The 57,671-nt window shown below is 47.1% G+C and carries 52 protein-coding genes and 1 pseudogene (2 of these 53 cut by a window edge); 25 read left to right on the forward strand and 28 right to left on the reverse strand.

Annotated features, from left to right (window positions below):
- Positions 1–764: the 3' portion of a ZIP family metal transporter gene (locus tag B9Y77_RS09390; RefSeq protein ID WP_085491346.1), read on the forward strand. Its footprint begins 25 nt before the window's first position; 764 of the gene's 789 nt are visible here — the last part of the coding sequence; the start codon falls outside the window, past its left edge; its stop codon occupies positions 762–764.
- A 2-nt stretch (positions 765–766) separates the two neighbouring features.
- On the opposite strand, the gene B9Y77_RS09395 is transcribed toward B9Y77_RS09390, so the two are convergent.
- Positions 767–2,260, reverse strand: a complete 1,494-nt coding sequence (locus tag B9Y77_RS09395) for an ATP-binding protein (protein ID WP_254899979.1) — start codon at positions 2,258–2,260, stop codon at positions 767–769.
- Between the two features lie 143 nt (positions 2,261–2,403).
- Between B9Y77_RS09395 and B9Y77_RS09400 the strand changes: the two genes are divergently transcribed.
- Positions 2,404–3,195, forward strand: coding sequence for a hypothetical protein (locus B9Y77_RS09400; protein WP_073423825.1), 792 nt, complete (start codon positions 2,404–2,406; stop codon positions 3,193–3,195).
- On the opposite strand, the gene B9Y77_RS09405 is transcribed toward B9Y77_RS09400, so the two are convergent.
- Together B9Y77_RS09405 and B9Y77_RS09410 are read right to left on the reverse strand one after the other, a co-directional pair.
- Positions 3,180–3,668, reverse strand: coding sequence for a GNAT family N-acetyltransferase (locus B9Y77_RS09405; protein WP_073423826.1), 489 nt, complete (start codon positions 3,666–3,668; stop codon positions 3,180–3,182). The two genes, B9Y77_RS09400 and B9Y77_RS09405, sit on opposite strands and share 16 nt — an antisense overlap.
- A 23-nt stretch (positions 3,669–3,691) precedes the next feature.
- Positions 3,692–4,573 carry a LysR family transcriptional regulator gene (locus tag B9Y77_RS09410; RefSeq protein ID WP_085491347.1) on the reverse strand — a complete coding sequence of 294 codons (882 nt, stop codon included), beginning with the start codon at positions 4,571–4,573 and terminating at the stop codon, positions 3,692–3,694.
- A gap of 409 nt (positions 4,574–4,982) precedes the next feature.
- Between B9Y77_RS09410 and B9Y77_RS09415 the strand changes: the two genes are divergently transcribed.
- The 10 genes and pseudogenes from B9Y77_RS09415 (at position 4,983) to B9Y77_RS09455 (ending at position 15,486) form a co-directional block, all read left to right on the forward strand.
- On the forward strand, positions 4,983–6,428 hold the full coding sequence (locus tag B9Y77_RS09415) for a class I SAM-dependent DNA methyltransferase (protein ID WP_085491348.1): 1,446 nt from the start codon (positions 4,983–4,985) through the stop codon (positions 6,426–6,428).
- A 123-nt stretch (positions 6,429–6,551) separates the two neighbouring features.
- On the forward strand, positions 6,552–7,793 hold the full coding sequence (locus B9Y77_RS09420) for a restriction endonuclease subunit S (protein ID WP_176221728.1): 1,242 nt from the start codon (positions 6,552–6,554) through the stop codon (positions 7,791–7,793).
- An 8-nt stretch (positions 7,794–7,801) separates the two neighbouring features.
- Positions 7,802–10,147, forward strand: a complete 2,346-nt coding sequence (gene hsdR / locus B9Y77_RS09425) for an EcoAI/FtnUII family type I restriction enzme subunit R (RefSeq protein WP_085491480.1) — start codon at positions 7,802–7,804, stop codon at positions 10,145–10,147.
- Positions 10,148–10,350: 203 nt separating this feature from the next.
- On the forward strand, positions 10,351–11,376 hold the full coding sequence (locus tag B9Y77_RS09430) for a PDDEXK nuclease domain-containing protein (RefSeq protein WP_217807226.1): 1,026 nt from the start codon (positions 10,351–10,353) through the stop codon (positions 11,374–11,376).
- Between the two features lie 189 nt (positions 11,377–11,565).
- Complete coding sequence (locus B9Y77_RS09435; RefSeq protein WP_073114413.1) at positions 11,566–11,838, forward strand: hypothetical protein; 273 nt, start codon at positions 11,566–11,568, stop codon at positions 11,836–11,838.
- Between the two features lie 275 nt (positions 11,839–12,113).
- Positions 12,114–12,524 (forward strand): annotated as a pseudogene (locus B9Y77_RS09440) (virulence RhuM family protein); the annotation flags it as partial.
- A gap of 76 nt (positions 12,525–12,600) precedes the next feature.
- A complete protein-coding gene (locus tag B9Y77_RS16215) occupies positions 12,601–12,804 on the forward strand; it encodes a hypothetical protein (protein ID WP_176221730.1) in 204 nt (67 codons plus the stop codon).
- 126 nt (positions 12,805–12,930) lie between these two features.
- Complete coding sequence (locus tag B9Y77_RS09445) at positions 12,931–13,470, forward strand: flavodoxin family protein (RefSeq protein WP_085491351.1); 540 nt, start codon at positions 12,931–12,933, stop codon at positions 13,468–13,470.
- 36 nt (positions 13,471–13,506) lie between these two features.
- A complete protein-coding gene (locus B9Y77_RS09450) occupies positions 13,507–14,118 on the forward strand; it encodes a DUF1349 domain-containing protein (RefSeq protein WP_072827658.1) in 612 nt (203 codons plus the stop codon).
- Positions 14,119–14,277: 159 nt separating this feature from the next.
- Positions 14,278–15,486, forward strand: coding sequence for an alpha/beta hydrolase (locus B9Y77_RS09455; protein ID WP_085491352.1), 1,209 nt, complete (start codon positions 14,278–14,280; stop codon positions 15,484–15,486).
- Between the two features lie 47 nt (positions 15,487–15,533).
- Here B9Y77_RS09455 and B9Y77_RS09460 read toward each other — a convergent pair whose 3' ends face one another.
- A complete protein-coding gene (locus B9Y77_RS09460; RefSeq protein ID WP_176221731.1) occupies positions 15,534–16,199 on the reverse strand; it encodes an MmcQ/YjbR family DNA-binding protein in 666 nt (221 codons plus the stop codon).
- Positions 16,200–16,375: 176 nt separating this feature from the next.
- Here B9Y77_RS09460 and B9Y77_RS09465 point away from each other — a divergent pair, with 176 nt between their 5' ends.
- The 3 genes from B9Y77_RS09465 to B9Y77_RS09475 all read left to right on the forward strand — a co-directional run bounded on the left by B9Y77_RS09465 (position 16,376) and on the right by B9Y77_RS09475 (position 18,592).
- Positions 16,376–17,566, forward strand: coding sequence for a Bcr/CflA family efflux MFS transporter (locus B9Y77_RS09465; protein ID WP_085491354.1), 1,191 nt, complete (start codon positions 16,376–16,378; stop codon positions 17,564–17,566).
- 39 nt (positions 17,567–17,605) lie between these two features.
- Entirely contained in the window at positions 17,606–18,088 is a 483-nt protein-coding gene (locus tag B9Y77_RS09470; protein ID WP_254899980.1) for a cyclophilin-like fold protein, read from the forward strand.
- 123 nt (positions 18,089–18,211) lie between these two features.
- Positions 18,212–18,592, forward strand: coding sequence for a putative quinol monooxygenase (locus B9Y77_RS09475; RefSeq protein ID WP_176221741.1), 381 nt, complete (start codon positions 18,212–18,214; stop codon positions 18,590–18,592).
- Between the two features lie 25 nt (positions 18,593–18,617).
- On the opposite strand, the gene B9Y77_RS09480 is transcribed toward B9Y77_RS09475, so the two are convergent.
- Positions 18,618–19,421: a LysR family transcriptional regulator gene (locus B9Y77_RS09480; protein WP_085491355.1), complete on the reverse strand. Its 804-nt coding sequence runs from the start codon at positions 19,419–19,421 to the stop codon at positions 18,618–18,620.
- Between the two features lie 197 nt (positions 19,422–19,618).
- Between B9Y77_RS09480 and B9Y77_RS09485 the strand changes: the two genes are divergently transcribed.
- Positions 19,619–20,131, forward strand: a complete 513-nt coding sequence (locus B9Y77_RS09485; protein ID WP_085491356.1) for a flavodoxin — start codon at positions 19,619–19,621, stop codon at positions 20,129–20,131.
- A gap of 175 nt (positions 20,132–20,306) precedes the next feature.
- Here the strand turns inward: B9Y77_RS09485 and B9Y77_RS09490 are convergent, their stop codons facing one another.
- Entirely contained in the window at positions 20,307–21,188 is an 882-nt protein-coding gene (locus tag B9Y77_RS09490; protein ID WP_085491357.1) for a substrate-binding domain-containing protein, read from the reverse strand.
- A gap of 221 nt (positions 21,189–21,409) precedes the next feature.
- Here B9Y77_RS09490 and B9Y77_RS09495 point away from each other — a divergent pair, with 221 nt between their 5' ends.
- The 6 genes from B9Y77_RS09495 to B9Y77_RS15775 are packed head-to-tail and all read left to right on the forward strand — an operon-like array spanning position 21,410 to position 25,841.
- Positions 21,410–22,426, forward strand: a complete 1,017-nt coding sequence (locus tag B9Y77_RS09495; protein WP_085491358.1) for a hypothetical protein — start codon at positions 21,410–21,412, stop codon at positions 22,424–22,426.
- A gap of 4 nt (positions 22,427–22,430) precedes the next feature.
- Positions 22,431–23,303, forward strand: a complete 873-nt coding sequence (gene pstC / locus B9Y77_RS09500) for a phosphate ABC transporter permease subunit PstC (RefSeq protein ID WP_085491359.1) — start codon at positions 22,431–22,433, stop codon at positions 23,301–23,303.
- Positions 23,300–24,133 carry a phosphate ABC transporter permease PstA gene (gene pstA, locus B9Y77_RS09505; RefSeq protein ID WP_014546376.1) on the forward strand — a complete coding sequence of 278 codons (834 nt, stop codon included), beginning with the start codon at positions 23,300–23,302 and terminating at the stop codon, positions 24,131–24,133. The genes pstC and pstA overlap by 4 nt, the downstream gene beginning before the upstream one ends.
- On the forward strand, positions 24,133–24,891 hold the full coding sequence (pstB, locus tag B9Y77_RS09510) for a phosphate ABC transporter ATP-binding protein PstB (RefSeq protein ID WP_085491360.1): 759 nt from the start codon (positions 24,133–24,135) through the stop codon (positions 24,889–24,891). Before pstA ends, pstB begins: the two co-directional genes overlap by 1 nt.
- Positions 24,891–25,577 (forward strand): phosphate signaling complex protein PhoU, encoded by a 687-nt coding sequence (gene phoU, locus B9Y77_RS09515; RefSeq protein ID WP_085491361.1) that lies wholly within the window; start codon positions 24,891–24,893, stop codon positions 25,575–25,577. The genes pstB and phoU overlap by 1 nt, the downstream gene beginning before the upstream one ends.
- Positions 25,578–25,616: 39 nt before the next feature.
- The gene (locus tag B9Y77_RS15775; protein ID WP_014546373.1) at positions 25,617–25,841 is read left to right on the forward strand and encodes a hypothetical protein; all 225 of its coding nucleotides are present in this window, start codon (positions 25,617–25,619) and stop codon (positions 25,839–25,841) included.
- 129 nt (positions 25,842–25,970) lie between these two features.
- On the opposite strand, the gene B9Y77_RS09525 is transcribed toward B9Y77_RS15775, so the two are convergent.
- The 6 genes from B9Y77_RS09525 to B9Y77_RS15960 form a co-directional block, all read right to left on the reverse strand.
- Positions 25,971–26,876, reverse strand: coding sequence for a sensor histidine kinase (locus B9Y77_RS09525; RefSeq protein WP_254899981.1), 906 nt, complete (start codon positions 26,874–26,876; stop codon positions 25,971–25,973).
- A gap of 69 nt (positions 26,877–26,945) precedes the next feature.
- Entirely contained in the window at positions 26,946–27,335 is a 390-nt protein-coding gene (locus B9Y77_RS16220) for a hypothetical protein (protein WP_254899982.1), read from the reverse strand.
- Positions 27,332–28,009, reverse strand: a complete 678-nt coding sequence (locus B9Y77_RS09530) for a winged helix-turn-helix domain-containing protein (RefSeq protein ID WP_085491362.1) — start codon at positions 28,007–28,009, stop codon at positions 27,332–27,334. Before B9Y77_RS09530 ends, B9Y77_RS16220 begins: the two co-directional genes overlap by 4 nt.
- 15 nt (positions 28,010–28,024) lie before the next feature.
- On the reverse strand, positions 28,025–30,259 hold the full coding sequence (locus tag B9Y77_RS09535; protein ID WP_085491482.1) for an inorganic phosphate transporter: 2,235 nt from the start codon (positions 30,257–30,259) through the stop codon (positions 28,025–28,027).
- Between the two features lie 610 nt (positions 30,260–30,869).
- On the reverse strand, positions 30,870–31,439 hold the full coding sequence (locus B9Y77_RS09540) for a sugar O-acetyltransferase (RefSeq protein ID WP_073423837.1): 570 nt from the start codon (positions 31,437–31,439) through the stop codon (positions 30,870–30,872).
- 321 nt (positions 31,440–31,760) lie between these two features.
- Entirely contained in the window at positions 31,761–31,904 is a 144-nt protein-coding gene (locus B9Y77_RS15960) for a hypothetical protein (RefSeq protein WP_176221732.1), read from the reverse strand.
- Positions 31,905–31,983: 79 nt separating this feature from the next.
- Between B9Y77_RS15960 and B9Y77_RS09545 the strand changes: the two genes are divergently transcribed.
- Entirely contained in the window at positions 31,984–33,213 is a 1,230-nt protein-coding gene (locus B9Y77_RS09545; RefSeq protein WP_085491363.1) for a carboxymuconolactone decarboxylase family protein, read from the forward strand.
- Between the two features lie 194 nt (positions 33,214–33,407).
- Here B9Y77_RS09545 and B9Y77_RS09550 read toward each other — a convergent pair whose 3' ends face one another.
- Both B9Y77_RS09550 and B9Y77_RS09555 read right to left on the reverse strand, forming a co-directional pair.
- Positions 33,408–34,571, reverse strand: a complete 1,164-nt coding sequence (locus tag B9Y77_RS09550; protein WP_085491364.1) for a hypothetical protein — start codon at positions 34,569–34,571, stop codon at positions 33,408–33,410.
- Positions 34,568–35,416, reverse strand: a complete 849-nt coding sequence (locus B9Y77_RS09555) for a TIGR02147 family protein (RefSeq protein WP_085491365.1) — start codon at positions 35,414–35,416, stop codon at positions 34,568–34,570. Before B9Y77_RS09555 ends, B9Y77_RS09550 begins: the two co-directional genes overlap by 4 nt.
- A 166-nt stretch (positions 35,417–35,582) precedes the next feature.
- Between B9Y77_RS09555 and B9Y77_RS09560 the strand changes: the two genes are divergently transcribed.
- Positions 35,583–37,238: a glycosyl hydrolase gene (locus B9Y77_RS09560; RefSeq protein WP_085491366.1), complete on the forward strand. Its 1,656-nt coding sequence runs from the start codon at positions 35,583–35,585 to the stop codon at positions 37,236–37,238.
- Between the two features lie 76 nt (positions 37,239–37,314).
- Here the strand turns inward: B9Y77_RS09560 and B9Y77_RS09565 are convergent, their stop codons facing one another.
- The 3 genes from B9Y77_RS09565 to B9Y77_RS09575 form a co-directional block, all read right to left on the reverse strand.
- Positions 37,315–38,808, reverse strand: coding sequence for an ABC transporter ATP-binding protein (locus B9Y77_RS09565; protein WP_085491367.1), 1,494 nt, complete (start codon positions 38,806–38,808; stop codon positions 37,315–37,317).
- 104 nt (positions 38,809–38,912) lie between these two features.
- On the reverse strand, positions 38,913–39,539 hold the full coding sequence (locus B9Y77_RS09570; protein ID WP_369597150.1) for an energy-coupling factor transporter transmembrane component T: 627 nt from the start codon (positions 39,537–39,539) through the stop codon (positions 38,913–38,915).
- A gap of 47 nt (positions 39,540–39,586) precedes the next feature.
- On the reverse strand, positions 39,587–40,192 hold the full coding sequence (locus tag B9Y77_RS09575; protein WP_085491369.1) for an MptD family putative ECF transporter S component: 606 nt from the start codon (positions 40,190–40,192) through the stop codon (positions 39,587–39,589).
- Positions 40,193–40,452: 260 nt separating this feature from the next.
- On the opposite strand from B9Y77_RS09575, the gene B9Y77_RS09580 reads away from it, so the two are divergent.
- Positions 40,453–42,828 carry an efflux RND transporter permease subunit gene (locus B9Y77_RS09580; protein WP_085491370.1) on the forward strand — a complete coding sequence of 792 codons (2,376 nt, stop codon included), beginning with the start codon at positions 40,453–40,455 and terminating at the stop codon, positions 42,826–42,828.
- Here B9Y77_RS09580 and B9Y77_RS09585 read toward each other — a convergent pair.
- From B9Y77_RS09585 to feoB, 11 genes are all read right to left on the reverse strand, one after another.
- Positions 42,807–43,706: a hypothetical protein gene (locus B9Y77_RS09585; RefSeq protein ID WP_085491371.1), complete on the reverse strand. Its 900-nt coding sequence runs from the start codon at positions 43,704–43,706 to the stop codon at positions 42,807–42,809. The two genes, B9Y77_RS09580 and B9Y77_RS09585, sit on opposite strands and share 22 nt — an antisense overlap.
- A gap of 1 nt (position 43,707) precedes the next feature.
- Positions 43,708–47,406, reverse strand: a complete 3,699-nt coding sequence (locus tag B9Y77_RS09590; RefSeq protein WP_085491372.1) for an ATP-binding protein — start codon at positions 47,404–47,406, stop codon at positions 43,708–43,710.
- Entirely contained in the window at positions 47,393–47,944 is a 552-nt protein-coding gene (locus tag B9Y77_RS09595; RefSeq protein ID WP_085491373.1) for a condensin complex protein MksE, read from the reverse strand. Before B9Y77_RS09595 ends, B9Y77_RS09590 begins: the two co-directional genes overlap by 14 nt.
- A 79-nt stretch (positions 47,945–48,023) precedes the next feature.
- Positions 48,024–49,091, reverse strand: coding sequence for an ORF6N domain-containing protein (locus B9Y77_RS09600; RefSeq protein WP_085491374.1), 1,068 nt, complete (start codon positions 49,089–49,091; stop codon positions 48,024–48,026).
- A 681-nt stretch (positions 49,092–49,772) separates the two neighbouring features.
- Positions 49,773–50,966, reverse strand: coding sequence for a hypothetical protein (locus B9Y77_RS09605; RefSeq protein WP_085491375.1), 1,194 nt, complete (start codon positions 50,964–50,966; stop codon positions 49,773–49,775).
- Between the two features lie 102 nt (positions 50,967–51,068).
- Positions 51,069–53,168, reverse strand: a complete 2,100-nt coding sequence (locus B9Y77_RS09610) for a heavy metal translocating P-type ATPase (protein WP_085491376.1) — start codon at positions 53,166–53,168, stop codon at positions 51,069–51,071.
- A gap of 115 nt (positions 53,169–53,283) precedes the next feature.
- Positions 53,284–53,508 (reverse strand): DUF1490 family protein, encoded by a 225-nt coding sequence (locus tag B9Y77_RS09615; protein WP_085491377.1) that lies wholly within the window; start codon positions 53,506–53,508, stop codon positions 53,284–53,286.
- Between the two features lie 235 nt (positions 53,509–53,743).
- Positions 53,744–54,172: a flavodoxin gene (locus tag B9Y77_RS09620; RefSeq protein WP_085491378.1), complete on the reverse strand. Its 429-nt coding sequence runs from the start codon at positions 54,170–54,172 to the stop codon at positions 53,744–53,746.
- Positions 54,173–54,201: 29 nt separating this feature from the next.
- The gene (locus B9Y77_RS09625) at positions 54,202–54,777 is read right to left on the reverse strand and encodes a DUF3793 family protein (RefSeq protein ID WP_254899983.1); all 576 of its coding nucleotides are present in this window, start codon (positions 54,775–54,777) and stop codon (positions 54,202–54,204) included.
- Positions 54,778–55,045: 268 nt separating this feature from the next.
- Positions 55,046–56,170 carry a hypothetical protein gene (locus tag B9Y77_RS09630; protein WP_085491379.1) on the reverse strand — a complete coding sequence of 375 codons (1,125 nt, stop codon included), beginning with the start codon at positions 56,168–56,170 and terminating at the stop codon, positions 55,046–55,048.
- A gap of 283 nt (positions 56,171–56,453) precedes the next feature.
- Positions 56,454–57,671, reverse strand: partial view of a ferrous iron transport protein B gene (gene feoB / locus B9Y77_RS09635; RefSeq protein WP_085491380.1) — the 3' end only. The gene runs 1,650 nt beyond the window's last position; only the last 1,218 of its 2,868 coding nucleotides appear in the window; its start codon lies off the right edge, out of view — the gene reads right to left on this strand; it ends in the stop codon at positions 56,454–56,456.

The following is a 57,671-nucleotide window of genomic DNA, read 5'->3' on the forward strand; positions in this document are numbered from 1 at the left end:
TTCAAGGCCTCACCATTCCGTTTTTAGGGACGGTTCTCGGCGCAGCATGCGTGTTCTTTATTCGCGGGCAGATGAAGCAGAACCTCAAGCGCGGACTTTTAGCATTTGCGGCTGGCGTCATGGTAGCGGCATCCGTCTGGAGTCTGCTCCTCCCGGCCATCAGCGCCAGCGAACATTTGGGGAAATTATCATTTGCACCCGCCGCAGTCGGATTTTGGGCAGGTATTTTATTTCTATTCATTTTGGATAAAATCACACCGCATTTGCATTTGGGCAGTCAAACTCCCGAAGGTCCGAGAGCAAAACTTAAACGCACCACGATGCTCACGCTCGCGGTAACGCTCCACAACTTGCCCGAAGGCATGGCAGTCGGCATCGTTTTCGCAGGTTGGCTTTCCGGGAATGTCGCCATCACGCTCTCGGCCGCATTCGCTCTTTCCATCGGTATCGCGATACAAAACTTCCCTGAAGGAGCAGTCGTTTCGCTCCCGTTAAAAGCCGAAGGCGCGACACGCAAAAAAGCATTTGCACTCGGAGCGCTCTCCGGAGCTGTCGAACCCATCGGAGCCTTGATTACCTTAATCGCCGCCGAAATCCTTTCGCCATTTATGCCCTACCTGCTCTCGTTTGCGGCAGGCGCAATGATTTACGTTGTCGTTGAAGAAATGCTCCCCGAAGTGAGCGAAGGCGACCACTTTGACGCAGGCACTATCCTCTTCGCCGTCGGCTTCACGCTCATGATGGCACTCGACAGCGCACTTTAAAATCAAGCAAACAATTCTTTTATCGAAATAACCTTGTAATTGCCCAGATTTTTTATTTTCTTCTTGACTCCAGCCGTGACGCCCTTTCTGGAAAAAATCCAAAAATACAAATTGTCGCGTTTAATACACGGTGCGCACGCCTGCAAGTCAGAAAGTTCAGTCTCATCAAACGCCTTTTCAGTGTATTTACATTCGCAAAGAATGGCATTATTCTCATCTTGGGCAACAATGTCTATTTCCTCTTGACGTTTCGCAAGAGGGTTATTACCCCACCAGCGTCCAACTTGTTCAGCAAAGAACGGAAGCTCGCCATTATAGGATTTTTCCATAATAAACTGCGAGCACACTCTTTCAAATCGATGCCCAATATATCCATTTAAGCTTTCAGTTGTAAACTCTCTATCGTAATAAATTTCAGGTGAAATAAGCCCATTCAACATATTCAAATGTTTATAAATAAACCTGAAATAAAAAGCAAAGTAGTTATCGTCAATGGAATAAAGCGTATTGCGAGCCTTGCCTTTTTCGCCAACAGGGATTTCTGTTTTGATAAATCCCAAATTTTGAAGGACGTTCAGGTATTTTGCAATCTTCGCCCCATCTTCTCCGACCTTCATCTTTATATCATTAAGCGTCGAAGCACCAGAATTGATAGCAAGCAGAATATTCTTATAAAAAAGCGTTTCTTTGAGTTCCATGCGAAGCAACGTATCAATTTCATTGTATAAGTAGCCCGTTGTAGAAAGGCAATTTTTGATGACGTTCTCGCGAATAGAAACGGAATCGTCAAAAAGAGAAAGGTATAGAGGAATACCGCCAAGAATTGAATAAACCGTTAGGACTTCTTCGTCACTATATTTGGGGAAAAATTCTTTAGATTCTTTATATGAAAATGGTTGCAATTTCAAATCGGCAGTCTTGCGACCATATAAAGGTTTGGTAGAATCATCAAACAAATCCTCAATAACAGAGACTTCAGAACCGCACAAAATTAAAAAAATGTTCTTTTTTTTCAGAATTCGGTCAATAGCATTCTGCAGCCCCGAATCGTATACAGGATTTGAATTGTACAAATAAGTAAACTCGTCAATAATGATATTCACACGTTTAGAAAAAGCGGCACCATCGATGAACGAGTAGACATCCTGCCAAGTCTCAAGTGAATTCAAAAAATCGCCAGCATTTAATACCCGTTTCAATTCCGTACAAAAATTACGAACATTATTGGCTTCGCTCCCTTTGTCAGCAGTAAAGAACACAGTATCCTTTTCATGAAGCGAGGCAAAGTGAGCCAAAAGAAAACTCTTGCCCACGCGCCTACGACCATGCATGATTAGCATTTCAAATTTCTTAGACCGATAAAGATCTTCAAGAAGCTTTAATTCTCTTTTACGTCCGACAAACATCTTATTTACTCCAAAGTTATTAACTTTAAAGTTATTTACTCTAGAGTTAATATAAATATTTTTCATTAGAGAATCAACAAATTCTAACAAAAACACTCTTTTTCAAGGGTATCATAAAAAAAAGACAATACATTGTCAAGTTTTTTCATGACTTTTGCAATTTTTATCAATTTTAGCCAACCAATTTTACTACTTTATATTAAGTAATTATCAATACAGTAAGGAGGATTAACATGAACAAAAAGTCTATCGCACTCACCCATGCATTGGCTATACTATTTACATCATTTGCCATTTTAGGCTGTTCAAGCGACAATTCTAGCGGGGCAAACGGAAATGAATGCGTTTTCGCAAACAACGAAAAAAGCCCACTGATTCTGGATTCAATTTCGTCATGCATCATCAATCCCGATTCAATTGAAGGACTCATCGCATTAAATAAAATCTACCTTAAATATTTTGACGGAACATGGAGACTCACATTCCCTGCAAATATCAATGATTTAAGAGACAATTACACCATCGCAACTCGCAGCGCAAACGACACGTTGATCGTTTCCATGAAACGAAAAAAAGAAAGCACAGCCGTACCCGGCCTCGCCTGCCCCGTTCTAGTCTACACTTCGCTAAAAAGAGAACTAGAAGAGAATTACCTAGCAGCTATGGGCGCTTATTCCATCATCCGCTACGACGAAAATTTCGTTACTCTGGATTCCATATCGGATTGCATCCTCGACGAACAAGAAATAAACAAGCACTACTTTTCCGACACCGCATTTGTCGAAGAAAAAAACGGGAAGAACATCATTGTTTTCCCGTCGCAATTAGACTATCCTAGAAAATATGTCAAATCAATCGGAGTGTTCATCAAAGGTGACACTCTGCAACTGGACCTTCTCGATAAAGAAAAACCACCTGAGACACCTCTGTTCTGCCCAATCAAAGTTTACGGAACGTTAAACAAACCATTCAACGGAAAATTTGTTTCGACCCGTTCAGGAGTTTACGTTTACAGTTCGATATAGTGCGGGATAATATCTTCGTAGTTCCCGTCTTTGAGCAAGAAACCCTTGGGAATCACGCCGAGCTGCGTAAATCCGAGCTTCTTGTAGAGCTTGAGTGCCGACGTGTTTGTGGCGACAACCGCATTGAACTGCAAGATCCTGAAGCCGATTTCCTTTGCCTTCGCGAGGCAATCCTTTACGAGAAATTCACCGATGTGCTGGCCGCGTTTGTTCTTCTTGACCGCATAGCTTGCATTCGAAATATGCCCGCAGCGCCCGACATTGTTCGGGTGGAGAATGTACAGCCCCACAACCTCGCCGGAGTCCGTATCAAGAGCAATACCCGTGAACGATTGCGACTTGAAAAAGGCGTCACCCGTCTGCGGGTCAAGCGCATCTTTCTGAGGGAACGCGATTCCGTCTTCGACGATATCGTTCCAGATTTCAATCGCGTCGTTGATATACTTTGTACTGTATTCTTCAATTTTAAGCATGAGAATAATCCTCTAATTTCTTTTTATTCCCCCAGCACGTGCCGGAGCGTGTCGAGGAAAAGTTCGCCCGCCCGCGTGAACTGCTGGCCCCGCCGCCAAATGATGTACATGTTGGTGGTGAGCTCGGGCATGAGCGGCCTGAAGCACAGGCGCGAAGTGCGGCTCGTATCCACCAGTCCGTCGAAAGTGAGCAGGTAGCCCGTGCCCTCCTTCGCAAGCACCGAACCGTTGTACGAAAGATCCAGCCCCACAATCACGTTCAGCCTCGAAATATCGTCGCCGAACCATTTCGGCAAATCCGCCACCATCGCCTGCCGCGACGCCATCAGCGGCTTGTCGAGCAAGTCCTTCGGCTCAATGAAATCCCGCTTGGCCAAAGGGTCGTCGCGACGCATCACCACGCCCCAGCGGTCCACCGAACGCACCGCAAGGCAGTTGTACTTTTCCAAATCAACGTTGTCTACAACCACCGCGAAATCAAAAATGCCCTTGTCCAGCTTTTCCAAGGCGCGCTCACTGTCGCCCGAATATAAGTTGTACTTAATCTTCGGATAGTCGTCCCGGAGAATCGCGATGCACTTCGAAAGAAAATTCACGTTCCGCGATTCCGCGCAGGCAATGGCGATTTCACCCACCACCTCGTCTTCCTTCAGCGACTTGAAATCCTGCACCGTCCTGTCCGCCATCGAAAGGATATCCTCCGCACGCTCCCGCAAGAGTTCCCCCGCAGGCGTCAGCCGAATCGCGTAATTCGTGCGCTCGAAAAGCTTTTCGCCCAGTTCCTCCTCCAACTCCTTGAGCTGGCGACTCACCGTCGGCTGCGTCACGCAAAGATTATCCGCCGCGCGCGAGACATTCCCCAACCGCGCCGCCTCCAGAAAATACCGCAAAACTCGAAGTTCCATACCCGAAAGCTAATAAAATTCAAGCCCCGCAGGTATGAATTTGCAAAATAATGCCCGAAAGGAATAACTGATTGCAGCCCCACATTTGTCATTCCCGCTCCATTTGTCACCCCGGCCACTGTGCCGGGGTCGCCGATTTACTACTATTTTCCACTGACATAGCCCCATTCCTCACGGTTTGGGGCGCATAGAAATTTGAGTTATTGCTCTTATTCTCGCCTTGAAAAACGACCAAAATTTTCAAATCCAACGAGAATGGGCAGACACTCACGCACCCTGTGCGTGGGTCGTTTGTGCTTACGTTGGATAGGTTTCTTGGTCGTTACCTCAAGGCGGTAAGTGCATTCGATTCCACGCCTTTTTTTGTGGATTGAATGCACCAGCATAAGGGCTAGCAAATGAGGCCCTTATGTTTGAGCAGACTTTTAACAATATCGATGACATCCTCTGGAAAGAGGGTGGTTGCAGCAACGAACTGGATTATGTGGAACAAACTTCGTGGGTCCTGTTCCTCAAGTACCTGGACAACCTCGAAGCCGAGCGCGAAGAAGAAGCCGAACTCAAGGGCGAAACCTACGAGCGAATCATTGATAAGAAATTCCGTTGGAACACCTGGGCCGCCCCAAAGACCAAGAACGGCGAACCCGACCACGCCAAGGCACTCACCGGCGACGACCTCACGGATTTCGTGAACAACAAGCTTTTCCCTTACCTCAAGAAGTTCAAGGAATCCGCCACCACGCCGCAATCACTGGAATACAAGATTGGCGAAATCTTCGGTGAACTCCGCAACAAAATAACGAGCGGCTACAACCTCCGCGAAATTCTGTGGTATGCCGACGCGCTGAGTTTCCAGAGTAGCGAAGATAAGCACGAGATGAGCCACCTGTACGAAGACAAAATTCGCAGGATGGGCAACGCAGGCCGTAACGGCGGCGAATACTACACGCCGCGTCCGCTTATCCGCACCATCGTCCGCATCATCGACCCGAAAATCGGCGAGACCGTGCTAGACCCGGCTTGCGGAAGTGCTGGGTTCCTTTGCGAAGCCTACGCCTACATGAAGCAGAAAGTCAAGAGCGTTGCCGACAGGGAAACTTTGCAGAAGAAAACCTTCTACGGACAAGAGAAAAAGGGCCTTGCCTACATCATCGGCATCATGAACATGATTTTGCACGGCGTGAACGCACCGAACATTTTGCACACGAATACCTTGTCCGAAAACATGGCGAACGTGGAACAGAAAATGCGTAAGGACGTCATCATCGCGAACCCGCCCTTCGGTGGCAAGGAACGCGCCGAGGTCCAGCAGAATTTCCCCATCAAGACAAGCGAAACAGCCTACCTCTTTATGCAGTATTTTGTCAAGTTGCTCAAGGCGGGCGGCCGCGCGGGCATCGTCATCAAGAACACATTCCTTTCAAACACCGACAACGCGTCGGTCATGTTGCGCAAGGAACTCTTGGAAAACTGTGACCTGCACACGATTCTCGATTTGCCGAGTGGCGTGTTTACGGGCGCTGGCGTAAAGACCGTGGTGCTCTTCTTCGAAAAGGGTCGCCCCACCGAAAAAATCTGGTACTACCAGCCGGACTTTGGCCGCAACCTGGGCAAGACGAACCCGCTTACCGAAGATGACCTTGCGGAATTCGTGAAGTTGCAGAAGAAAAAGACCGACAGCGAAAAATCGTGGACCATAAACGTCAAGGATTTGAACCCCGAAACATACGACCTCTCGGTGAAAAATCCCAACAAGAAAACCGAAGTCGAACTCCGCGACGCCAAAACCATCATCAAGGAAATGCAGAGCTTAGACGAAGAGAATAGGAAAATCCTCGCCAAATTGTCGATATGAGAGAACTTTGTCATTCTGGAGCGAAGCGATAGAATCCAAAGTGTTAAACAAAGTGTCACCCTGAGTCCCGGAACAAGTCCGGGATAAACAATGTCGAATGGGTCTAAGCAACCGGAGAATGTTATGAGCAAATGGGAATGGAAGAAACTTGGTGAAGTTGCAAAAATTTATAACGGCAACAGCATAAATGCTAATGTAAAAAAGGAACGATACTCAAATGTAGAATCGGGATTTCCTTTTATCGCAACAAAAGATGTTGGTAATGATTCTGAAGTTGATTACGAAAATGGAATTAGAATACCTTTTGAGGAAGCCGGATTTAAAGTCGCAAGAAAGGATACTGTTTTAATATGTGCAGAAGGTGGTAGTGCAGGAAAAAAGAAATGTATTTTAAATGAAGATGTTTGCTTTGGAAACAAGCTATTTGCAATTGATTATAATAGAGAAAAACTAATTGGAAAATTTGTTTTTTATTACACTTTTGAACAATCTTTCACTGATGAGTTTCAAAAACTTTTATCGGGTATAATTGGTGGTGTCAGTTCTGCAAAATTTAAGGAAATTCAAATTCCCATTCCCCCTCTTTCGGAGCAGAATCGCATAGTCAAATTCCTTGACGAAGAATTCTCAAAAATAGACACACTCAAAACAAACGCCGAAACCAACCTCAAAAACGCCAAAGAACTATTCGAAACCACCCTTGAAAAAGAACTGAATTCCCAATCACGTCATTCTGAGCGTAGTGAAGAATCCAGTGCAGAATTGCCCTCCGGCTGGGAATGGAAAACATTGGGGGATGTTTGTGAGATTCTATCGGATTTGATTAATCCAACAGAAGAAAAGTATTTGAATATGTATCATGTTGGTGGTGCAAATATTGAAAGTGAAACAGGACGGATTATCGATTTGAAAACTTCAGAAGAAGAAGGTCTTACATCAGGTAAATTTGTTTTTGATGATTCTGTTGTGTTGTATAATAAAATTCGTCCTTATCTAAAAAAAGTTGCTCGACCTAATTTTGCTGGTATATGCAGTGCTGACATGTATCCGTTATCACCAAAAAACGGAATGCTTAAGGACTTTTTGTATTACATCTTAATAGCAAGCGATTTTACTGATTATGCAATCAAACATTCTGATCGTGCGGGGATGCCAAAACTAAATCGAAAAGCTTTGTTTGTGTATGAATTCCCCCTCCCGCCTCTTTCCGTCCAAAAAGAAATCGTCGCCCGCCTAGACAAACTCTCCGAGAACGTCAAACGCCTCGAAGCAAACTACAAGCAAATCATCGCCAACTGCGACGAACTTAAAAAATCGATTCTGAAGAAAACTTTCGAAGGAGATTCCCGGTCAAGCCGGGAATGACAGCAAGTATGAACGAGTCCGATACCAGAAGAAAGAAGATTGACCCCAAGCTGAAAGAAGCCTTGTGGGAAGTGACGCCGGACAGCGCCATTTATACGGAGCAGTCCGCTTACGAAATCGCACCGGGGCGAATCGGCCATGCCGAACGCAACCCCAAGAAAATCGACTACCTTCTGGTTTACAAGGGCATCAAGATTGCCATCGTCGAGGCGAAAAAGGACGAACTCGATGTAAGCGAGGGCGTGCCGCAAGCCAAGGAATATGCGGAACGCATGAACATCCGCTTCACGTATTCTTGCAATGGCGATAAAATCTGGGCAATCGACATGCAGACGGGGAAGGAAGGCTTTGTCGATGCATTCCCGACACCGCAAGAACTCTGGGAACGACTTTATCCTGAAAACAATCCGCTCCGCGACAAGCTGAATGCCGTTCCGTTCAACAGGGATGGCGGCAAGTCTCCGCGCTACTATCAGGAAATCGCTGTCAATAGCGTCATGGAGGCCATCTCCCGAAAGCAGGACCGCGTCTTGCTCACGCTTGCAACGGGAACGGGCAAAACCTACATCGCTTTCCAAATCTGCTGGAAAATTTTCAAGGCACATTGGAATGTCGATGGAACGGAACGCTTGCCGCGCATCTTGTTCCTTGCCGACCGCAATATCCTCTCAAATCAGGCGCTCAATGATTTCGGACAATTTGACGAAAATGCCATGTGCCGCATTACGCCGGAATCTATCGCCAAATCAAAAGGCGTGCCCAAGGGCCCGAGCATCTATTTCAGCATTTTCCAGACGATGATGACCTCGTTGAATGGAAAATTTGTTTATGAAAATTACCCCGAAGATTTCTTTGATCTTGTCATCATCGATGAATGCCATCGCGGTGCCGCTAACGACGAAAGCCGCTGGCGTGATATTCTTGATTATTTCCAACGGGCGTATCACTTGGGCCTGACGGCAACACCCAAGAAAAATGAAAATGCCAACACCTACGAGTATTTCGGAAAGCCTGTCTATGTGTATTCTCTGAAGCAGGGAATCGAAGACGGTTTTTTGACGCCTTACCGCGTGCGAATCTCTTCTAGCAATATTGACAATTACATCTACGATCCCGAAGACGATGTAGAAAGCGGCGAAATTGACCCGAACAAAATTTATACAGAAGCGGACTTCTATCACGGCAATATCAAGATTCGCGAACGCGATGAGTTTAGGGTTGAAGAATTCCTGAAACAGATTGACCCCGACGAAAAGACGATTGTGTTCGGTGCGACACAGGCCCATGCAGCCATTTTGCGAGACCTCATCAATCAGCATTCTCGCAAGCCCAACGTGAATTATTGTAAGCGAGTCACCAGTGACGATGGCGACAAGGGCGAAGCCGATTTGAAGACTTTCCAGGATAATGAAAAACTGTTGCCTACAATCCTTACGACATCGCAAAAACTCTCGACAGGTGTCGATGCCAAGAATGTCCGCAACATCGTACTGATGCGCCCTGTGAACAACATCATCGAATTCAAGCAGATTATCGGTCGCGGCACGAGACTTTTCGACGGAAAGTATTTCTTCACGATTTACGATTTCGTGGGCGCAAGCAGGAACTTTAGCGATCCCGAGTGGGACGGCGAACCGATTGTAGATACGCCGGAACCACCCGATGGTGGAAAATCTGATGGAGGCGACGGCTCTAGCGGCGGGCCACGCAAACCGAAACCTTGCAAAATCTGTGGCAATCTCCCGTGCACATGCGACGCAAACGTGAAAGAAAAAAATTGCATTGAAATTAAACTTTCTGACGGGCACGTTTTGCGCTTGCGTGCCCAGTGGGAAGAAAAGTTCATGTTCGATGGCGAACTCATAACGCTTGAACAGTTTATCAAAATTCTCTTCGGCAAGATTCCGGAGTTCTTCAAGGATAGTAAGGATTTGCGAGCCCGCTGGTCTGATCCCACGACCCGCGAAGCGTTGCTGCAGAACTTGAGCGACAACGGATTCAGCAAAGAAAGGCTCCGCCAAGTGCAAGCCTTGACGCAGAATGAAAAATGCGACCTGCTCGACGTGCTGGAACTCATCGCTTACAACAAGAGTCCCATGGAGCGCGCCGAAAGAGTCCGCCTGATGCACGAAGAAATCCTGAACGAAATATCCGAAAAGCAAGTCCCCTTCATGGAATTCGTCTTGCAGCAATATGTGGAAAACGGAGTCGATGAACTATCATTGAATCAGCTGCCCGAACTCGTCAAGCTCAAGTACGGCACCATCAAGGATGCCTGTGATAAAATGGGTGTGACCGGCAAGGATTTGAAGAAACTCTTCACCGATTTCCAGAAGACGTTGTACGTAGCGTAGACTTTTGAAATACGAATAACCCCAGTGGTTATGTAAAATTTCGTTATACCCCTTGCCAACTTTGGCAGATTTAGATACATTACCGCTGAACGCATCTCGCTGTTTTAAGGCGAGGTGCGTTTTTGCGTTAGATCGGCTTGTCGGTTTTGCAAGAACGCCTCAAATGTTAACTAGCCGTTTTTTGCGGCTAAATGGAGGCTAATATGGCTAAAGAAGTTATCTCTACGAAGCTGATCCAAGATGCCAAGCAAATCATCGAGACTGCTCGGGAAAATGCGGTCAGGAGTGTTGATTTCTGTCGTGTCCAGATGTACTGGAAGCTTGGTAAGCGTATTTTCGAAGAAGAACAGCATGGCAAGAAGCGTGCCGATTATGGGGCGTATATCGTGAAATCGCTTGCAGAAAAACTGGAAGCGGAGTATGGTCGTGGATTTGGTATTCGACAAATTGAGCGTGCTCGTCAATTTTTCCTATTGTATCCAATTGCGTCCGCAGTGCGGACGCAATTGAACTGGTCTCAATATAAGATGCTTATTGCTATTTCTGACCCCGAAAAACGCGAATATTACGAGCTTGAGGCGGTGAACAATTCTTGGAATGGACGCGAACTCGAACGCCAAATCAACAGCCAGCTATACGAGCGACTTTTGCTCAGCAACGACAAGGAATCCGTACTTGCAGTCGCTCGCAAGGAGCGCATCCCTGAAACCCCGCAAGAGGTCATCAAGGATCCGATGATTTTGGAATTTGTTGGGTTGAAAATGAATTCGGCCTTTTATGAAACCGATTTGGAAGGCGCGATTATTTCGCATATTACTGATTTTCTGCTTGAACTAGGAAAGGGATTTTCCTTTGTTGCCCGGCAGAAGCGGATTATGCTCGAAGACGATGAATTCTTCATCGATCTCGTTCTTTACAATAGGCTGCTTCGCTGTTTTGTGGTTATTGAAATCAAGACGAGCAAAATCACGCATCAGGATATAGGCCAACTCCAGATGTACGTGAATTACCACGACCGCATTGAAAAACTTCCCGATGAAAATCCTACCATCGGCATTCTTTTGTGCGCAGGCAAAAACGACACTGCCGTGAAAATGACTTTGCCCGAAGACAACAAGACTATCCTTGCTAGTGAGTACAAGTTGTATCTGCCCACCACCGAGCAACTGGTCGGTGAAATCAACGAAGCCAAAGAACTCGTGAAAAAATCCAAGCGAATAAAGAAATAAATTAGTGCGTCTCGCTCTTGACAGTCGCCTTCTAGTAATTTATATTTAGTGCGCAAGTGTGTAGAAAACTACTTTTCGCGCACGGTGTAAAACAAGCAAAGCCCCGCCTTTTTATGCATGTAGGCGGAGGGAGGAAAGATGAATACTAGCCAAACAAGGCCTGAAAATGTTATATTGCCATCAAGCAATATGATGTACCCCTTCATGACACTTGACGATAACGCAGAAATTGTCCATTCTGAAATGGGCAAGGACGGCCGCGTTAAGGTGTACATCGAAAAGCCCGACGCAAAAGACGGCTTCCATCGGGCGACATGCTATTTACCCTCCTATACATGGGAAGATATATTCGGTTTTTCAGATGAGGAAATCGATCGCTATAAGAAGGTGATTGAATCTACGGCTCATTTGATAATGGAATTTTCTCAGAAAGGCGGGTTCAGCAATGCCGCAAATCTTTAAGATAGGATCTTTCTGGGTTTATTTCTGGTCCAACGAAGGTGTTCCTCTGGAACCGGTACATGTCTTGCAAAATATTCTTCGGATTATTGAAGCTCGTCATGAGGATGTTGTTGCGAAATGGATTGCTCATTTCAACGAAATATCGTATTTCTGCTAGAAAGAACTAAAAGGATATGATTCGGAAGTAATCTCTGTATGTAAGGATACCTTACTAACAAAAAAAATGTAAACCCGAATGCCCCGCCTTTTTATGCATGTAGGCGGAGGGAGGAAAGATGAAGAATAGCGGTTTGTTGCCGTCGGGTGAAGTTGACGGCGAGAAGAACGAAATCATCGTGTATCAGCCGGAAGGGGGCGAATTTCACATTGAAGTTCGCGTGGATCAGGATACTGTCTGGCTGACGCAGGCGCAGATGGCGGAGTTGTTTTCGACATCTCGAACGAACATCGTTGAACATATTAGCCATATTTACGAAGAAAATGAATTGGATTTGGAGTCAACTTGTCGGAAATTCCGACAGGTTCAGATTGAGGGAAATCGCAGGGTCAATCGCCAAATTCCTTTTTACAATCTTGACATGATATTGTCTCTTGGCTACCGAGTTAAATCTGTAGTTGTAACTCGGTTCCGTCGCTGGGCCAATAAGGTCCTCAAAGAGCACATGTTGAAGGGCTTTAGCGTAAACCAGCGCCTTGTCGCTTATGCCCAAGCGAAATCCCGGAGTGAACGCGATAATCTATTCCGCCCGCATCAATCAGACGATGAAAGCTGAATGCGAACGGCTGAATCGGCAGTGCCCGCCTGTGAAATTGCGGACGATGCGCGAAGTCCACGACCGGTTCATTGTCGTTGACGAGACCGTTTACCACATCGGAGCTTCGATTAAGGATTTGGGCAATAAACTCACTGCGTTTTCAGTGCTTAGCCTTTTGACCAAGCAGCAACTGTTGGATATGATCAAGTAGCCCCGCCTTTTTATGCTGCTTAAATCTATGCCTTATAAGCATATCTAGTTATGAAAACAAAGTATTTGCAATATCTGAAAAAAGAGGTATATTTGAACATGTAAAGACTTCAACCGAGAGGAACCTATGAAAAAAGTATTGTTCTTGTCCAGCAGCTTGCGCAAGGGGAGCAACTCCGAAACTCTGGCGCAGGAGTTCGCGAAGGGTGCCGCCGAGGCGGGCAACAAGGTGGAATTCGAGTCGCTACGCGGCAAGAAGATCGGTTTTTGCATGGGCTGCCTCGCTTGCCAGAAGAAGGGCAAGTGCGTCATCAAGGACGACGCTCCCGCCATCACCAAGAAGATGGAATCGGCTGACGTCATCGTGTTCGCGACACCGATTTACTATTACGAGATGAGCGGCCAGCTCAAGACGATGCTCGACCGCGCGAATTCCCTCTATTCCAGCGATTACAAGTTCCGCGAAATTTATCTGCTCACATCTGCCGCCGACACCGATGCGAAGGCCATGAACATCGCAAAGCGCGGCATTGGCGGGTGGATCGCCTGCTTTGACGGCGTGAAGCTCAAGGGCGCTCTCTGCGCCACGGGTGCCGAAAGCGCTGGCGATGTCAAGAAAGATTCCGCGCTCCTGAAAAAAGCGTTCGCCATGGGAAAGAAAGTTTAATAAGGGGGGGGGCAACTATGAAAAAAGGAATTCCTCATGAAGCAAGTTTTTGACACTGCCGACCTGAAATGGACTCGCGAACCTGCAACTTACAAAGTTGGCGAGGATGAAATTTGCATCGTGACCGATCCGCATACGGATCTCTGGCAAAGAACTTATTACCGTTTTCGCAACGACAATGCGCCGGTTCTTCAGATTGAAACGGAGGAAAAATTTTTCTCGTTTGTCATGAAAACAGATTTTTCTGGAAGTCATCATCGCTTCGATCAGTGCGGAATCGCTATGTATCTTGATTCTGAAAATTGGCTGAAAGCATCTGTTGAATACGAAAATGAAAAATTCCAGCATCTTGGTTCGGTTGTAACCAACCACGGTTATTCCGACTGGGCTACGACTGCTATCAGTGCCGAAATTAAAACGATGTGGTTCCGCTTTAGCCGTCGAGAAAGTGACTATTGCGTAGAATGCTCGCAAGATGGAAAAAACTTCACGCAAATGCGCATTTGCCACATGTGGGAAGGTGCTGGTAAAATCCGCTTTGGTATTTACGCTTGTAGCCCTGAAGATTCCTCGTTCTTGGCAAAATTTTCAGACTTTGCATTGACGGAATGCCTGTGGAAAGCTCACGACGGCCAGCAACCTGATTGAATTTGTTTATTAAATATCCATGCCTAAAAAGCATAACAAACCATAGTAAATAAGCAATTGCTATTGTACAGGGAATAAATAATATTAAAAATGTAAAGGGAGATGTCCGCCTGCGCGGACATGACAAGAAGAGTTGAATTTTTAAATAGGAGATAAATCATGAAATCCAGATTCTTTAAAGCGGCGCTCGCCGTGGTTTCCGCATGCACCCTGATGGCATGTACCCCCGAAAAAGAAAACAATGCTGCCGCGCAAGGTGCCGCCACGCCGGCCGCGCAGTCGGCAACAGAAATAGCCTCCACAGCACAACAGACAAAGGACGAAAATATGAACAAGCTCACGCTCACCGCCGAATGGGACAAGGTATTCCCCAAGAGCGACAAGGTCGAACATTCCAAGGTCACTTTCAAGAACCACTTTGGCATTGAACTCGCCGCCGACATGTTCGTGCCCAAGGATACGAGCCTCAAGGTGAACGGCAAGTTCCCCGCAATCGCAGTCTCCGGCCCGTTCGGAGCCGTCAAGGAACAGTCCAGCGGCCTTTACGCCCAGCAGATGGCGGAACGCGGATTCCTGACCATCGCATTCGACCCGAGCTTCACCGGCGAATCGGGCGGCGAGCCGCGCTACATGAACAGCCCGGACATCAACACCGAAGATTTCATGGCGTCTGTAGATTTCCTCTCGACTCGCGACAACGTTGACCCGGAACGCATCGGCATTATCGGCATTTGCGGCTGGGGCGGCATGGCGATTAACGCTGCCGGCATCGATACCCGCGTAAAGGCGACGGTTGCCTCGACCATGTACGACATGAGCCGCGTAACCGCGAACGGCTACTTCGATTCCGCAAACAACGCCGACGCCCGTAACGAAGCCCGCAAGGCATTGATGGCCCAGCGCACCAAGGACTTCAAGAACGGTACGTATGACCTGGCTGGCGGCGTGGTGGACCCGCTCCCGGACGACGCTCCTTACTTTGTCAAGGATTACTACGCCTACTACAAGACCCCGCGCGGCTACCACAAGCGTTCCCTCAACAGCAACAAGGGCTGGGCCGCCTCCGCAGGCACCTCGCTCATGAACACGAAGCTCCTCGCATACGCCGACGAAATCCGTAACCCGGTGCTCATCATCCACGGCGAAAAGGCCCACAGTCGCTACTTCGGCGAAGGCGCATTCGAAAAGATGACCGGCAAGAAGGCGAACGTCCCCGCAAAACTCGACGCCACCAAGAACTGGAGCAAGACCGTCGGCAACAAGGAACTCCTCGTTATCCCCGGAGCCTCCCACGTGGACCTCTACGACAACCTGGAAAAAATTCCCTTCGAAAAGCTGAACGAATTCTTCAAGACAAACTTGAAGTAAAAGTGATCGCTTAAACAAAAAGCGGCCTGCGAAATGCGGGCCGTTTTTCACGCCAGCGTGTAGCTTTTATCCAGCAATTTCTTGATTTCGGTTAGCGACACAGTCCCATCAAGGATGATCGTTACCCAGCTTTTCTTGTTCATGTGGTATGCGGGGAGGTAGCCGGGCTTTTTCAGGAGTTCCGGCAATTCCTTCGGGACTATCTTGAAGTTCGCCACTTCGATTATCTCGTCGCCTTTGAGGCCAACTTTTGATTTTTCGACAGTCCCCAATAGGCAATACCATTTCTTGTTTTCGTGCTTGCGGATGGCGGCGAATTGCGGAAACCGTTCCCACAGATATTCGGGCTTGTCTCCGTATTTTTGTTCCGCGTAGCCAATCAGGTCGTTTGCTGATTTCCTTTTAAAAATCTGCGTTTCGAAACATTCGCTGATAAATTTATCCGTAATAGTGAAAACTTCTTTGCGGATGCGGCCCACGAGGGCTCCCTGCACTGACAGCACCGAAAACAGTAAGTATTCTTCGCCGGAATCGTTGTCGAACACCTTGACAGAAACTTTCTTGCCCCGTCCCACTCTGATTTCCAGACGGAATTGCCCGCCAAGTATTTCGCGGACGAGCGCATAGTTTGGCCCTTCCTTCGTGAACCCGAACGGAATGAGCTTCTTGACAAGGAGTTTCTTGCCGTTGAATTGTTCTTCGATGCCTGTCACAAACGAAAAGATAGATAAAATTATTTTTTTCGCCTTTGTCAAGAACTTGCCAACGGAAAAATTTTTTCCTAAATTCGCTTGCGAAATCAACGTGTAGCGGTCCCGCATAAGTCCAGTTGTAAGGCTTTGCGGGCTTTTTTTATGGCGATTCCGTGCGGTTTCGTCAAGAGGAATTTATGAGCGGAAAACAGAAATTCACTTTCCTTATGCTGCTGCTTGGACTGCTTTCGGCATTTGGTCCCTTCGTGACGGACCTTTACTTGCCGGCCCTCCCGAGCCTTGCCGATTACTTTGCAGCAAGCCCCTCGATGGCACAGCTTAGCCTCACCATGAGCATGCTCGGGCTTTCGGTGGGGCAAATCTTTGTAGGCCCGCTGAGCGACAAGTACGGCCGCAAAAAGTTGTTGCTAGTTTGTCTGTTGCTTTTTGTTTGCGGGACAGTCGCCTGCATTGTCGCGCCGAACATCGTAACCTTCAACGTGTTTCGTTTGTTGCAGGGCATGGCGGCATCCGGCGGCATTGTGATAGCGCGTTCCATTTCGGCGGATTCCTACCGCGGCCCGGTGCTCACCAAGTTCCTTGCCATGGTGAGCGCTGTGAACGGAGTCGCCCCGATTATAGCCCCGGTGCTAGGCGGATTCTTGCTGAATTTCATGAGCTGGAAGGGTACTTTTGCGGTGTTGCTTCTGTATGGGGCGCTGCTGCTCTTTATGTCAGGGAAATTCCAGGAATCGCTCCCGGTAAAACGCCGCAGCAAAAAATCTGTCTTTGCGAGCTTTAGCTTGTATGCAAAAGTGTTCAAGAACCGCGCCTACGTATCGTATTTCTTGGTATGCACATTCCCAATGATTATCTTGTTCGGGTATATTGCGTCTTCGCCGTTTATCTACCAAAAAATCTACGGCCTTTCGCCTGTCGGCTTTAGTCTGTGCTTTGCGCTGAACGCCGTTTTCACGGCCATCGGTTGTGCGTTGTCGGGTAAAGTCGGCAACGAATTCAAGGCCCTTAAAATCGCGGGTATGGGAATGTTCGTTTTCGCAATTGCTGTTGCTGCCGCACTCATGACGCACGCTTTACTCCCGCTTCTGCAGGTCGCCTTCATGGGGCTTACGTTCATGTTCGGCATGAGTCAGCCTCCTGCAAACGCATTGGCATTGAATGCGGAACGCGCAAATGCAGGCACCGCAGCCGCGGCCATCGGGGCATCGGGCTTCTTGATGGGCGGAATCGTTTCTCCGCTGGTCGGCATGGTCGACATTGCCACAAGTGTCTCGATCGTCCTAGTTGTGGGTGCCGTTTTGACGCTTATTTCTGTTCTCGCCATCGGTTCACTATGCGCAAAAGGCATAGTGAGTCATAGCAAATAAGTATTTTGAATCGCTCGAGCAATTATTTATATTGTGTATATGCGAAATTTTGTCCTTATAACGTTGTTCTTTCTGGTAGCCTGCAGCGATGCGGCGAGCCATTCGACGCAGCCTGAAGCTCAGACGCCGAAATCGTCCGCCAATTCATCGGCCCAAACGGAGGCTCCCGTGAAACTCAAGATCCATGTGAACGACACCACCTTCACGGCAACGCTCGAAGAAAATTCCTCGGCCAAGGCCTTCGCCGAATTCCTCGCGCAGGGCGACATGACGCTCGACATGCGCGACTACGGCAGCTTCGAGAAGGTGGCTGACCTGCCGCGCAGTTTCCCGCGCAACGACAAGCAAATCGACACCGACGCAGGCGACATCATCTTTTACCAGGGCAACTCCATCACCATTTACTACGACAAGAATTCCTGGAACTTCACACGCCTCGCCCGTATCGATAACGTGAACAAGAAGCGCCTCCAGCAGATCCTCGGCAAAGGGAACGTGAAGGCTACATTCTCGGTGGAATAGATTTTCAGTATGCGTTGCGCGCATACTGAGCATGAAAATTAAGCATTTTGAGCACTCCGCAAAAATATTTATATTATACGCAAAGCATTTCGGAGTGGCAAAATGAAACTCAAGTTTTTAACAATGTTTTCAATCCTTGCGCTCGCTGCGAGCGTGTTTGCGGAGAGTGCCATGAGCAACATTACGGTAAACCTGCGCTATACGGGTAAGAACGGGGCGGCAAAGAAGTTCGCCGAAGAGATGGTTTCTAGCGGGACTGTGGCGAAAATCCGTGCCGAGAAGGGCAACATCCGCTACGAATATTTCCAATCGCTGGACGATCCCGAGACCATCTTGCTGATTGACGCGTGGGAAAGCCAGGCAGCCATCGATGTGCACCATGCTTCGCCCATGATGAAGACGATTGCGAAACTCCGCGACAAGTACGACTTGAAAATGACTGTCGAACGCTACACGCCCGACAATACCATGCCCAAGACCGACGAAAAATTCATCAGGAAATAAGTCGCGAAAATGCAACGCCCGCGCGCTATTTCATTAACTTAACCTTGAAAAATTCCACGTTCATTTCGCGATCGGCGAGCGGCACAATCTTGCGATCCTTGGGAATTTCGTAATCGAACTTCTGGTCCGAAACGAATGTCAACAGCGAAGATTGTTCGATTAGCTTTGAAATGCCCTTCGTGCTGTCGTGCTTGATGAAGGTGGCGTCGGGAATCTTCTTGCGCTTGACCTGCTCCCAAAACCCTACGTTGCTGCGCTGGATGATGGTTTCGCCCTTGAGTTCCCGAAGCCGGATGGACTTGCGCTTCGCAAGCGGGTGCTTTTTCGGGAGCGCAATCGAGAGCCGCTCCTGCATGTATTTTTCGGCACGGTATTTCTTTGCACGGGGGGCCTTAAGCGTGATGCCGATATCCGCCGTGCCCTCGTTCAAGGCCTTCAGCACGCCCGCCTCATTGTCGATAATCTCGTAAGTGACTTGCGCGCCGGGGTATTTCTCCTGCAGTTCCTGCACCATCCGCATGGCGGGGAGGATGGCCACCGACGCGATAGAGAACGTGCGCGTGGCCCCCTGCGGGCTTACCTTTTCCATCATCTCGCCTTGCAAATCCATGATGCGCTTAGCGTATTCGGCGACCGTGCGTCCCTTCTCGTTTAGCTCAATGCGGTTCTTTTTGCGCTCGAAGAGCGGAGCACCGATTTCATCTTCCAGCTTCTTGAACGCGCGACTCACCGCCGGCTGCGAAGTGTAGAGCTTGTCTGCAACGGCCGAAAGCGTCCCGTATTCCAGGAACCCGGCCAGCAATCGCAAAATGTAGGTCTCGACAAACATAAAAATCCCCTTTTGGGGAGAATATAATAAATCCGCTATGCGTTTCACGCATAGTGGGCATAAAAATTACGCATTACGCGGCTGTGCTGGATTTATTTATATTATAGACAACCGGTTCAAAGGAATTTTTAACGAAAAAGGCGGATTCCATGAAAAAAATCACCTTGATTCTTTTATCACTTCTTCTAGGAGTCTCTATGGCAGCAGAAAAGAAAATCCTCGTCGTTTACTATTCCCGCGCCGACGAAAACTTCAGCGTCGGGAACATTTCCAAGGGCAATACTGAAATCATTGCCGAGATGATCGCGAAAAAGACGGGCGGCACGCTCTTGCATGTGGAACCCGCGAAGGAATACCCCAAGGGCTACGACGACTGCATCAACGTGGCCAAGAAGGAACTTGCGCAGGATGCGCGTCCGGCAATCAAGCCGGTGAACGTGAACCCCGAAGAATTCGACGAGATTTACGTCGGTTACCCGGTGTGGTGGGGCGAGATGCCCATGCCCATGTTCACCTTTTTCGAGAAGTATAACCTGAAAGGCAAGACGATTCACCCGTTCGTGACCCACGAAGGCAGCGGCCTCTCGGGTGTGCAGCGCCTCAAGAAGGTGACCGGCGCGAATGTGACCCCTGGCCTTGCCATCTACGGACACGTGGCCCAGAACGAACGCGACAAGGCCCAGAAAGAAGTCGACAAGTGGGTGAAGTAGGCTGATTGCGCCTCACTTAGGATTGCTAGTCCTCTTCTTCAATTCAGTCCAAGAGCTAGCTTTCTCTAAAATCGGCCTTGGAGAGAATGTCTCTGGCCTGTCCAATTTGCTTGAATAAAAAAAAAGAGATGAATCCTGTTCATCTCTTTTTCGTTTTACTTCATAGTTGCGTTTTTTACTTCACGTCTTTCCACTTACGGATAAGTCCGGTATACACATCCCGCAACCTGGACAGGGCAATATTGGAAACTTGGTTCTGCTTGTTGACAATCACGGCAATACCGTCTTGGGCGATGGTCTGGGAAGTTAAGACTTCCAGTTCGTTGGGTTTCAGGTTGCGGCTGGCCATGCCAATATCGCAGGTGCCTTCCTTGGCGGCTAGCATTCCCGAAGAAGAATCGTTGGTCTGAATTTCGATTTCCATTTCCGGGTTTAGGGCAGTGTAGGCTTCTTTGAGTTTTTCCATGACCGGTGACACACTGGAAGAACCTGCGATGACAATTTTGCCCTTCAGCTTTTGGGCTTGGAATTTTTTACCATCGGAAACTCTGATGTAGCCGTTTCCTTCGATAACGGCTTGGCCGTCGGCGCTAAGGATAAAGTTCACGAAGTCCTTTACGGCGTCGTTCATCTTGCCCTTGGTGGCAATGTTGAAGGGGCGGGCGATGGGGTACTTGGCGGACTTAATGTTTTCTTTGGTGGGAGCGAAACCGTCAATGCTCAGGGCCTTCACGGAACAGTTCAGGGAGCCAAGGGAAATATAGCCGATGGCGTATTCGTTACCGGCTACGGCACTCATGACGCCCTGAGTGCCGTCGATGGTAATCGCGTCCTTGGTAGTATTGTCCTTTTTCTTTCCATCTTGCTTGATAAGGGTTCCCACCAGTTCGGTAAAGGCGTCCCGAGTGCCGGAACCAGCTTCTCGGGCGATGACGGAAATTTCAGGCTGCTTGGTGGTGGCGACTTCGACGTTCTTTTCGTTTTCTCCGTTGCAGGCTGCCGTAATACCCATTACAGCTAAACTAATTACACAAGCGGTTAAAGCCAGTTTTTTCATTCTTGATACTCCTTGGTTGGTTTTGAATGATGACCACAAGTTAGACAAGCTATGTAAAGACCCAATAGCATGTAGGGTAAAATCTTTGTAAAGCCTTTACTCCTCTTTTATTCGTTACAAGAACTTCTCAAATATTTTACTTCGACCCCTCTTCAGTTTTTACAATGACAATCTAAGTTGATGCCGTCATTCAAACAGGGCTTGGCCCAAAGGAGTTCAAAATGACGATTAAGAAATCTTGCATCATCGCAGCTGTTGTTACCACTATCGGCATGGCTAGCGCCGCCGAAGAATCCAAGGCCAGCGGCTTTGACTTGACCGGAAATATTCAAACTCAGGCCTACAAGGCATTTTACGACAATGAAAAGGAAAACACTCTGGATAACTTCTGGTTTCGAGCCAATATCGGCGGAACGTACAGCTCCGAAGATTTCGATGCCAAGGTGACTATCCGCATGTACGCCCCCCACTTTAATGGAGGTGCAGACAAGTTTCAGGCCGATACCTATTACGGAAATTACAAGTGGACAACTTCCGGACTGAACTTGAAACTGGGTCACTGGAAGACGGATACGGAAGGTGCCGGTAATTTCGGTGGCTACCTGGACCAGAATCTTTCTAAGCGGGGCTTTCTAGTTCGAGATTACGCCCACGACGCCTTTGAGCTGGGCTGGAAAATGGCCGGCAACCAGCTGAACGTGATGGTGGGTACCGATGACGGTAATTTCAACAAGGGTTACCTCCGCGTAAACGACGACCTGAAATTGGGAGAAGCCCTGAAACTCGGTCTGGGTTATCGCGCCAATGTTCTTGACCCGATGCAATATAGCGCAGTCCTGACCCATGTGGTGGATTTTCGGGCCCGTTACCAGGTATCCAAGCAACTGGCGGTATACGCCGAAGCGGCTGCTATCATGACCGGCAAAGACGACAAAGTGAATGCGGCCTCCATTGAAGCGGGTGCTGCAGTAAAGCCTCTCTACAGTCAGGATACCCAGTACTTCCCGGTGTACGGCGGCGTGGAATTTCCTACCGGCGGCATTCTCGACAAGGCCTTTGCCGAAGTGGAATACGTCGCTAACCGTGACGAACTGAACGCCGATGCCGATGAATTGGGTTGGGCCGTAGGTCTCGTGAAAAAGATCGGTTCCCACGGTAAAATCCAGGCGACAGTCTATAGCGAAAACAAAATGTCCGATGTAGGCTTTAGCGCCCGCCTCACGACCTCCATCAAGTAATACCATGAAATTCAAACTATCCAGTCCATTCAAGGAACGGGCCGCGTCCACCATCTTCCTGGTCTCTGCGCTAGCAAGCATCCTGTTTGTTGCCCTAATCTGCGTGTTCCTTTTTGCAAACGGTGTCCCCGCCATTCTAAAGATAGGCTTTACGGACTTTTTGTTCGGAACGGAATGGGCCCCCACGGACGAGCCTGCGATCTACGGGATTTTTCCCATGATTCTCGGCAGCCTCTACGTGACACTGGGGGCCCTAGCCATCGGTGTCTCGGTGGGGCTCCTGTCGGCCATATTCCTGGCTCGGTTCTGCTCCGAAAGGCTCCACAGGGTGTTGAAACCCGCCGTGGAACTCCTGGCCGGCATTCCCTCGGTGATCTACGGCTTCTTTGGCTTGGTGATCATCGTCCCCTTTGTGCGGCAGCACCTTGGCGGGAGCGGTTTCAGCATCTTTACGGCGTCGATTCTGCTGGGAATCATGATTTTGCCTACCGTCATTTCCGTTTCCGAAGCCGCCCTGCGGGCGGTCCCCAACAGCTACTACGAAGGTTCCCTGGCTCTCGGGGCCACCCACGAAAGGAGTGTATTCTTCACGGTTCTTCCGGCGGCCACTTCGGGAATCGTGGCGGGTATCATCTTGGGTTTTGGCCGGGCTATTGGCGAAACCATGGCAGTGATTCTTGTGGCTGGAAACCAGGCCCGAATGCCCGACGGTATTTTCGAGGGAGTCAGGACCTTGACCGCCAACATTGTGTTGGAAATGGGCTATGCCACGGACCTGCACCGCGAAGCCCTCATTGCCACCGGTGTGGTGCTATTCTCCTTTATCCTTACTATCAACCTGCTGTTTTCCATTCTCAAGAAGAGGGTTGTCAAATGATCGGATACTATAAGCATGCGCCCTTTTCGCTGTTTCTGAGAATCCTCGTGTCCTTGGCCATCGCCATTACGGTATGCACCCTGGGGTTCCTGATCCTCTATATATTGGTGAAGGGTATCCCATTCCTGAAACCCTCCCTGTTTTCTCTCACTTACACCTCGGAGAATGTCTCTTTCCTGCCCTCCATCCTGAATACGGTTATCATCGTGTTTGGTTCTCTCCTGGTGGCAGGCCCTTTAGGAATCTGTGCTGCCATCTATACGGTGGAATACGCCCGCCGCGGAAATAAGATCGTGGGACTGGTGCGGATCACTACCGAAACCCTTTCCGGAATTCCCTCCATTATCTACGGTCTTTTCGGAATGCTGTTCTTCGTGACCTTCCTGCACCTGGGATATTCCTTGGTTTCCGGTATCTTGACCATTTCCATCATGATTTTGCCCCTGGTCATGCGCACCACTGAAGAGGCCCTGCGTTCTGTTCCAGATAGTTATCGCGAAGGTTCCTACGGCCTCGGGGCAGGTAAGCTCCGTACGGTTTTGTCGGTAATATTACCGTCAGCCGTTCCGGGAATCCTTGCAGGTGTAATCCTAGCGGTGGGCCGTGTGGTGGGAGAGACTGCCGCCCTTGTCTATACGGCAGGTACGGTGGCGGATTTTCCCAAGGGAATATTCTCTTCGGGCAGGACTCTGTCTGTTCACATGTACGAACTTTCTCGAGAAGGTTTCCATACCGGCGAGGCCTACGCCACTTCGGTTATCCTCATTCTGGTAATCCTTCTTATCAACTGGATTTCTAACAAATTTGCAAAGAAAATCGGAAAAACCTAATGACACCTAACGAAAAAATTTCTATTCAAGGAATGGATCTGTATTACGGCAATTTCCATGCGTTGAAAAACGTGAACCTTAACATTATGCCCAACGAAATCTTGGCCTTTATTGGGCCTTCCGGCTGCGGTAAAAGCACCTTACTCAAGTCCTTGAACCGCATGAACGACCTGGTGGAAGGCTGCAAGATTACGGGCCACATCCTCTTGGATGGTCAGGATGTATACGGGGAAATGAATCCCAATATTCTCCGCAAGAGGGTGGGCATGGTGTTCCAGAAACCCAATCCCTTTCCCATGAGCATCTACGACAACATCGCCTACGGTCCTAGGACCCACGGTATCCGTAACAAGGCGGAGCTGGATGAAATCGTGGAAACGTCCCTGCAGAAATCCGGCGTGTGGGAAGAACTGAAGGACCGCTTGAAAAAGAATGCTCTCGGCCTTTCCGGCGGTCAACAGCAGAGGCTCTGCATTGCCCGTGCCCTGGCAGTTTCGCCGGAAGTGCTCCTGATGGACGAACCTACCAGCGCCCTGGACCCCATTTCCACCTCCATTATCGAGGACCTAGTTTTGGAACTCAAGAAGAACTATACCATCGTCATGGTGACCCATAACATGCAGCAGGCCACCCGCGTTTCCGACAGGACCGCCTTTTTCCTCTTAGGGGAAGTCATCGAAGTCAACAAGACTGAAACCCTGTTCTCGCTGCCCAAGGACAAGCGCACCGAGGACTACATTACCGGGAGATTTGGATAATGAGAAACCGTTTTGATTCGCAACTGGAAGCCCTGAACAGGGGTATTATAGAAATGGGCGCCCTGGTGGAAGATTCCCTGAAGGCCTCCATAGACGCCTTGCTGGCCTTTGACCGTGAAACCGCCAAGAAGATTGTGGTGGGCGACAAGGAAATCGACCAGAAGATGAAGGAAATTGAGACTCTTTGCCTGCGGCTTTTGCTGAGCCAGCAGCCTGTAGCCCGGGACTTGCGCCTGATTTCGGCCTCCCTGAAAATGGTGGGGGACCTGGAACGCATCGGCGACCAGGCTGCAGATATTGCTGAAATTGTAGCGGGGTGTACAGACCAGGACGGGGCTCCCCTGAAACTGGCCGCTATTCCGCCCATGGGAATCGATGTGCTCAAGATGCTGGCGCAAAGTATCGACGCCTTTGTCCGCAAGGACTTGAAGTTGGCTCAGATTGTTATCGACAGTGACGACGACGTAGATTTTCTATTCCGCTCTGCCAAGCGGGAACTAGTGAAAAACATCAGAAATACGGAAAGCGATGCCGAGTGCATTATCAATTCCATCATGATCGCCAAATACCTAGAACGCATCGGCGACCACGCCTTGAATGTGGCTCGGTGGGCCATTTTTGCAGAAACCGGTACTCATCATGGAGCCAATCTCTTGAACGGGGCCGACGATTTCGATGAAAAGTAACTAGAAATATTATAAAACTGACTTTACCAGGGCCTGTTTATGGGTAGCCGTAGTTTCAATATCGGAACCCTGCGGCTGCTCTGCGGCCTGGTGGACATGGATTCCGTAGATGACATGTGCGACGAAATCCGCATGATGATGGTGAACTGGGGGCCCGTTTCTATTATCGGTTCTGGTGGATACATCAACAAGCTTTACCGGCTGGTGCCCAAGAAGGTGTGGCTGGACAATCGCCTTTCCCTGGTCCAGCTGGAACGGCTTTAAGAAAATATAAATTACCCGAAGAACTATACCGTCGTCATGGTGACCCATAATATGCAACAGGCCACCCGCGTTTTCGATAGGACCGCCTTTGACCCGACAGAGCCATAAGTGGAAGAAATAGGCTTGCTTCTAGCAGAAGGTCACGGTGATTTCCGTGCCTACGCCTATGGCGGATTGTAACGAAATCTCTGCATGGTGCACTTCGGCGATATGCTTAACAATGGCAAGGCCCAATCCCGTACCGCCTGTAGCCTTGGAACGACTCTTGTCCACACGGTAAAACCGTTCAAAAATGCGTGGCTGGTTTTCTTCGGGAATGCCAATTCCAGTATCCTTCACAGCAATGGAATTTTGTTGCACTAGAATACTCACGGAACCACCCGTTTCTGTATAGCGAATGGAATTGTCGACCAAGTTGTAAAGCATCTCGAATAGGAGCCGATGATTGCCGTAAACCTGTGCGGTTTTACAACCTTCCAACGCCACACGAACTCCCTTCTTTTCGGCGTTTAAGGAGAGTTCGTCAATACAGCTTGAAGCCAGTGTCCACAAATTCACGGATTCGTCCAGTCCAATCGCAGATTCTCCCGAGGAGTCAAGTTTGGAAAGGGTCATAATATCGTTTGCGATAGAAAGGAGACGGCCAGCTTCTTTGTGAATTTTTCCAGCAAAGCGTTTTACGTCTTCGGGTTTCGCCATACCATTTTCGATGAGTTCCGCATATCCAGAAATGGATGTCAATGGCGTTTTGAGTTCATGGGAGGCGTTAGCCGTAAACTCATCTCGCATCTTGGCCGTTTTCTTTTTTTCTTCAGAAAGTTGTTCAATGGTGAGTTGAAGTTCCCGATTCTGCTTACGGATAGTTTTGACTAATGGTGCAATTTCTTTGTATATCCCTTCGTCATCCATAAGTTCTGGCTGTCCCAAGTTTTCTGCCAATTTTTGCACAGGTCGCACAAAAGCGCGGCTCAAGCCAAAAGCAATTAAAACAGCCACAACAACAATACCTGTCAACAGCGCTAATAGGTAAGGCATGGTCTTAGATACGGATTCGTGAAGACTCGCTTGACGACGACTTAAACGCAGAATTTTGCCGTCTGACAGTCATTCTGCAAAATAGAACACTTGGGCGTTCAAAGTCACTGAATAGCGGAGGTTTTCACCTATTCCTTTGGAATTTGCGTCCATGATTTCGGGACGACTCCTATGATTTTCCATTTTGCCAGCTTTTGCGTCACTTTCGTAGAGGACCATTCCGTCCCGGTCCACCAGAGTTACGCGCAAACGTTTGCTGGCAATGGAATCCAGATTTTTTCGGAAGTTCTCAGAAGGAATCTGTCCATAGAAATTTTTGATAAGGGAGGCTGTTTCCCTCAAATCTCGCTTCTGCTGTTCGGACATTTCATTTTCAAAAACGCGAGCCGTAAAATACACTGCAAAGAGGGCGGCGAGTACTCCGACATAAATCAAGCTGAAACGGAGACTGTTTTTCATTGAACTTTGTACCCCACGTTTCGCACGGTCTGTATGATAGAGCCTTGTACCCCTAACTTCTGCCGAAGCGTTTTTATGTGCATATCCACGGTGCGTGTATCCATATCAAAATCCACCCCCCAAATCTTTTCTAGAATCTGTTGCCTAGAGAAAACAGTTCCCGGTCGGGACATCAGGAGTTTCAAAAGTTCATATTCCTTAAAAGTGAGTTCTACAGCGATTCCGCCAACAGTTACCGAACGACGCTGATCATCGAGTGTTACTCCTCCTAGAGCCAAGTTCAACGCTTCCGTACTTTCGGATGAGCTTCGTTCAGAACGGCGTAGCACGGCTCGCACACGTGAAATGAATTCTAGAACGCCAAATGGTTTTGCTATGTAGTCGTCCGCTCCCAAGTCAAGTCCCTTCACTTTGTCAAGTTCAGTTCCTTTCGCTGTAAGCATGATGACGGGGATGTCCTTTGTATTTTCTTGCACTCGCAAGCGTTTGAGAATGTTTAAACCATCTTCGCCAGGGAGCATAATGTCCAAAATAAACAAGTCCGGCACTTTAACCTTAACTTGTTTGTCCATAACTTTACCGCATTCGAAAGCCATCACGTCAAAACCGCCGCTCTTTAAAGCATAAGTTTCCATTTCCCGAACTTCAGCATCATCTTCCACAATATAAATCATAGGACTACACACAAATTATTGTTTTACAGTTAGGAATTTTCTACTGGCTTTGGCCACGGAACTGACCGAATCCAGCAACGCCCAGGACTCATAAAGAATAGTTAAATAAAGGATTTCTGCGCGGATGTTTTCGGAACCGGCCTTCATCATCTCGGCCTTTCGTTCGGCAAATATCCTGGAACCTTCTTCCCGCAGCTGGCCCCGGACTTGATCATAACGGTCAAAGTCCATGATTTCCACCATCTCGGCGACACTCTCGATACGCTCCTTCACGTGGGCCGCTGTTCGCAGGAGCATCTTCCGCTTCTCGTTGTCCATCGGGTTAAAGCCGTTGTCCACGTGATTTTTGCAGGGCGAAGAAATCTGCTCTAGGCTAAACAGGGCGTCCCCCATAAAGTCATTGGCCTGATACAGGAAAAAGTTTTTGACCACCAAATCTTCTTGGGCGAGCCTTTCTGTACACAGGGTTCCGTGGCGACGATTCCGCTGCACATGTTTCTTTAGAATTTTAATTTGTTTGTTCACCGAGCGGAGCCTTCCTAAATCTTCCCGCAACAGGCCTATCAGCAGTTTTTCATAGCAATCGGCACACCAGCGGAGAATTTCGCTCCATTCACCCCGACTGTATTCCTGAATAAGAGGGTACACCTTGGTTTCGGGGCTTGCAGAAAGAATTTTCTCAAAACGCTCTTCAGTTTTGTCCTTCTTGTTTCCACGATACTTCAGGTTGGAACGGACCAGCACGAAAATAACCACGGCAAACAGGGCAAATATCACCGGGAGTCCGCCAAAGTGAAGCACCATAGCCACCACCGAGGCACTGGCAAAAGCCGCAAAAGCTGTCAGGAACCAGCCTCCAATAACCGAAAGAACCCCTGTGATGCGGTACACCGCAGTTTCACGGTTCCACGCCCTGTCGGCAAGGCTTGTACCCATGGCCACCATGAAGGTCACGTAGGTGGTAGAAAGGGGAAGTTTCAGTGAAGTTCCGAGGGCTATGAGAGAACTGGCAAGCATCAGGTTCACGCAGGCCCGCAACAAATCAAAGGCTGCCCCATCCTCTTCCAGAATCATTTCCTTGGTATTAAAGCGGGTGTTAATTTTATCCGAAATTTTCTTTGGAACAAATTCTGTTACAAATTTTACGACACCATTAGAACTGCGAACTAAGGCGCGAGCTACCGGATTTGTACCAAAGATTTCTTCAGAAGAATTTTGGGCCGCTAGGGATACGGAAGTCTTCACCACATTCCGGGCCTTCTTGGAAAACACAAGGGAGAATACCATGGTAAGCCCAGCAACCATCAGCAAGTACCACTGTCCTGGTTCCGACTCCAACAAGAAGGACATATTGAAATCCTGAGGATTGCCCCCAGCAGCCATCAAATGCTGCACCGAAGAAAGGCTGGTGAGGGGTACCCCCACAAAATTCACAAGGTCGTTTCCGGCAAAGGCAAGAGCCAGAGAAAAAGTCCCAAAAGCAATGATTACCTTGAGCACGTTTACTTTTACCGCATGGAGCAAGTGACAAAGGATGAAAAATCCGACGAACATGCCAGCCATAAGAACGGTCTCATTTTCCGCGAGAAAAGTCTTGTAGCCTGCTCCCACAAAACTCATGTTTTTGAGGCCCTTGATGAGGATAAAATAAAATATGGACGTCAGGGAAACGCTTCCAAAAACACCAATAAAGTATCGAATATTTTTCTTGTAGCCAAAGGAGAAAACCAGGCGCGTCACATACTGCACCGCAAGGCCAACTACAAAAGCGATGGCCACCGAAAGGAAGATGCCCAAAATCACCGTCAGAGCCTTAGAGGTGTTGATGAGGTTTCCCAGTTCCAGGGTATCGTCAGAAAGAATCTTGATACTGGCGATAGCCACAGAGGCGCCCAAAAGTTCAAAGACCATGGAAACTGTGGTGGAAGTGGGCATACCGTAAGAATTGAAAATATCCAGAAGGATTACGTCAGTAAACATCACCGCCGCATATACGCACATAAGTTCTGCAAAGGTATAATACTGGGGCATGTAAATGCCATGGCGGGCAATATCCATCATGCCGCTACTGAACGTAGCGCCACAGAACACGCCCACTGCAGCAAAGACCATCAGGGTTTTGTACTTGAAAGCCTTGCTCCCGACAGAGGAACTGAGAAAATTCACGGCATCGTTACTGACCCCTACGAACAGGTCGAACAGGGCAAGGATTAGGAGCATGGCCACAAGAATCACATAAAAAGTCGTCATAAAAACCTCTCGGGCCATAAACTAAAAAGCCTTGCGACAATACGCAAGGCGATGGAATGAAGTTTTCCAAAGGTTTTATTAGGACTTTACAAAGGCTTTACGCCGCTTTACACAGATTTTACTTTTTGCGGTGTAGTAAGTTATAAAGGCCCAGAAAGAAGTCGATAAGTGGGTGAAGTAATCGGCTAGCGCCTTATGGGCGGAATGTTTTAGAAAGATTGCCAGGAAACTCTTGGCAGTCTTTTCTTTTTAGGGGAAAGAAGATGTTTTACTTCAATGTTTATTTCCGCAGTTTCATAGGCAAAATTGTTTACAAATTTGTCATCGTGTATGAAACTGAATTTTATAGATATGCACTTTTCGTTACGTTGTAAAGAGTTACTCCTTCCAGTCTAAAATCCATCTGAACTTCCCAAAACTCAACACCTGCTTCTGATGCCTCTTTGAAGGTTCATGTCATCTCCGGACTCCTGTTTATGAGTCCCGATGCTTCCGCCCGGATGGATCGCTGTGGGCACTCATCATACCGGTGCCATTATCCATGCCTGGAAACGTCATGGATGCAATCTCATTGAAATCTATGCGCATGTTCTCCTCCAAAAACTGGAAGTTATTCTTCAATATTCTTTATGATTTTTGCTGGGTTTCCTGCAATCACCACATGATCAGGAAAAGATTTAGTTACTACAGAAGCAGCAGCGATTACCGTGCTATCTCCTATGGATACACCCGGAAGAATCGTGACTCCACCGCCGATCCAGACATTATCGCCAATGGTGACCGGCTTAGGGATACCAATCTTTTCTCTTCTTGATTCTGCGTCCAACGGATGACCGATTGCATATATACAGGTTTTAGGTCCGATCATACAATGTTCTCCAATCCGAATCGGAGCTGCATCCAGGAACACGCAGTCAAAGTTTATGAACAAGTCATCGCCCGCAAAGATGTTATATCCGTAATCACAATGGAACGGGGGCTTGATGGCTATCCTCTCCCCGCAGTGCCCGAATAGTTGTTTTAACAATGCTTTTCTTAAGGACTCATCTTCCGGAGAACTATTAAAACGAGAACAGAGGATACGAGCGTTTTTCTTATCCTCCATGAGCTGCGGGTCATTTGTAAAAAAAGATTCTCCATTTGTCATTCTTTCTCGTTCAGTTTTCCTGCAATTTTCCATCATTCCCTCCATAAATCCCGATTTGTCTTAGTCTATTACTAGTCGATTATATTCAAGATTTTGTAATTTTAGTTACTTTTGTATGTGATACCCGCCGTCTGCAAATACAACACATCACTATCTTTCAGCATCTGCTTGAATTCTTGTGAAATCACTCGCATAATAGACCTCCAATAACAAATATATACTAATACTAATTGGCGATAAAAGGCAAGTCGCCGAACTCAAAGGCAAAGTCCAAAAGAAGGCTATAGAAGCATTCATCTGACAAATACTTTTTACAGAAAAAGATGTTCCCTTTTGAATCCATCTTTTCATATTTTACTCCAAATCAACGACAACTTCATCATTTTGATAGAATTTTAAAGGTTGAAGATGTTTTACTTCAATGTTTATTTCCGCAGTTTCATAGGCAAAATTGTTTACAAAAGTGCGTTGGCGGGCTTCACTATGCGTTTTACGCATACTGAGCATGAAAAAATGGTATTTTGCGGGATTTGCGCATTTATTTATATTAAAGGCGTAGATAGAAAAGGAACAAACCATGAAACTAGGGACGATTATGACGATGCTTGGTATGGGTGCGGTGCTTGCCGCATGTGACTGCTGCCCGCAAGACGGGGCGAAGGCGCTTTCGCAGGACAAGGAACTGCGTGCCGTGATGGACAACTTCACGCAGAACGAGGTTCCGGCGGCGACTCCGCTTGTGGAAAAGCGCGAGGTGGAGTTGATTCGCCTGGTGTCGCTTGTGACGCAGCAGTCGGGTGCACTTTTGCAAGAAGAAGTGGCGACGGCGCTTGCGCAGGGGCTTGTTCCCGAAGAAATTCTCGAGGCGATTTACCAGTGCGCCCCCTACACCGGGTTCCCGCGGACGGTGGATGCGGTGGAAATTGCCCGCAACGTGTTCAAGGCGAAGAACGTAAAGGTGGACGAAAACCGTGCAACGGTGACGGCGCAGTCCCGCTTGGAGGCGGGTGCCGACGCGCAGGGAACGCTGTTCGGCCAGACTTTCCGCGACATGGCGAAGAACGGCAAGAGCGGTATGCCGACTATCAATTACTTCCTTGCGAGCAACTGCTTTGGCGATTACTACACCCGCAAGGGGCTTGACCTGAATACCCGCGAACTCTTGACGATGGCGATTCTCGTGAACCTGGGAACGGAGCCACAACTCAAGGCGCATATCGGCGCGAACCTGAAGATCCGCACGGCCGAATACGTGGAACAGGCGATTTACAACTGCTTGCCGTATTGCGGTTACCCGCGCACGCTGAACGCTCTGCGACTGCTCAAGGAAGCGGTGGCTGAGGCCGAGGCAGCAAACGCGACGGCTGGTGCTGTAAACGCGTCGGGTGCAAAAACCATGCCGGGAAAGGACTGGAGTGTGTTCCCGGTGGGCAAGCCGAACGATGCCTACGCCAAGTATTTCGTGGGCAAGAGCTATCTCGACATGATCAGCAAGGAACAGGTGGGCGTCGGGAATGTGACTTTTGAACCGGCGTGCCGCAACAACTGGCATATCCATCATGCAAAGAAGGGCGGTGGCCAGATTCTCATTGCGACGGCGGGTCGCGGCTACTACCAGGAATGGGGCAAGCCGGCGGTGGAACTGAAGCCCGGCGACGTGGTGAACATTCCGGCTGGCGTCAAGCATTGGCACGGGGCGGCTCCGGATTCCTGGTTCCAGCATTTGGCGATTGAAGTTCCCGGTGAAGGCGGAAGCAATGAATGGCTTGAGCCCGTGAGCGACGAAGACTACGGGAAGTTGAAATAATTTATATTCCCTGATTTGCCGATTTCCGCCATAATTCGTATGATGCTTGATATCGCGATGGCCGAGCTCACCCTCGTGTTGATGGGTGGGAACGGTCTTTTTTATAATGCTTGCGATGGTGATGCACATTGTGATGACGGCAATGGTCAAACACTCGCGTTTAAAAGATCAGCCTTTACAGCATCATTAATCGCTTATTTGAAATCAATTCCTTCAAACACGATTTTGTCAACTTCTAGATAAGTTCCGCTTCTCATAAAAATGCTAAACAGACCGATTTCGTGAGAAATCTCTTTCCACTCCACTTGATAGGAGCTTTCTTCAAGAACTTCCCTACCGGGGTGCAAGATGATTTCATTCCAGTTTTCAGCCGCTTTGGCCTTCCATAACGATTTTTTAAAGGTATTTTCTCCAACTTCACGGTAATGTTCCAAAGCGATATTCAATTCACAGTCGCCTCTTACCGTAAGGCGAATCGCCGTGAGATTGCTCAGGTCGAAAAATCCTGTATCAAGTCCTAGATGAGTTCCGAGCAAAACGAAGCCTGTATCTATTGCGAATTTAACAGCGAGATACTTTCCATGATCTTTATCTTCTTTTAATACGGATGAGAAACTTTCAGCACTATCAGGTATTGCAAAATTCGCTTTGCCAACAGCATTAAAATACCATCCGTAGTTAGGATAAGTTTTGGCGAGGTTATTCAAACTATCTCCATCGTCAAAGTCTTCGAAAACATACTCAACAGACTTTCCTGGAACAGGAACGAGCGTATCTGCGGATTCGTTTGGCGCAAGCGCCACTTCTGCGACGGTCGAATCTCCAGCAACAATAGTAAAGGACCCTGCCGGCACATGCGCAAACACATACTCGCTACCGAAGCGGTTTGCAAAATAGGGGGTCGATTCCAGTTGAACATTTTCTAACAGGCCTTCGATTTCTTGGGTCGAAACGCCAGTACGTACAATGAGCGAAGCCGAAGGCAACAATGCAATTTCCTGAACCGAGGTATCTGCAAAATCGACCGGCGACCAACTCATGAATGCGGAATCTTCGCCCGCAAGGGCTTCTACAAAACAGCCTTGGTCTGTGCAGATGCCGAGTTTGTCATTAAAAGAAATTCGTCCGCTTGAATCCGAAAGGGCGCTATCAATGACCGAGAAGGCATCTTTTGAATACACCTTCATTTGTGCGCAAGCGAACGGCTTATTTAAACTGTCAACGACTTTGAAGGCAATTCCATTTGTCGTTTCACTTGTGGCACCTGCGGTGTTATTTTCTGAACAACCTAAAAACAGCGACAGGCAAAGCAAGGCGCAAAACGAAACACAAAACGAAGTTTCCATACCTTTTTTCATTGTTCTTCCTTTTTCATCATCGGAAACAACTGAAAGTTTAACTGATAAACGCTATCGCAAATTTGCGGAGGCATCGCATTGACTACGTTTACGATGGCTTTTCTCGTTTTGGCGAGGATTTCACGAATTTTATCAATTTGTTGCGAATCAAGAGCCATCGTGAGCGTGCTGATGTCGCGTTTTTCTTTGGGAGTATTCTGGATGGATTTGCCGGCCAGTTCCGCAATGCTGCTTTGGTAATCGCTGATACAGGCACTCAGCCAGTGTTCCATAGTCTTGAGATGAGCTTCGGTCGGAACCACGCGACCGTCATTGCGGGCATGCGCAAGTCCGAGCTGCAACAAAGCATCGACAGCGTTTTCTACTTGCGAAGCGGAAAGCTTAGGAATGCAGCATTCCCCAAGGGCGGCAGCATCTTGTGTACCGCGATAATTGAATACATCGAGCGCCGAGCGGATCATCGGATAATACCATTGCTGAAAATAGCGGTACCGGGCTTCGTCGAGTTCTCGGCTGGCTGCAGGTCGCATTTTTTGAAGCGTTTCAAAATGGCTACGCACATCCTCATCGTTTTTCGCCTTGCCGTAAGCAATCATTTCACGGAAGTATTCTGCCTTGGCATCTTTGAAACGGAAAAATTTAACGAAAACATCTATGCATTTCGGAGAAATATGGCGTTTCCCCTGCAATATTTTCAAAAGCAGGCTTGCGTCCATGCCAACCGCCGCAGCAAACACTCGATAACTGAACGAGGAATCCAGCGATTTTTCGAGTTCATAGAACTCCTGCAAGAACTTGCGGTAGTCCGAATAGTCGTAGATGTTGATTTTGTTTTTTGCAAACATAAAGCGTCTCGCCAGATATAAAAAAGCTCTACCTAAAAATCGTTTCATTTCCTGGCGTCTCGTAAAAAAAATATACAATTCGTGGACATTTTTGTCCACACCATTCGAAAAAAATAATTGATAAATATACTTGGGGAATATAATTTCGTAAAATGGAGGAACCCTAATGATTAAAAGAAAAAACTTCATTATTTTGATTCTTGCTCTTTCGAGTATGGCATTTGCAACTAAGTACGAAGCTGAAGCAGCGACTCTTTCCGGAGGAGCAAAAAATGTCAACGCATCCGGAGTTTCGGGAACGGGTTATGCCGACTTGCAAGAAGGAAATATTTCTTTTAATGGTGTCACCGCAGAGAGTGCGGGCAAGTACCAAGTGACCATCCATTACAAGGCTGGGGATTTCAAAGCAAACTACTTGAAAGTAAACGGTGCAACCGCAGGCACCATCGACTTTAACGCCACCACTTCATGGGCGGATGTCACGACAGTCGCTACACTTAAAGCCGGGACAAACACAATCTCTATTGAGAAATACTGGGGCTGGATTAGCGTGGACTATATTGAGGTTGAGCCTTATCAATCCTCCCCTTTCAAAATATCCGCAACACCGGTTACCCCGAACACCACCGAAAGTGCAATCAAGCTCTACAGCTTTTTGCGTGAAAACTTTGGCAAAAAGACGATTAGCGGCATGATGACCGGCGATATGAGCGGTTACACCATGGGAGCCGACTTCAAGACGCACGACGACGTGAAATACACCTACACGCGCACAGGAAAGTACCCGGCTCTTGTCGGGCTTGATTTCTTGTTTGCGAGTGGCCCGAAGGCAAATGAAAGTTGGAACAAGGAATACACGGACAAAGCAATTTCCATTGCAAAAGGCCTTTGGAAAGCGGGCGGCATCCCTGCATTCACTTGGCACTGGAAAGATCCGCTAGACAAAAAAGACGCATTCTACATCCAAAGTGCAGCAAACGGAGGCGAATACACCGATTTCGATTTCTCTACAGGTTTCAAGCCAGGCACCACCGAATGGAATACCGAAAGTGCTGCTTACAAAGGAATCGTAGCCGACATTGACCACATCGCCGATTACTTCCTTGAATTGCAGAAAGAAGGTGTAGCGGGAATCTTTCGCCCCTTGCATGAAGCTGGCGGAAAGTGGTTCTGGTGGAGTATTAATTCCGGAGAACAGTTTGCAGCCCTTTATCGACTCGTCTATGACCGCATGGTCAAAGTCAAGGGTGTAAAAAACATGATTTGGGTCTATAACCCTGAAGGAAGCACAGTCACCTCTTGGGATCCAGGTAGCGAATACTACGATGTACTCTCCATCGACATCTACAATAGCGCAAACGACCATTCCAGTAACGCAAGTGCCTTTGACAAATTCAAAAACGCCTCGAAAAGCACGAAAATTATAGCTCTCAGCGAAAACGGCCCCATTCCCGATGTGATCAACATGCATACCGACGAAGCCGTATGGAGTTGGTGGATGCCGTGGTACAGCACCTGGAGCGGAACTTGGCCCGGCCAAACAAAAGATGGCGTATGGAAGAGCAACATGAATGACGAGCGTATCATTACTCTCGAGGACATGCCAGGTTGGGACAAGTACATAGCAATAATCAAGCCTGACACAAGTACCACCAGTATCGCAACCATGCCACGCATGGCCGGGACTGCAACCACCGTTGGGATTTTTGACATGAACGGTCATTATTTGGGCATCAGCATGCGAGAACTTCCGCAAGGGCACTATGTTGTACGTAGAAAGATTCAAGGACACATTGTGAATACGGTGTATTTCAAGAAATAAAATTATTGGGCGGCGTAACAAAAAAAACATTACGCATTCACGCTAAATCGGATGTCGAAAACTCGGCATCCGTTTCTCATTCCACCATCGTCTTGATAAGCTGCTTTTCGTCCCCTAACAGCGGATACTGTTCCACGATTTTTCCGTGTTCCAAACGAATCACGGATTGGCAACTGTTTAAAATAAATTCAGGGTCATGGGTAATTACAAGCAAAGTTTTTCCGCTGGTGGCAAGCTTTTTAAGCGTTGCAGAAACAGCAAGCATTTGCCGATAGTCAAGACCGCTTGTGGGTTCATCAAAGACAACGATATCACAACCGCTCGAGATTCCGCTGCCGATAGCGACACGCTGTTTTTGCCCGCCCGAAAGTGCCATCGGATGATTTTCCGTATATTGCTTAAGATTGAGTCCATCAAGAATTTCAAGAGCAAGTTTTTCATTTTGCGGTTTCATGCCCAGCAAAACCTCGTCCAGAACGCTTTCAGTGAAAAGCTGATGGTTCACATCTTGCATAATCAAGTACGTGCCGCGCTTGCGAGCCGCACGCTTTTGACGCCAAGAGCCCAGCAATCCGCACAGCACTTGGGCAAGCGTCGATTTGCCCGCACCATTATGGCCAACCAGTGCCGTAATTTGTCCACATGGGAGTTCAAGATGGTCAATATCCAGAATCGGATGCTTGCGATGGTAAGAGAAAGTGAGATTGGTAAATGTTATGGATTGCTTCGCGAGATCCAGCTCCTTCGAACCTTGCGGCCCTTCGACAAGCTCAGGGACCTTACAAGGTTGGTGAGCCTGCCGAACCATCCCTTCGCACAATTGCCCCAAATTCATGCATCGGAGTCCAAGGCTCGATGCGTATGCAGCGCCTTTGGCTTCAAGTTCTGCGGGAGTCCATTCGTACGCAATTTGCCCATCCTTCACATAACAAATTCTGTCGGCGACATCACGCAAATAGTAAAGGCGATGCTCCACGATAACGACCGTCTTCCCCGCCTTTTTCCATCGCGAAACAATTTCCTTCAAATCCGCAATCGTCTTGAGATCCAGATTTGCAGAAGGTTCATCCAGCACAAAAATTTCAGGCCCCGTAGCAGAAACAGATGCGCACGCAATTTTCTGTTTTTCGCCGCCCGAAAGGTTAAAGATGCTACGGCCAAGCAAATGCTCTAAATGAAATTCCTGAACAACATTCTCCACGCGCTGTTTGATTTCTTCGGGATCCATTTCCAAATTTTCGCAGCCAAAAGCAAGTTCGCAATCCGTATCGATGTTGAAAAATTGCGAACGCGGATTCTGAAAAACGGAACCCACAACTCGTGAAATTTCGGCTAGCGTCATATCGGAGGTATTCTTGCCACCGAGCAACACATCGCCATCCATCGTTCCCGAATGGTAATGCGGAATCAAACCGTTAATGAGCTTTGAAATCGTCGTCTTCCCGCAGCCCGACTCCCCCGCCAGCACAACACACTCGCCCGAACGAATTTCCAGATTCAAGTTTTTGAGAATCGCATCGTCAAGGGAATCAGAGTAAGAAAAGGAAATATTTTTTAGGGAGATGTTCATAAGAAAAAGGCGATGCCGTCCCCATTCGCGGATCATGACCACATAAGAGCTAAAGCTCTAAGTGGTCAAAGATAACAAGTGCGGCATGACAAATCAAAGTTCAATCAAGAAGTAGCAAAGGCAACAACTACAACAATACAATAAGCGCACACAACAAAATCCACCCAGCGAAATCCAATCGTTGCAATGCAGGTGCGTTTTGTTTCTGCCGAGAGTCCACGCGTCACCGCCGCAATCGAAAGTTCATCACCAATTTTCGTAACAGAAACCAAAAGCGGAACCAGCCGATATTCAAGAAACGCCACTGGACTTTTTAAAGTTCGCAAACTGAACAAGCGAATTCTGCGCATTCTCATGGCATTGCCAATCGCACGGGATTCATCATACACCGTCGGGAAAAATCGAATCATCACAATCAAGGGTATCGTCACCTTGTTCGAAACATGCATTCGCGACATGCATGCCAAAAATTCATTGACCTTGGTAGTTGTTATCACATAATAAAGCACAGCACAGGCCGGCATAATACGGTACATCAAAAACAACGATGCAAGAATTATCGTACCCGAGGTACCAATATCCAAATTTTTCACAAAATCAAAGAAAAAGCCAGCACTCAAATAAACAAAAAAGAAAGTGCAAACAAATTTCCACTTTCCCTCAAGCAACAGCAAAACAGACGCTACAACAACCATCAACAAGCTATAGACAAGCGGAGCGGAAAAAATCATACCATTTGCCACCGCCGCTAAAAACAATTTTGTACGCGGGTCTAGTTTCACTGCGCAAGTCCGATGCGTTCAAAATGCTTCTTCATCACGCGACGAGCAATGAAGCCACCCACCACAGCACCTGCGGCACCAAATCCAAAAAGACCAATCAAAGGCCAATAGCTGCTAGAAAGCTCCGCCAAATGAGCAATATAAGCCTTATCACAAATAGAACTGCAATACGCCAAATATTCTTCGGTCGAAGACCAAAGCGGAATCATCATCGAAGAAGGTACAAAACTTATCATTACATTAGCTAGCAGGCAACCGACAAAATTTTTATGGAACAGCTTTAAGCAAATGCCCGCCAAAACGCCATATATCACACAAAGTAAACCAAAAGAAATTCCATGACCAGAGATTGTCATGACAACTCCGAAAAGCGTGCAAAGTAGCACACAGCAAAGTAAAGGTCTTTCGACTTTCGAAAAGAAAAGGAATAGCGGGACGCTCGTCACCAAGCTCACTACGCATGTGGAAACCACAATAAACGCAGGAATAAAACCGATGCTCGCTCCAAGTCCAGAAAGCACAAGGTAAAGAGCACCAAAAATGCCCACGTTCACAAGGTCACGCACCAATGTATTCGAAGATTTTTTACCAGTAGTTCTCATTTTCAAGATCCTGTTACGCTTTCGAAATTGTCATACCCGCCTCAGAGCGGGTATCTCCTTACACTGTTCCGATTGCGGATACTTTTTTGAGCGAAAATAGAGAAATTTCTTTATAAAAATCTACTCCATTTAGACGCAGTTTAGCCCCGTTTAACATTTTCCACACATACTATATCATCACTTGTTCCTAACGCGTCCGATTGGAGTAGAAAAACAAAACTCGTTATGTTATTTTCGGGCAAAATTTTTGGGGAGGAAACATGCAAGTTTCTCGCGTTAATAAAGTTTTCGCCCGTCTGGGGCGTTTTCAAGTCAAATTCCGTTGGCTGATTTTACTCGCAACAATTCTTGTAACGTTCGCCGCATGCCTCGGACTTCCACAACTGCAAATGACAGCCAGCGAAGAAGAATGGTTCGACGACTGGGACAAAGTCAAAATCGACCAAGCGCACTTCAATGACGTTTTCGGCAGCGATGACGGCTATATGGTGATGGTCCGTGCTAACGATGTTTTTGCACCCGAAGTTTTAAGCGCCATTGACCGACTTTCCAAGCGCCTCGAAAATGAAGTCCCTTACGCTGACCGCGTCGTTTCACTCACGCATAACTTATCCATCCCCATCGCAAATGATGAGGGTTTCGAAGTCATCGACCCATTCGAAAGCGGCATCCCGACAGATTCAGCACAACTCGCCGCCAAGAAATCGCTCATCATGAGCCGAGAATCGCTCGTGAACAACATCGTCTCTGACGACGCCAAAGAAACATGGGTTATTCTCTCGTTGAAATCGTACGAAGGCGGTATCGATTTCGGCAAAGACAGCATCGCACCTTTTGCCCGCAATGTCATCCTCTCCGAAGAATTCAAAAGCGACAAGTTCGAGATGCTCCCAACCGGCATGAGCTACACCGAAATGGAAGAGAACGAAGTTATCTCGCGTGAATGCGCTATGCGCATTATCTTCGGCTTCGCCGTCATGCTCGTTTGCCTTATTTTATTCGTACGTTCCTTGCGCGGAGTCATCGTCCCTGCCATTGCAACCGTCGGAGGAATCGCATCTGTTCTCGGCGTAAACGCTTGGCTCGGCATCATCGGCGACGAAAGCATGGTCGCGCTCCCCGTACTTTTGGGCATGGCACTTTCGGTGGGCTACTCTATCCATTACATCAATTCATTCCGCATGCACTTTAGGCGCACGGGCAACTGCCGCGAATCCGTCATAAACGCCGTAGAAGAAACGGGCTGGCCCATTCTCTTCACCGTCATTACCACCGTTGCCTCGCTGATTTCGTTCCTGTTCGCAGGCATCCGCCCGATCCGCTGGATTGGCGGCATTTCGGCAGGCATCGTCTTCATGGTTTACCTGTATGTCATCATCTTGATTCCGATTCTCATGAGCTTCGGTAAAAATACAAAGCCCGACCCGACAGAAGTGAAAGCGGCAGGCGCCACCAAAATCGACATCCTCTTTGAATTCTTCGGTCGCAAAGTCTGTAGGCACAGCGGAATCGTCGCCGCAATTTCCGCTGCCATAATGTTAGCGCAAATCCCTGGCGTGATGAACATTGACGTGAACATGGACTACACAAAAACGATGGGCGAAAAAATTTCGTTCGTCACAAGGCTTATGGACATGCTCAGCGGAAAACTCGGAAGCCTCTACGATTTCAACGTGATGGTTGAATTCAACGACGGCGACGCGCTGAAAGATCCCGCCAACATGAAGCGCATCGAAACGCTAGAACAAAAGCTCGGTACGCTCCAGCTCACAAAAATTTCAGGAGACAAGCCCCGCGTGCAATCCGTAACGCGACTCGTGAAAGAAATGAATCGCACGCTGAACAGCGACAGCACAGAATACTACAAAATTCCCGACGCACAAGACATGCTCACGCAACTGCTGTTCCTCTACGAAATTTCAGATGCCGACGCGCTCTTTGAACGCATGGACGAAGATTACAAAACAACATTTATCCACATAGAACTCTCCGGGTACGACGCCAAGAAAATCGTTGAAGACCTCGATTCCGCGAAATCGTACGCCGCGCAAATTTTCCCGGACGCCAAAACTTCAATCGTCGGTGAAGTCGTAAACTATGCCGAAATGAACGGCAAGCTCGTCAATGGACTGTTGCGTTCGTTCGGAGGTTCATTTGTCATCATCGCCATCATGATGATTCTCGCATTCGGGAGCATCAAGGCAGGCCTCATCGGCATGATTCCAAACGTCGCCCCCGTACTTTTAATCGGTGGCGTCATGGGCTATTCGGGAATGCCGCTCGACATGATAACGATGATTGTGATGCCGATGATTTTGGGCATCGCCGTCGACGATACCATCCACATGAACAATCACATTAAATACGGTTACGAACGCACAGGCAGCTACAAAAAAGCGCTATTGCTCTCTTACCGCGAAATCGGAAAGACTATGGGCATGACGACATTCATTCTCTGCGCGATGTTCTTCGTGTTCATCTTTAGCCCGATGGGCGCATTGCACAACGTCGGATTACTTTCCATCATCGGCCTTGCCGCCGCCCTCGTCGCCGACTACACGCTTACCACCGCGCTAGTCTATGTGCTCAAACCGTATGGAACGGAAAAGCGGAATCACTCAATAAACCCTTCCTGATCGTAGCACTTGTGATGTTTCTTTATCAGGTTCACAAGCGGAAGCACTCTCAAATCAGTCACTTTCATATTTTCAAATTTTAAAATTTGATCGTCGTAACGTTCGCGGCTACCATTTGCTATGCGTTTTTCCGCATCTTGCGGGATAAAGAATGCTGAACGGTCTTCGAGTTTCGCATAAAATTCGGTAAGATAAATGTTAATGCCAGCGAGGTCAAGGTCGCCAAAATGCACATAGTAATTTTCGTTACCACAAAGCCAACGAATCAAATCGCCTGATTGCGGATATCGAGCGACAAACAATAATGGTTGCGGTTTAACAAATGGCACTATTTGTTTGAACAAAGTTTTTTGCCTTTCAATATAGCGGAAATTTTCCATATTCTCTATGCCCACAACTATCACATTTTCGGGGATAAAGAAATTTTCGTAATCAGCGATGAATACGTAAGAGCCGTCGGGAGGATTCAGGTCGAAGTGTTTTCCATTGAGGCTGACGGGAATAGGCTCATAGCAATTCACTAAGAAACCCTTGCAACTGCGAGTAATTCGAATTTTAGAATTACCAGTTGTAGCGGCTTGCTCTTTACGCAAAGCCAAAGGTCTTATGCTACTTTCGGCCCAAGAGAGTCTGCGATACATTTCTTCACTTTTTTCCAAATCCTTAAATGCGTCGTGACGTGTAGCAAGATAAGCACGGAGAGCTTTCCCATTTGGTGCTTTACAAAAAGAGCCTCGCCCTTTCGGAATAGAAATCAGCAAACCTTCTTTAAGCAATTCTGCAAAAACAGTTCCCTTGCAATCGCTTGCAGGAAGTTCACCGCCATTAACAAGGGCAATTAGTTTATTCAGCAACGCAGTTGTGATGTTATAAGGCATACTAATTTTCCACTCGTCTAGTCATCAGCGGTCTTACCACCGTCTGCGATTTAGCATTCTTTTCAAGTAAATAGGTGTAGCGATATTCCGATACACTTTGCGTTGTGGGCGAACCGTTCACCAGATAAATATTTCGACTGTTCGCAAATTTCAAAATGCCATTTGCATTTTTCGGATGGAGTTTTCCGATTTCGTCCATCATGCAATGGAGCTTAAATTCACCGAACTTGCGCGAAGCCTGGGTTTTGAAAACATTGATAAGCATAATGTTCACCATCGCTTTCACAAGCACATCCGTTCCTTCGGAACCCACATTCGAAATTTTGTCAATCCAACCAGTATCGTTATCATTTTCTTGCACGCGGAACTGCAAGCGGAACGAATCTGAAAGTTTCAGCAAATTGCGAGTCGGTTCGTCATTCAAAGACTTCACAAATTGCAATAGCAAATTTACCGCTCCACGATTCGCACTTTCAGAATCCCCAACAGAGAACAAATTCAAATCACCCAATGCATACTGATTTTCGGCATAAAACTTCTGCATAGAAAGCATCAATCGCATCAACTTATCGTTCGATTCTTCAGTACGCAAAGCGATACTCTTGATGACTCCCGCAAAATTCTTTTCGATAAAGTCTCGATTAATACTATTTACAATTTTTTCGATTTCAGATTTCTGGCGCGTAACATCGCCCACTTCTTTTGCAACTCGTGCCAAAATATCAGAATAGCGTCCGCTTGTTCGCTTGCGATAGTCTTCAATCTTTTCATTCAGCAAAAAGTCACTCAAGTTGTCTGCGAAATCCATAAAGTCACCTTCGCTATTCAGCTCCATCTTAAACTTGAAAGTATTGCGTCTAGAGAAACGCCCTTTGAACTTGTTGATTGCAATTTCAAGTTCCTTGCTGCGCTTTTGGCTATTCATTAGAGATTCTTTGAGTTCCGTCAAAATTTCGGTACAAAGGCGAGCATTAGGCGATTCCCCGACATCTTTCAGATTTTCAGGACAGAAGCTAGAAATAGAGAATTTATCGGTTTCCTCAATAGAATCCTTTAACAAGCGTTCCGTTTCGCGATTCTTTTGCAAAACATTATTCTGTTCAACTCGTTTTGCTTCAAGACGTTCCTTACGAACGTTAAACTTCTGCTGCAAATCATTCAATCGACTTTCTAAATCGCGTTTATCATTTTTGAATTCATCTTCGCGGTCAAAGAATTCTTGTTTGTCATAGCGGTAACGGGCCACCAAATCGCGATTGCGTTCAATTTCGTTCAACTGCTGCTGCACATTATCAATTTCCGCTTCGCATTCCTTCAACACGCTGACATCGACATTCTTATTTTTGAGTTCTTCATCGCGTTGCAGCAACAAATTCTTGCGTTCGTTTTCCGCTTCACTTTTGCGAGTTTCTATTTCAGTTAGAATTTGCACACGGAAATCGTCAAACGCATTTTGAAGAGATTCATTTTCTTGCAATTTCGCTTTTTCATTCGCTTTAAGTTCGCGATTTTTATCTGCAACAATTTTGTCCTGTTGATCTTCGGCGTTCAGCAATTTTTCAGAAAGCTGGCTCTGTTGAGACTGAATTTCATTTTTACGCTTTTCAATTTCAGCAGCATCATCGCGAATCCATTTTTCGCGATCGTTTTCTATGCGTTTACGCGTTATCGGAATTTGCACCAAATCGTTATCGGCATTCCTAATATTTTCCAACAGCGGTTTGATTTTTGGAGCATACAAGCGTTCTACCGCAGCATTTTTCTTTTCAAGAGCATCCGCCAATTCCGTCTGTTTCGCTTTATTTTCTTCAACAAACTTTAAAACAGACTTTTTCTCGTTTGCAATTTCTTCAGGTGTGCGCACTCGGACTGGCAATTCTTCGAGATTAATTTTCACACCGAAAAGAGCGTTGTTTGCATCCGTCGCAGCTTCAGCCCCGGCAGCAGTCGCACCAACATTTACAAGTTCCGGCGAAAGCGTTGTATTGTACAAAACGGCTTCTTCATCTACAACCTTGCCAATGGAATTTTCCCAACCAGGTTTATTTTGGCTGAGCCATTCATAGAAGGAACCTTTTTGCCGTTCTAGCAATTCGTCAAGATTTTTAAGTTGAGCAATTAAGTCTTGATTTTTCGCAACCAAAGCATCATTTTCTTTTTCATATTCGACGCGGTTCCGCTCCTGTTCAGCATCACGCTGTGCAGAAAGCTTGCTCAACTCCGCTTGATTCGTGGATTTTAAAACCTTCGTTTCGCTTTCTTGCGTGTTCAAAGATTTTAGCTGTTCATCGCACTCGCGAATTTTATCTGCAAATGGATGAACGTACTTGAGCTCTAGCAATTTCTTGTCACAAGCAACACTATCAGCCTTAAGCGAGTCAATCGTATTTTTAACACTCTCCAATTTTTCATCGTATCGTGCAACAATCGCCGCCCTGGACTGTTCAAATTTTTCAAGTACCCGCTGTTGTTGTTCCAATAGCTCCGCTTTTTTATCGTTCAAACGAACGGTCTGATTTTGCTTAAACTCTTCTAACGCTCGCGAAACTTGCTTCAACAAATTTTCAAACTTGTCCGCAACATCATCGTATTCACGGGTCAAAAGGCGACGACGTTCTTCAAGCCGCTCTTTCTCGTTTTTCAATGAACCTTCGCATTCATGCTTTTTCAGAACATCATCAATATTTTTCGCTTGATAATCCTGGAACTTATCACGACAGTTTTTCAGTTTGTCCTTGACAAGAGTCAAACTCGCATTAAGTCCATCGCGTTCCTTATTGAACTTTCCATTTTCTTCACTAATAAGACGAATCGTATCGTTCAACGCCGCATTCGACTTTTCAATTTCAATCGCAATCGACGGTAACTGTTCTTTTGCGGTACGATAAGAATAATTCAGTTGCTTGCCACACTCCTCAATATTTTTCTTGAGTCCCAAAAGCGAATGGTAAAGTTTCACAACACGGTCGGCATCAAGCCTAGTCTCACATTCGCCTCGTTTGTTCGTCGTGAACCAAAGTCCGATATCGCTATATTCCTGTTCAAACTCCGAAACCTGATGCCTAAAATACCCCAAGTCGATAAACGAACTTTCACTATCCATCGACTGGATAATCGTTTCCTTGATAAAATCTGCATCAAGCTTCGAATTCAGAAAAACATTCTGTATGCTGCGTGGTATATTCTGGTAACGGCTACTTTCAGCAATCGAGAATTTGAAAAATTCCTTTTTCATGACCGCCTGATGATTTCCGTAAATAATATCACGGAACATCTCATAGCGATCTACAATCGGGCTCATGTAGCAACCATTAAGCCGTGTGCGAACTGTCGTCATTTCGGCAGTCACTTCGCCATTTTCGTCAATCAGCCATTCTTTCTTGTATGGCGAATCAATAAAGCGAAAAACCGTTCTACCATTAGACTTACTCAACAACACACAAAATGCAGATTCGTCTCGTTCTACTTCATAAACAACGTAAGAGTTAGATTGTTCAAAATAGAAATCATCGAAAGATTTCTTTTCCTTGGGAATCCCCAACTTTTGCTTGTCCGCATTGTAGAAAAAGAGAATTGCGCGCAAAAGAGTGCTCTTGCCTACGCCCTGCGTACCTATCAAATGCACATTTCCATTAAGACCAATTTCTGCATAACGCACGTGGGCGCTATTGATAAATACAATCTTGTTAAGGGATCTCATTTTCAGCCCCCTCCACAATATTCAAGCAATTCACCATTTCTTCGAGATAATGGAACGAAGCGGTTACCTTATACAAACCTTCCAAATCATTTTCAAGTTCCACAAAACCCGCTTTTACAAAATCATCCGTCAGCCTATCAATAACATCTGCAAAAGCTTTTTTGTCTGCGTAAAGCTTAGTCGCCTTATCCTTCAGTTCCATATCACAAGAAATTCGTTCCAGAATTTTCGCCTTGGTATAGACAAAACCCGAACCAAATGCTGAATTGAATGTTTTCAAAAAATCAAGTCGATCTATCCAATCGCAAAAACGAGCAAGCTTGTCAACCGCATTTACGCGCTGTTCGTGCCTTGAAAAATAAAAATACCCATTACCGCTCTCTAGCACAAAGCCGATACCTTCATAATATTCACGGTAATTTTCAAAATCGTCTTCAATCTGGTCGAAATACGCACGGTTCGCTTGGGAAACGCTGTTCATCGAAATAAACGAGCCCTTGCTCAAGATATCAAAAATTTCCTTGGAGTATTTTAGCATAGATGAAAATTATAAAAGTTTAGCAGTGCGCAGAGTATTTTTACCCGAAATATTCAATAATACGCAGAGTATTTCGTCTCTAAGCCCCTTCTGAAGCCGTTACCTTTTTGAATTCATCCATTATCGGGTGGTAAACCTCCGGGCATTCGACTTGCATAATGGTCGTAATTTTGTTACCACCGTCTTTTGAAGATGCACCGCAATGGAATAATTTCTCGTTAGGTAATCCGTAATCCAAAAATGTGTAGCGGTCATGAAACTTGCGGTTCGGACGATCGATTTTTAACGAAACATCAGGTCTGGCTTTTTCATAATCTGCCTTTATCGCTGGAGTAATCTTTTCGTTGCCCCATTGCTCGCTGAAAATCTGTACGCTTACGCCTTTAGCAATTCCGCGCAACAGATCCAAAGTTTTTACGCCCACGTAGTTATCAATAATCGTGATGGATTTCTTCGCCATAGCATAAATCTTCGTGTAGGCGACGTCGGCTTCCAACTTCTGTCCATCGAAAATCAGGAAGTGTTTGTAGGTAGAGGGATCGATGAAGTTCTCCATAACCTTTTGAAGGTCAATATTCATTTTGCAGAGATCTTTGCGCACGTCGTGCACTTCGCCGGAAAGTTCGCGTACATTGGCAGATGTAACGGCAATATCGCGAGTATTTTGGACGGTCTGCACGGCAAGTTCTGCAAGACCCGCATTTCCGGGCAACTGCTGGTTTTCAGCAACAATATAGTCCTTCATCTGCTTGAAAAGACGAATCAGGGCCTTGCTTTGGGCGATGGCTTGCTCGCCCCTGAGCACAGTCATGAGCATGTAGATGCCCTGCTCGGTGAAGGCGAATGGCTGTTTTCGAACGCCGCCCCAACTTGATGTCCAAATTTTGGACATCAAGTTGGATTTTAATTCGATGAATTCGCTCTCAGATAACTGGAATCTGAAATCGTCATCAAATTTTTTAATGTTGTGTTTGACTTGTTCATTGAATTTCCGAGTTTCATACCCGTAAATCTCCGCCAAATCGGCATCGAGCATCACTTTGAGCCCACGAATCGTGTAAATCTTTGATTTTAACAGATTTTCGTCAATTAGGGAAAATTCAGGCTTTTCGTCTGCATTAGCCGACAAATTCTCTTGCTTTTTCATCTATACCTCCATCCGCCAACAAGCAAAAAAAAGGCGGGATAAATTGTTCTCCATATTAATATGCATTCATCGAATGTCATATTATGACATTTTGGCAAAAATTTGCGTTATTTTTCGTTTTTGGGCATTTTGAGGAGGATGGATCCCCCTCGCTTCCATCGCCAGTCTCAACGGCCAAGGTCCCTGAGCTTGCCGAAGGGCCGAGGCTTCTACGCACCCTCTCGCCTAAGGGGAGTCCCCCTAAAACCCCCGTATTGTCATGTCCGCGTAGGCAAGCATCTCCTTTTTTACTACTATTCTTCACAAATAGAGTTTTTTGCTCCTGTTCTCTTGTATGGGCAGTCGAATCGTAACGGTCGATAACTGCCCTAAAGATGCAGTGAAAGTAATGACAGAGCTTAAAAATAAGCTAAACGCAGAAAATAACCGGGTCATGCCCCGATTGCGGATTCCCCTACCGTCAACAAAACTTCAGCAACATTGGTTACAGCTCTGTTTGGCTGGTTTGGATTGAACGACTACATCTATGGCAATAGCAAGCATGGAATGGAAAAAAGCCCTAGTGCCGGCTTCATGATGCTGACATACCAGCATGATTCGTATGTAATTTCATCGTTATTGATGTTTATTCTTACCATCTGAGTTTTCATTTTTCTTGCATTTGGACTTTTTCAACACCACTCACTTCGGATATATCAGCGGATATTCAAATCCATACGCTTCTTCATACTTATCCGTGATTTCAAACTCATCCGAGAACTGCGATGCCAGTTGGCAAAAAAGAACCAATTTACCTTCCAAGTCAATTTCATACGGATAACTGTAATTCATGACATAGTAAAAGAGGTCTGTACTCGTAGCCATGAAAGCATTTTTCATCTCAGTCTGGTCCACCATCGGAATGACGATGTTCTGCACAGACATTTCACTTTCGTCAAGCGGGTCAGCCAGCTTCTTGCGAAGGTTTCCACGATTATTTTGGCGACTTCGAACTTCGCGTAACACAGAAAGACCTTCGTCGCTACCTCTCAGCCAATCTAGCGAGACCTTGATTCTATAACCAGCATTTGGTTCCATCCAAACGGGATTCTGCCCCGCAAGAACATTCGTAACATCAGTGTTTGTTTCTAGCACCTGCTGGTCGCGGAAATACTTGACCAAACGAATCTTTTTCAAAAGTTCGCTTTGGTAATCAATCAAGTTCAGATATTCGATAATCTGCTTTTCGATTTCTATTAAGTTGTGCGAAGACTCGTTCAAGTCATACCGCAAATCATCAACCACAATTCTCAAATCCGCATCCATCGCAATTTTAAAAAAAGCAGTTTGATTGTCAATCACTTTTTCCGCTTCAATTATCTGCAACTTGATGCCGTCGCGTTTTTCATCAAGATGCTTGAGTTTCGCCTTTTTGATTTTGTAATTTGGTTCGTTCTTGTAAGTGTTATCGACATTACGCTTCAAGTCAATGACGTTACGCTTTGTATTGAGTGCAATGTTTTTCAAGCTTCGACGCACTTCGCGCAAGTAATTGAACTTTTGCGATTCATTCGTTTCTTGCAAGTAATATTCGATAGTTTCGTTCAGATGGTCAATATTCGCTTTGACACTTTCGACATTGATTTCTTCGTTGACTTCAAGAACCTCTTCGAAGAACTTGAGATAAACATCTTCAAGTTCCAAAAAATTTCCGTTGTCACGAATGATGCCATAATCCACCAAATACTGAATACGCGACATTTTGTAATCGACAAGTGGCTCCGCCAGATCCATGCGAAACGAGAGCGTTTTTCGCTTCGCAAACATTTCTTTTAGCAAAGCCTTCTCGCGAGAAAGAGCCTGAATGAGTTCATCGATGGAGCGAAAATTATTCATAGTCAGAAAATTATAAAAAAAATCGCCCCAGCATTTAGCTAGAGCGAAACTTAGCGTTATCATTCCCGCAACCTGCGCAGCAGACGTAATGCAAAAATCTTCTTACTCCACTTTCAGCTTGGTCATGCTTTTTGCGCAAATGCCCATAGTCGATACGTTGTGCAAGAAGGCAGACGTCGTCGGAGAAAGCAGACCGAAGAATCCGCCTACAAGCAAACTTGTATTGAATGTGATGATAAAGCGGTAGTTCTTCATGATGCGTTCCATCAGTTTTTGGCTCAAGAGGCGCAGTTCCACGAGGTCTTCGAGATTCTCGCGGCGGAGCGTCACATCAGCCGTTTCGCGGGCAATGTCCGAAGCATCGCTCATCGCAACAGAGACATTCGCGGCAGCAAGAGCAGGAGCATCGTTGATGCCGTCACCCACCATAATCACACGCTTGCCTTCGGCCTTCATCTTTTCCACATAATGGTGCTTGTCTTCTGGCAAGACCTGTGCAAAGAATGTATCGATTCCCAGATGTTCCGCAACGCGTTCTGCCGCATTCAAGCTATCGCCCGTCAGCATCACCACATTCTTGATGCCACTTTCACGCAGCCCGCGAATGGCATCTGCCGCTTCTTCACGCGGAGGGTCGCCAATGCAAATGGCACCCGCCAACTCGCCGCCAATGCCGAGGTAAATCACGGACGCGGCACCCGCCTGTTCGTCAATAATCGCCTGGTTTGCTTCAGAAACATTGACCTTTTCATCTTCGATGACAAAGTGCTTGCTTCCGATGACCACGCGCTTGCCCTTGAGCGAAGTCGCGATACCGTGCGCCACGATGTACTGCACATCGGCATGTTCTTCGGCGTGATTGATATTGCGTTCCATCGCCGCCTTGACAATCGCACGAGCCATGCTATGCGGGAAATGTTCCTCGATGCATGCCGCAATTTTCAAGATTCGCTTTTCGGAATATTCGCCGAACGGAATAATCTTTTCGAGTCGCGGTTCCGCCTTCGTGAGCGTCCCCGTCTTGTCGAACACAATCGTATCGGCAAGCGCAAGTTCTTCCAAATACTTGCCGCCCTTAACCGTCATGTCCATATCCGCGGCTTCACGCAGTGCAGAAATCACGGAAATCGGCGTCGAAAGCTTAATGGCGCAAGAGTAATCCACCATCAAGATGGAAACGGCACGCGAGATATTCTGCGTCAATAACAGCGTAAGCCCAAAGCCAAGAAAGCTGAACGGCACGATGCTATCGGCCAAATGTTCCGCACGGCTCTGCACGCTTGCCTTCAAGTCTTCGCTACGGTCGATCAGTTCCACGATCTTCTGGATTTTCGTATTGCTGTTGACCGCATGGACCTTCACGAGAATGGCACCTTCTTCAAGAACGGTCCCGGCAAAAACGATTCTGCCAGCAGTCTTCATCACCGCCTTGGATTCACCCGTCATCGTCGATTCGTTCACAAAGGCTTCGCCTTCAATCACGCGTCCGTCAACAGGAATCATGCTACCGGAGCGGATGCGGACCAAATCATCGACCTGGACATCCTTCATATCCACCAATGTATCCACGCCGTCTTTCACGACCCATACCTTATCTACCTTGACAGCGAGGCTACCCGTCAAAGCCGTGCGCGTACGCGCCTTGGTATAATCTTCCAGCAAGCCCGACACGCCCAAAAGGAACATGACCGTGCCTGCGGACTCATAATTTTTCTGGAGCAGGCTAGCACCAATCGCAGCCCCATCCAAAACATCGACGGTGAGCTTTCCGCTCATGAGCGTCGAAATACCGCGAGCCACATAACGCAACCCGCGAACCACCGTAATTGCCGTGCGAATCGGAAGCGGTAAGAACCAACGCGACAAATAGCGCCTTGCAATCATTCCCGTGAGGCTTGCCTTAAAGCCATCATCCAAAGCTTGCAACTGGTATTCCGTTTCGCCATCGCATTCAGGCAATTCTTTGGGGTTGAGCGCACTTACAAAATCAAGAATCTGCTTACGGCTCGCCTCGAAATCGCCCGCCTTGGCGGTGTATTCAAAAAGGAGGCCGCCATTGACGCTACGCACCACAACACTTTTAACGCAAGGCTCACTTAAGCAAGCCTTGTGAATGCGCGCTTCATAATCACGTTCAAAAGCGTACGCCCCAGCACGCAAGCGAAGGCGACCCGGCTTATCGTAAACGATTCTGAATCTCATAATGAATCTTAAGCAAATACTGCAAGTTATCAGTCATTAGTCAATAGTTACTAGTTTAAAATTTGGCGGCTACGCCGCGATTATAAAGACCAATGACCAATGACTATTGACTAAATTACTTAATCCCTGCTTCTGCCTTAGCGTCGTTGCAAATGTCGGCAGCCTCGTCCTTCATATCCTGGAAAGCAGCCTTGGCGTCAGCCGTGAACTTCATGCCATGAGCAAGTCCCTGAACGGCGAGTTCGCGGGTCTTCTTTGCCTTGAGCACCTTCTTAGCGACAGCGGAGCCCACAGCGCCGGCAACAACAAGCCAGAATTTTTCGTTTTTGAACATAGACATATGTTTCTCCTTATTAAAGAAAAATCAGCGGAGCAACTTGCCCGCCTTAAAAAATTAGATACTCTCCCCTCCAATTGCAAATTACAAATAAATTAAATATACAACTCTCGCAACCCCGCACCGCAGTTGAGTTTCACGAGATTGGCGCTAACATTGTTAGTAAAATTCTAACAATGTTAGACTCTCTAATTTTGTTAGAGAGTCTAACATTTCATGGATCATCGAAACTCAACAATTACGAAAGTGCAAGGACCTTACCGAGTTCACGGCACTTTTCCTTGCCAGCATCATCCGGAGCGTCTTCAATAGCGAGCGGTTCATCAGCAAGAACGAGACCTGCATTTGCAGCATCTTCTTTCCACGGATTCATCCATTCGCCGCCACCCCAGCCGTAAGAGCCGAAAAGCACAACTTTCTTGCCCGAAATCTGAGCTTTCAGCTGATCATAAAGCGGCTGGAATTCGCTATCTTCAAGTTCTTCGGCACCCATTGCCGGGCAGCCCAAAGCAAACTTGTCAAATTCCTGGGCCTTATCGGCAGAAAAAGCAGACGTATTGAAAAGTGTCACATCGGCGCCAGCTTCCTTTGCGCCAGCAACCACTTCATTCGCCATAATTTCGGTGTTACCCGTACCTGTCCAGAAAATAACAGCAATTTTGTTCATTTTATGTTCCTTTTTGTTTTTTCGGTTAATTAACACGCCACAGTCAATTCTTCCAAAGTTTCACCCAATTCAAATCGTTCTCGTAAAATCTTTTGACATTTTTTGTATACTTCAAAAATGTGCATGGAATTCGGCACGTCGTTATAGACCTTCCAGCAGCCAATCAGCTTGTAATTTTTACCGCCGTACGTAATAAAATCTTTCACGTCGTCAAGCGGGTAGCCCAAAAATACGCCCACTTCATGCGGAAAGCACACCGAACGCGTCATGCGAACCTGAAAAAAGTTCAATAGCGATTCAGCATCAAAGCAACTGTAGCCAAAACCTTTCAAAAAATTACGTACTTCGCAAGAGCATCCCAAATTCTGTAAAGCGCTATTTCGGTAGACATAAATGAAATAGCGCCCACAGCGTTCAGCAATCACGCGAGCGGCAACGCCCTTAGGGTTCAACGCCTGATTCCAACGCGCAAGGATATTGCAAAGCAAAACACCATCAGCAACATCAACACAAAAGAGATTGCCCAACTTGTGCCCCGCAAGAGTCGGGGCACATTGTCGAACCAAGCAGGAATCAAGGTTTCTATCCATGAACAACCTAATCATTTAGTATAAAGTCAAAAATCCCGCCGTTAGCCTTCGCCACGGCGGGATAACCTATCTAGCATATATGAGGTAACGAAATCTATATGCTAGCCGAGCTTCTATGGCAATAGTCTCTGAGATGTATTTTAGAATTTTTCATATTCTAACTCAACTCCAAATAGACTCAAATCAATCCCTAAAGTTAGATTAATCTAATAAAATTTATCTATACAAAAATCCCGCCACGACATTCATCGAAGCGGGGGATTTTCATCCTATGGCAAAAATTTTAGAATGCGAATACAGTTTCAAGACCGAAGTAAAGACCCGTGTCATCGCCAGCGTCGTCACCAACAGGGATGTCGAGCTTAGCAAAGCCAGTCACTTCAAGACCTTCAACCGGAGTGAAGTAAGCACGGACACCTACGTTGAACGTAGAAATGTCATCGTCCTTATCAACCGAGTTCGTATGGAATTCCAACGGAAGACCAAGAGCGATTGCATCGTTGATCTTTACGCCCGGTTCGCCATAGACAAAGAAGTATTCAGGAATTTCTTCGCCATGAACGGTCGGATTCTTGTCGTTGAAAATTGCATAGAGCACAGAAGCCTTGACATTGAAGGTTCCGAGATCAAGAGCCGGTTCGAAAAGCAATGCATGAGTTGCCTTCGGAGTCTTTTCGCCAAGTGCATCAATATGTGCACCGTAAACGAAGTGGAATGTAAATGCATCGAACTTCAGGTTAGCATCAAGACCAGTATGCAATTCATTGTGCTTTGCTTCCTGATAGGATTTGTAATCAAAGAACGGACGCAGCACATGTTCGCCAAGGCCGAGTTCGTAAGCGAGGTGGAGGTCATAGGCAACACCTACGCATTTTTCTTCACCTTCTTCTTCAACACATATCTGATTGTCGTTGTCGCCGCGACCAAAGCCGAGGCCAAAAACAAGGCCGTTAAAGTCAATTTCAAATCCTCGGATATCGTGTTCTGCCATACCGGCGGCATTATCAGCTGGATCATCATAATCGTAGAAGTTCAGGAAAGCGCCTTCTGAGAAGGTCAAGTCGCCGAACTTCACAGCAAACTTGTCATTATGCGTGTACTGGACAAATGCGCCATTGTAAATAGCGGTCGGATTTGTCGTTTCGCCATCAGCTTCCAACTGTACAGATGCAGACCATTTTTCGTTAAGCTTAACATCAACGTTCAAATCGAAAGTAGAAGCGTAGCTATGGCTCTGCTTATCGTCATTAATCACATCGCCGGTATAAGCGTCAAATTCCACTTCACCAGAGAACTTGACTTCCGGGCCTTTAGATGCGGCTTCAGCTTCCTGAGCAAGCGCCGGAACGGCAAGGATAGATGCAGCAGCAAGGCCAAACAAGAGGTTGGATGTTAAACGAGTCTTCATTTTGTCTCTCCTATGACGGTTTGTATTTTCCTTTTTGTAACACCCCGTCAGGTCTTTTACATTTTGTGTTACAAAACTCTTGGCTTTTCGCCCTTTTTACTTTTCTTTAAGCAAAGAGCGTGCCAATTATTTTTCAGTTCATTCCATTCAGAATCATTTTTTTCTGCGCCCATTGTTAGTTTCTCCTATCTTTGTTAGTTTAGTCTAATTAAGAGCGTTTAATTAAGGGCCGGCAGGTTTCGGGCCTACCAGCCCTTAATAATGATTCTTGACTCAAATGCAATTAGTCTTCGAAACGCCCTTTCTTATTTGCGCTCATACCAAAGAGCTTAAGGAACACGAATGTTGCCACAAGCACGATGATCGAGCTTACAATCCAGAATACATTGCCACCGACCGGCACCTGATAGAGGAGCACCGCGACAGCCCAAGCGAGGATTGTCTGTACCACAGCCATCAGCACACCGAGTCCAAGGCCGATTTCGCGAACCACGACACCCATCGCAGCAAGACACGGCACATAGAGCAAGATGAAGATGAGGAATGCAAACACCTGCCAGTTAAATCCATCGACCGGGTTTCCGTTCTTGTCCGGGTTGTGGAAGTAAGAGCGGAGGTTGGCATAGATGTCAGCCGTTTCGCTCAAGTCGCCTTCTTCGAGAGCGCCGATTTCATCTTCGCTCAGCGTAAGGCCTGCAGCAGCGAGCTTTGCAAAGACTTCTTCGCGAGCCTTGTCGGCACCTTCATCTTCGCTGAAGGTTTCGATAGAAGCGTATTCTTCGCAAGTAATGGCCTTCGTATCAAGAATCTTGTCGAGCGTGACCTTCTTGAGTTCTGCGGCATTCTGCGCTTCGAGTTCACCAGATGTTCCGAGAATGTCCGTGAGAGAGCCGAAGACTTCACTCAAGTTCTCAGGAATCGTGCCAAGGGCTTCCTTGAATGCACCGAGAATATCCGGAGCACCACCTTCTTCCTCTTCTTCGGCAGGGCATTCGTCCACGCCTGCGATAAGGGGCTTTTCTTCGGCAGGAGCTTCAGCAGCCTTTTCAGCAGCAGCACTGTCTGCGACAACTGCGCTATCAGCGACTGCGGAATCAGCAACAGCGACCTTTGCAGAATCGGCTACAGAGCTATCAGCAGCCACAACTTCCACGGGCTTCTCCGGAGCTGCGGCAACTTCGGCAGCCTTCGAAGCTTCAGCAGCATCGCCAGGGCCTGCCATAGAGTACAGCGAGTTCATCGTACCAATCACAGCTTCCTTAGCAAGGAGGCCAGTGAAGAGCGACACAGATGCAGGCCAGTTGTTCGATTCCACACCGAATGGTTCAAAAACCGGGGTAATTGCCTTACCGATTACAGAAAGCAAGCTGTTTTCGGAATCACCGTTACCCGCCGTAAATTCGCTTTCCGTCTGGACCTTGGATTCGTCAATCACGACACCTTCGGGGAGCGGGACTTCCTTTTCGTCCTGCACCATGGCGTAGCCTTCTTCGCTCTTCAC

This window comes from Fibrobacter sp. UWB13 (assembly GCF_900177805.1).
In the GTDB taxonomy this organism is placed as follows: domain Bacteria; phylum Fibrobacterota; class Fibrobacteria; order Fibrobacterales; family Fibrobacteraceae; genus Fibrobacter.

Bases quoted from the DNA above. Each gene is read 5' to 3' on its own strand.
- B9Y77_RS09400 (WP_073423825.1), top strand. From the start codon at position 2,404: ATGAACAAAAAGTCTATCGCACTCACCCATGCATTGGCTATACTATTT.
- B9Y77_RS09405 (WP_073423826.1), bottom strand. From the start codon at position 3,668: ATGCTTAAAATTGAAGAATACAGTACAAAGTATATCAACGACGCGATT.
- B9Y77_RS09410 (WP_085491347.1), bottom strand. From the start codon at position 4,573: ATGGAACTTCGAGTTTTGCGGTATTTTCTGGAGGCGGCGCGGTTGGGG.
- B9Y77_RS09415 (WP_085491348.1), top strand. From the start codon at position 4,983: ATGTTTGAGCAGACTTTTAACAATATCGATGACATCCTCTGGAAAGAG.
- B9Y77_RS09420 (WP_176221728.1), top strand. From the start codon at position 6,552: ATGAGCAAATGGGAATGGAAGAAACTTGGTGAAGTTGCAAAAATTTAT.
- hsdR (WP_085491480.1), top strand. From the start codon at position 7,802: ATGAACGAGTCCGATACCAGAAGAAAGAAGATTGACCCCAAGCTGAAA.
- B9Y77_RS09430 (WP_217807226.1), top strand. From the start codon at position 10,351: ATGGCTAAAGAAGTTATCTCTACGAAGCTGATCCAAGATGCCAAGCAA.
- B9Y77_RS09435 (WP_073114413.1), top strand. From the start codon at position 11,566: ATGATGTACCCCTTCATGACACTTGACGATAACGCAGAAATTGTCCAT.
- B9Y77_RS16215 (WP_176221730.1), top strand. From the start codon at position 12,601: ATGAAAGCTGAATGCGAACGGCTGAATCGGCAGTGCCCGCCTGTGAAA.
- B9Y77_RS09445 (WP_085491351.1), top strand. From the start codon at position 12,931: ATGAAAAAAGTATTGTTCTTGTCCAGCAGCTTGCGCAAGGGGAGCAAC.
- B9Y77_RS09450 (WP_072827658.1), top strand. From the start codon at position 13,507: ATGAAGCAAGTTTTTGACACTGCCGACCTGAAATGGACTCGCGAACCT.
- B9Y77_RS09455 (WP_085491352.1), top strand. From the start codon at position 14,278: ATGAAATCCAGATTCTTTAAAGCGGCGCTCGCCGTGGTTTCCGCATGC.
- B9Y77_RS09465 (WP_085491354.1), top strand. From the start codon at position 16,376: ATGAGCGGAAAACAGAAATTCACTTTCCTTATGCTGCTGCTTGGACTG.
- B9Y77_RS09470 (WP_254899980.1), top strand. From the start codon at position 17,606: ATGCGAAATTTTGTCCTTATAACGTTGTTCTTTCTGGTAGCCTGCAGC.
- B9Y77_RS09475 (WP_176221741.1), top strand. From the start codon at position 18,212: ATGTTTTCAATCCTTGCGCTCGCTGCGAGCGTGTTTGCGGAGAGTGCC.
- B9Y77_RS09480 (WP_085491355.1), bottom strand. From the start codon at position 19,421: ATGTTTGTCGAGACCTACATTTTGCGATTGCTGGCCGGGTTCCTGGAA.
- B9Y77_RS09485 (WP_085491356.1), top strand. From the start codon at position 19,619: ATGGCAGCAGAAAAGAAAATCCTCGTCGTTTACTATTCCCGCGCCGAC.
- B9Y77_RS09490 (WP_085491357.1), bottom strand. From the start codon at position 21,188: ATGAAAAAACTGGCTTTAACCGCTTGTGTAATTAGTTTAGCTGTAATG.
- B9Y77_RS09495 (WP_085491358.1), top strand. From the start codon at position 21,410: ATGACGATTAAGAAATCTTGCATCATCGCAGCTGTTGTTACCACTATC.
- pstC (WP_085491359.1), top strand. From the start codon at position 22,431: ATGAAATTCAAACTATCCAGTCCATTCAAGGAACGGGCCGCGTCCACC.
- pstA (WP_014546376.1), top strand. From the start codon at position 23,300: ATGATCGGATACTATAAGCATGCGCCCTTTTCGCTGTTTCTGAGAATC.
- pstB (WP_085491360.1), top strand. From the start codon at position 24,133: ATGACACCTAACGAAAAAATTTCTATTCAAGGAATGGATCTGTATTAC.
- phoU (WP_085491361.1), top strand. From the start codon at position 24,891: ATGAGAAACCGTTTTGATTCGCAACTGGAAGCCCTGAACAGGGGTATT.
- B9Y77_RS15775 (WP_014546373.1), top strand. From the start codon at position 25,617: ATGGGTAGCCGTAGTTTCAATATCGGAACCCTGCGGCTGCTCTGCGGC.
- B9Y77_RS09525 (WP_254899981.1), bottom strand. From the start codon at position 26,876: ATGCCTTACCTATTAGCGCTGTTGACAGGTATTGTTGTTGTGGCTGTT.
- B9Y77_RS16220 (WP_254899982.1), bottom strand. From the start codon at position 27,335: ATGAAAAACAGTCTCCGTTTCAGCTTGATTTATGTCGGAGTACTCGCC.
- B9Y77_RS09530 (WP_085491362.1), bottom strand. From the start codon at position 28,009: ATGATTTATATTGTGGAAGATGATGCTGAAGTTCGGGAAATGGAAACT.
- B9Y77_RS09535 (WP_085491482.1), bottom strand. From the start codon at position 30,259: ATGACGACTTTTTATGTGATTCTTGTGGCCATGCTCCTAATCCTTGCC.
- B9Y77_RS09540 (WP_073423837.1), bottom strand. From the start codon at position 31,439: ATGGAAAATTGCAGGAAAACTGAACGAGAAAGAATGACAAATGGAGAA.
- B9Y77_RS15960 (WP_176221732.1), bottom strand. From the start codon at position 31,904: ATGCGTAAAACGCATAGTGAAGCCCGCCAACGCACTTTTGTAAACAAT.
- B9Y77_RS09545 (WP_085491363.1), top strand. From the start codon at position 31,984: ATGAAACTAGGGACGATTATGACGATGCTTGGTATGGGTGCGGTGCTT.
- B9Y77_RS09550 (WP_085491364.1), bottom strand. From the start codon at position 34,571: ATGAAAAAAGGTATGGAAACTTCGTTTTGTGTTTCGTTTTGCGCCTTG.
- B9Y77_RS09555 (WP_085491365.1), bottom strand. From the start codon at position 35,416: ATGTTTGCAAAAAACAAAATCAACATCTACGACTATTCGGACTACCGC.
- B9Y77_RS09560 (WP_085491366.1), top strand. From the start codon at position 35,583: ATGATTAAAAGAAAAAACTTCATTATTTTGATTCTTGCTCTTTCGAGT.
- B9Y77_RS09565 (WP_085491367.1), bottom strand. From the start codon at position 38,808: ATGAACATCTCCCTAAAAAATATTTCCTTTTCTTACTCTGATTCCCTT.
- B9Y77_RS09570 (WP_369597150.1), bottom strand. From the start codon at position 39,539: ATGATTTTTTCCGCTCCGCTTGTCTATAGCTTGTTGATGGTTGTTGTA.
- B9Y77_RS09575 (WP_085491369.1), bottom strand. From the start codon at position 40,192: ATGAGAACTACTGGTAAAAAATCTTCGAATACATTGGTGCGTGACCTT.
- B9Y77_RS09580 (WP_085491370.1), top strand. From the start codon at position 40,453: ATGCAAGTTTCTCGCGTTAATAAAGTTTTCGCCCGTCTGGGGCGTTTT.
- B9Y77_RS09585 (WP_085491371.1), bottom strand. From the start codon at position 43,706: ATGCCTTATAACATCACAACTGCGTTGCTGAATAAACTAATTGCCCTT.
- B9Y77_RS09590 (WP_085491372.1), bottom strand. From the start codon at position 47,406: ATGAGATCCCTTAACAAGATTGTATTTATCAATAGCGCCCACGTGCGT.
- B9Y77_RS09595 (WP_085491373.1), bottom strand. From the start codon at position 47,944: ATGCTAAAATACTCCAAGGAAATTTTTGATATCTTGAGCAAGGGCTCG.
- B9Y77_RS09600 (WP_085491374.1), bottom strand. From the start codon at position 49,091: ATGAAAAAGCAAGAGAATTTGTCGGCTAATGCAGACGAAAAGCCTGAA.
- B9Y77_RS09605 (WP_085491375.1), bottom strand. From the start codon at position 50,966: ATGAATAATTTTCGCTCCATCGATGAACTCATTCAGGCTCTTTCTCGC.
- B9Y77_RS09610 (WP_085491376.1), bottom strand. From the start codon at position 53,168: ATGAGATTCAGAATCGTTTACGATAAGCCGGGTCGCCTTCGCTTGCGT.
- B9Y77_RS09615 (WP_085491377.1), bottom strand. From the start codon at position 53,508: ATGTCTATGTTCAAAAACGAAAAATTCTGGCTTGTTGTTGCCGGCGCT.
- B9Y77_RS09620 (WP_085491378.1), bottom strand. From the start codon at position 54,172: ATGAACAAAATTGCTGTTATTTTCTGGACAGGTACGGGTAACACCGAA.
- B9Y77_RS09625 (WP_254899983.1), bottom strand. From the start codon at position 54,777: ATGATTAGGTTGTTCATGGATAGAAACCTTGATTCCTGCTTGGTTCGA.
- B9Y77_RS09630 (WP_085491379.1), bottom strand. From the start codon at position 56,170: ATGAAGACTCGTTTAACATCCAACCTCTTGTTTGGCCTTGCTGCTGCA.